The organism is Nocardia carnea, assembly GCF_029869215.1.
Taxonomy (GTDB): Bacteria; Actinomycetota; Actinomycetes; order Mycobacteriales; family Mycobacteriaceae; genus Nocardia; species Nocardia carnea_B.
Map to the genome: position 1 here is coordinate 1 of NZ_JARWPM010000246.1, position 48384 is coordinate 48384.

Here is a 48384-nt window from a genome sequence, read left to right on the forward strand (position 1 = left end):
CCGCCGGGGGGGGGGGCCGCCGGCCGGCCCGCGCCCCCCCCCCCCGCCGCGGGCGGGGCGCGCGGGGGGGGGGGGGCGGCGGGCGATCTGTTCCGGTGTCAGGAAATCGGACATGCCCCGATCGTTGCATGCCGGGCGGTATCCGCTCCCGTCAGCGTGGCGGTGGCGCCTGCTGCGCGGCCTCCTGACGGGCCACGCGGTCGTCGCGGATCTGGATGAGTTCGCGGAATCCGATCCGGTCCCAGCCGGGTTTCGGCTGGATACCCCACTCGTCCCGGGCCGTTTTCTGGCCCGCCGCTTCCGGGGGCCCGCCGAACGGGGGGCCGGACAGCGGGTACGGGTGTTCGCATTCGAGAGTGTCGTCGGAATACCTGACCTTCATCAGTTCACTGCAGATCTCGGTGAACGACAGGGTGGGCCAGCCGTACCAGAGCGCCAGCGCCGGAACGGTGAACGCGCCCTCGATGACGAGCGCGAACAGGCAGACGAAGATGGCGCGCCGCAGCCATGTGTGCATCCGCGCGTACGGTGCGGTGGTGCCCGGCGGCAGTTCGGGTTTCCCCGGATCGGTGGTGGGGGTGGAGGTGCTCATCTGGGAGTCCTTCGAGCGAGTTCGGTGGCCGGCCGGTCAGTCGGAGAAGATCTCGCGATTGACGGTGTGCAGGTAGGGAATCGCCAGGAACGGCGTGATGTAGAAGATGTCGTAGAGCCACCAGCCGAGCACCGGCAATACGACCCCGTCGTAGCGCACATCGGCGTACATGGTCATGTTGAACGTGTAGCCGATCCAGATCACCAGCCCGAACCAGCAGGTGACGATCATCCACTGGTGTCCCCAGCGTTTCATCTGCAGGAAGGCGATGGCGGCGGCGATCCGCATCGGGAACACGGTCAGCATCAGGGCCACTTCCCAGCCCTTCTCGCCGGGGGCGCCGGCGCCGCCGATCCACAGTTCGTTGTAGTGCCAGAAATAGCCCGCGTCGAAGAAATTGCCCCACGCGGTGAGGATGACGCGGTTGATCAGCGTGTGGTTGGCGATGAGGTCCAGGGCCCAGCCGAGACTGTTGAGCGCGGCATCGAGGATCACCAGATAGCCGATCAGCGTGACGATGATCGGGCGCACCGACAGGCCGGATCGCTGGGCCCGGCGTTGCAGCCACACCCCGCGCAGGAAGATCGGCAGGCCGACGATACCGAGGACCAGCGTGCCCATCAGCAGTGTGCCGCCCGTCAGCCACCAGTCGGCTTCGCGCTGGGCCCGGCGGGATTCGTCGTGGTGTTCGTCGTAGGCGTCCTTCGGCCCGGTCGCTGCTGCCGCGCCACGCCAGGGGAGAGATACAGCCGAGAGTTTCACGAGGGCTCCTACCAATCCCGGACCGAATACATATGCAGTTGGATGAGGAACATCGCCAGGAGGAACCCGTAGGCGAAGATCTGGACGGCGATCAGTGCGCGCCGTCGCCGGCGGTCCTGCTCGTTCATGGGCTGTACTCCTCCTTCTACACCGGCTGCGCGGCCTGGGTATCCGCGGTGGCCAGGGCGGCCGCCGCGATTTCGCGCAGTCCTTCACCGATCGCGCCGTTGGTGCTCAGCGGCGCGAGCAGGCACGCGTATGCGGCATCCCATTCGGTTGCTCCCGCGGCGATGAGATGCGCCGTGGTGACCAGGACCCGCGTCGAGGGCGGTTCGTAATGGAAGACCTCGTCGGCTTCGCGGATCGTGCGGGCGCAGTCGACCAGCCGGCGCGCGACCTCCCGCGGCACCCCCGTTTCCGCGACCACCACCGCGGCCTCGCGGTCCGGATCCAGATAGTCCATGGTCAAGGTCATGAAGCGCTGCCGGAACGAGGGTTTGAGTTCTTTCAGCGAACTCCGGTAGGCCGGGTTGTAGGAACAGACCAGCATGAAGGTCTCCGGTGCGGGTACCACCTCGCCGGCCCGGTCGAGGTACAGCGACCGGCGATGATCGGTGAGCGAATGCAGCACCGCCAGCGAATCGTGCCGGGCCTCGGCCACCTCGTCGAGATAGCAGATCGCGCCGTTCTTCACCGCGGTGGTGAGCGGGCCGTCGTTCCAGACCACATCGCCGCCGGTCACCAGGAACCGGCCCACCAGGTCCGCGCTGGTGAGATCGTCGTGGCAGCTGATCGTCACCACCGGCCGCCGGAGCCGCTGCCCCATGAATTCCACGAACCGGGTTTTCCCGCAGCCCGTCGGCCCGGTGAGCATCACCGGTATCCGTCGCTGAAAAGCCTTGTGGAACAGATCGATATCGTTTCCGGTCGAGTAATACTCCGTACTCATCCGCACCTCTCATCCGGTTGCCGGCGGCATGGACCGTGTGTTCCGGCGCTGCGACCGACACCGGCGGCACCGCTTCGCCGCTTCGGTCGCGGTGCGGCCACGTCGGCCGTATCCGCCGGTGCCCATCACACCGCGACCAATTCGCGATGGACGTGGGCGAGGACGCGGGGCAATTCCTCCACGCGGTGGATCCGCCGGGAACGCCGGGCACCGAAAACGGTGGGCAGCGGATCGACGCGGACCGGCCCGATGCCGAGGTAGTAGACGGTGACGCCCGCTTCCCCCGCCTCCTCGACGGCGTGCGCGACATCCGCCCAGGCGTACCGCCCTTCGTACCCCTCGTCGGAGATCAGGCCGTCACCGAGAATCAGCAGCAGCCGCCGTTGTGCGGGCTGTGCGAGCAAACGGCTTGTGAGGTGCCGGATCGGCGCGCCGAGCCGGGTGTAACCGCCGGTTTCCAGGCCGAGACCACCTGGATCGACGAAACTCCGGTCGTCGAAATCCTTCAGGCAGCGCACCTCCACCCGGTGCCGGGTGTTGCCGGTGAACACGAAGATCCCGTGTCGCTCGCCGACCGCCGCCAGCGCCTGCGACAGCGCGTCCGCGCACGCCAGTTCCAACCGGAACGTGCGCCCCTGGTGTACGCCGAGCGACGAACTCCCGTCCAGGAGAACGGCGGTGACGACCTCGCGGGCGGCGGGCAGTAGTTCCCGGAACACCCGCGGCTGCGGCGCCGCGCCCGTCAGAAGGGTCACGTAGTGGTCGATGTAGCGGTCGATGTCCAGGTCGGAACCGTCCTCCCGGCCGCCGATCATCGCACGGTGGGTGCGCTCGGCGAACCAGCGCCGCACATCCACCGTGGCCGGCGCGGGACGGTGCGCCTGCCGGGCCTGCGGGCGTTCCAGGACCGCGACGTGGCCGGGCAGGAAGCTGCCGGTCCACATATTCCATTCGGGGTAGGGGATACCCACCCGCCGATCGGGTGCGATCTCGAGGTCTTCGTTCTCCGGGCGGCTCGGCGGTGGCAGATTGGGATTGCGCACCCCGCCCTCGCCGCCGACGGGTACCGCCATGGCGCGGTAGGAGTCGGTACGCGGCGTTGTCCACGGCATCCGCCCGTACATGCGCCGCACCGCCAGCGAAACCCGGCCGCGCGCCACAGCGGTGAGCGGCGGCGACCCAAGGATCGGAGGCGGGACCGGGGTGGGTGCCGAACGGGCCGCCGCCACCGCCCGTTCGAGTATCGCCGGACCGTCCAGGTCGGGATCGCCGAATTCGAGCTCGGGCAGTACGCGACGTAATTCCGGGATCAGTCCCGGAAATCGCGCGGCGACCCACCCCAGCGCGACGGACCCTTCCACCACCGCGAGGCTCGCGCGCTCCCGGGGCGACAGTTCGTGCAGCGTGTACCGGGCGATTCGTTCCTTCGACGGCGCACATTGCAGCGCGACACCGCAGGTCACGGTGCGACGGGTCCAGCCCGGCAGCGGGGGATAAGGTACGTGCACGACGGTCTGGGTGGTGTTCAGGCCGAACGCCCGGCGTTCGCCGGTGATCAGCCGGGCACCCGTGCGGCGCCGCGCGGAGAACGCGACCGCGGTGACGGCGCAGCTGCGCTCCAGTGCGGCGGCGGGGGTTTCGCGGACGTCCATGGCCGGTCACCGATGCCTCTGGCGCTCAATCGATCCGCTGGCTCAGAACGTCCCGATATTGCGCATAACCCAATACCAGAACCCGATCACGGCGCCCATGGAGCCCCAGGCGACGATCAGGCGCACGATGTCTTGCCACATGGGAACCTCCGGTATGTGCTGTTCTCGGCAGCCGGACGGCGGATGCTCATCTCGGCTCCATCCCGCGCAGGGCGACGGTGACGTAGTTGTCGAGCATGGCCGCTCGTACGGTTTTCGAATCGCTGGTGGTCGTGAGCAGCGCGTAGAGCCCGAGCAGGAAGAACACCGCGCTGTGGAAGGGATCGATCTCGGGGGCGGCTTCCCCGTTGTCGCGGGCCCGGCCGATCTCCTCGACCACCAGCACGATCAGTGGGTGATCGGTCCATTCGTCGTCCGGCGGGCGGGTCGGGGCGAAATGCAGCCCGAGGACATCCTTGAACAGGATCGCACCCACCCGCCGCTCGACCGAGAGCACCAGCCGCACCGCCTTCTGCAGGGCGGCCGGTAGATCGTGTGGCCGTGCGACGAACCGGGCGAACTCCTTGGCGACCCGTGCCTCCTCGCGCCGTTCCAGCTCCAGCAGCACATGTTCCTTGCTGGGGAAATGAAAGTAGAACGTGCCACGCGCCACCCCGGCGGCCTCGATGATGGCGCCCACGTCGGCGCCGGCCGTGCCGGTGCGCCGGAACTCGGCGACGGCGGCCTCGAAAACCCGCTCCCGGGTTTCCAGGCGCCGGGCTTCCCGGCCACCAGGCCGCTGAGTCGGTGCGTTCACGGCACCCATTAGGGACCATTGGTTGAAAGATGTCAATAAAAAATTTCAATGACACTAGTCAACCGGGCTTGTGAGATGTTGTTGCCGAGAGGATTACAGTTCGGTCGGATTGCTCAGGGGGCAGCATGACCGGATCGGCGCGAGCAGGGGTCGATCGTGGTGCCGAGAGGCGAGGATCAGTCTGCGGTACGGATCTGGGAGAGGAATTCGGAATTCGTTTCGGTCTGCCGGAGGCCGGTCAGTAGTAGTTCGAGCGACTGCTGCGGCTCGCGACCCGCCAAGGTCTTGCGCAGGGCGGCGGTGGCGGTGCGCTCGTCGGAGGAGAGCAGCAGCTCCTCCTTGCGGGTACTCGACCGATTGATATCGATGGCGGGGAACAGGCGCCGGTCGGCGGCGTGCCGGTCGAGTTTCAGTTCGGCGTTCCCGGTGCCCTTGTATTCCTCGAAGATCACGGTGTCGGCGAGCGAGCCGGTCTCGACCAGCGCGCTGGCGATGATGGTGAGCGAGCCGCCGTTCTCGATATTGCGGGCGGCGCCGAGGAACTTCTTTGGTGGTGCCAGCGCTGCGGCGTCGACGCCGCCGGAGAGGATCCGCCCGGACCCGGCGGCGGCCAGGTTGTACGCGCGGGCCAGCCGGGTCAGCGAATCGAGCAGCACCACGACGTCGCGGCCCATCTCGACGAGGCGTTTGGCATGTTCGATGGCCAATTCGGCGAGCGCGATATGGTCGCGGGCCGGTTGATCGAAGGTCGCGGCGGCGATCTCGGCCGGTACCGCACGGGACAGATCGGTCACCTCTTCGGGGCGTTCGCCGACCAGCACCAGCATCAACTGGCATTCGGGATGGTTCTTGGCGATACCGTGCGCGAGGGATTGGAGCACGGAGGTCTTACCCGCTTTGGGTGGTGCGACCACGAGCGCGCGCTGACCTTTTCCGATCGGCATCACCAAATCGGTGATACGCGTGGTCAATTCGTGCGGTTCGGTTTCCAGCCGCAGACGGTCCTGTGGGTACAGGGGGACCAGATCCGCGAAATGCGGGCGCGACTTCGCGCTGTCGGGCGGCAGGCCGTTGACGCTCTCGACCCGGGCCAGCGGCGGCAGTTTCGCGCCCTCCCGCCCGGTGCCGAGCGTGCCGGTGAGGGTGTCGCCGCGACGGAGTCCGTACTCGCGGAGCAGACGCGGCGGCACATGGGCGTCGTGCGGTCCGGGTAGATACCCGTCGACCCGCAGCGTGGCATCGTTGTCGGTGATGTCGAGGATCCCGGCGATCGATACCGAATCGTCGTCGGGTGTGCTGGTTTGCCTGTGAATAGTCTTGTCCTGCATGACTTTCCTCCTGGGTTGGGGTGGTGTGAACGGCCGGTGGCCAGGAATTCCGCATGCTGCGATCAGCGCGCCAGGGGCGCGGAGACGAGATGTGGCGGTGCCGGGCGGGCCGGAATCAGGCCGGCCGGACGCTGTGCCGAGTCGACGGCATTCGAATACCGAGCGGGTGAATGCGAAGCCTTGTGGGAGGGAGTGTGCCACCTACGTCCACAAGATGAAGACCGCCTTTACAGTAACGGCACCCGGTTCAACACGCAACAGTGCCGGCTTGTTCCCCGTACGCGGCGATGAGTTCCGCCGCGCGATCCGGTCTCGATTCCTGTACCCGATCGACCGCACCCGAGGAGAGCAGATGACCGCGACCTACACCTTCGACGTATTCTCCAGCCTCGACGGTTACGGCGCCGCGGGTGGGAACTGGACCGGTTACTGGGGTAAACAGGGCCCCGAACTGCTCGGCCACCGCCTCGCCGTGTACGCCGAGGACCAGATGATGGTCTTCGGTGCGAACACCTACCGCGCGTTCGCGCAGATGCTGGCCGCGAGTACCGAGGACGCCGACGTCCGCGATCCGTGGGTCACCCGGATGCGGAACCTTCCGGCCACGGTCGTCTCGACCACCCTCGAGGCCCCCCTCGACTGGCCCGATGCCACCGTCGCCGGCGGCGACGCCGTCGATATCGTCGCCCGGTTGAAGAAGGAGTCCGCCGTCCCGTTGCGTTCCCACGGCAGCCTGTCGATGAACCGGTCCCTGCTGGCCGCGGGCCTGGTGGATCGCGTCCAGGTGACGCTCTTCCCGGTGATCACGGGAAGGACCGGGCTGGACCCGATCTTCCGGGGCGCCGAAGATTTCGACCTCGAACTGCTCGAGACCCGGACGCTCGACGGCAACATTCAGGAGTTGATCTACCGGCCCACCCTGCACACCTGAGTCCGGCGCATCGCCGATACCCGGTCGCCGTACCGCTCGGGAACGGGACCGGGACCGGCGGTCAGGACAGGGCTTGTGGCCGGCGGGCGAGGATGGAGGCGATGCCCGCGGCGGCCGCCTGGACCGAGGACGCGTGGACCTCGGGGCGGAAGCGGGTGACCGGGCCGGTGACCGAGATGGCAGCGGGCGGTTCGTCGCTGCCGTCGAGGATGGGGGCGGCGACGCAAGCGATGCCGAGGGTGGATTCCTCGTGTTCGAAGGTGACTCCGGTGTCCACGGCGTGGGCCAGCTGGGCGCGCAGCAGACCCGGTGCCACCACGGTGCGGGGGGTGCGGCGGACGAGGGGGCCCGCCAGGATGCGGTCGATGGTTTCGGGTCCGGAATGTGCGAGCAAGGACTTGCCGATTGCCGTGCAGTACAACGGCATTCGGCCGCCGATCCGGGAGGGGGCACGGGCCTGGCGGTGGCCGCCGATCTTGCTGATGTAGACCACCTCGTCACCGTCGCGGACACCGAGGTGCACCGTTTCGCTGGTGCGGGTGAACAGGTCCTGGAGGAAGGGGATGGCGACCTCGAGCAGGGTGCGTTCGGTGGCGGCGCGCATACCGAGTTCGAACAGGCCGCGGCCCAGCCGATAGCCGTCGGGGGAGGAACTGAGCAGCCGGGCCGCCACCAGATCGCGGCTCATGCGGTGCACGGTGGCCTTCGGGAGGCCGGTACGGCGGGTGAGCTCGGATAACCCGACGGCTTGGTCCTCGACGCCGAACGCCTCCAGGATCAGCAGTGCGCGGCCGAGGACGGAGCGGTCGTCGAGTGGGCGTTCCGGCATGGTGCTCCTTCTCCCGGCGGTCCGGTCAGTGGACCATTCTACTGCTGAGCTGCACCGTGGCGGATCGCGAGCTGCCGGGCCGGCGTGGGTCGCGCTGTCGGTACTCGGCTGGATCACCCAGCGCCACCTGTTCGCCGACAAGCTCGGGATTCAGCACCTCGTGGTCGACCGCGGTGAAGAGCAGCGAGGCGCGGGCTCGACCGCTGATCGACCGGGCGTCGCGGGGCGTCGTGGCCGGCACGCTGGGAATCGGCCCGCAGCGTCAGCGGTGCCGGACGGCGTCCGTGCGTTTCCGGTAGACCGCGTGCCCGACCTGCAGGTAGGACAGCCGGTCGGCCGCGCGGGTACTGAATCGCCGGACGACGTCGTAGACGCGGGCGTCCTTGCCGATGACGACCCGGCCCCGGCCTTTCATGGTCGCATCGACGATGCGGCGGGCGACCGTCTCCGGTTTCCCGGAGAAGGCCTTGGCGACGTTCTCGGGCGCGCCCATCTGCTGCGAGACCTTGCGTACCAGGTCGGTCCAGACGGATCCCGGCAGCACCGTGGTCACCGTGACGTTCGAGCGGCCGCGCAGATCCTGTGCCAAACCGTAGCTGTACAGCGCGAGAGCGGCTTTCGACGCCCCGTACACGGCCGAACCGGGCACCGGGACGATCGCCGACAGGCTCGAGGTGTTCAGGACGACACCCGCGGGCCGCTGCAGCAGATGCGGGAGGAACGCCCGCGTCATCCATACCGCGCCGAAGAAATTCACCTGCATCAGGGTTTCGATCCGGGTGTCCCCGAGGTCGGCGATGGTCTGCAACTCCTGGGCGATACCCGCGATATTGAACAAGCCGTCCACCCGGCCGTGGGCGGCGAGCACGGTGGCGGGGAAGGTGGCCACGGCGTCGCGGTCGGCGATATCGAGGGTGTGGGCGGTGAACCGGGACGAGTCCGAGACCAATCCGGCGGTGCCGGCCAGGGCCTGTTCGTCGAGGTCGGCGCCGGCGACGAACGCGCCGCGATCGATCAATTCCTGAGCTACGCAGCGCCCGATTCCGTTGCCGGCTCCGGTGACTACGAAGACTTTTTCCGCGACCTGCATACCCGATCTCCTGTTCGAACTGCCGTACAGGGCGCTCAACGTATCAGGTGCTGTATCGGATATTCGCCGTCGCGAGTGCGCTGCCGCATGGTCCGGAGCCGCCGGTCGTCGCGCGGTCGCAACTCCTTACCGGGTGGTCCAGTCAGTGGACCAATTCGCTGTTCAGCTGGGGGAAAGCGGTGTGCACTGGTAGCACCCAACGATGAGGAGAACGGAGGTAGTGGTGGCAACCACTGTCGAGGGCACCAGCACGTCCGGTGTCGACGAGTCGATCGTCGCCCGGGCCGCGCAGCGCCTGATCACCGCGGCCGAGACCCGGATAACCTGTGCACCGCTGCGGGACGGGCTGATCGGTCCCGACGATGTCGCCACGGCCTACCGGATCCAGGAGCGGTTCAACGCCGCCCGGCTCACCCCGGGTGTCACCGTGGTCGGCCGCAAGATCGGTGCCACCTCGCAGGCCGTCCAGCAGCAGCTGGGCGTCGACCAGCCCGATTTCGGGGTGCTGTTCTCCGATATGGCCTATGCCGACGGCGATGTGATCCCGATCGACCGCCTGCTGCAGCCCAAGGCCGAGGCCGAGGTCGCGTTCCTGCTGGGTGCGGACCTCGCCGAGGGCCCGCTCGATATCGCCCAGTGCCGGGCGGCCGTCGCCGAGGCCATGGCCGCCCTCGAGATCGTGGACAGCCGGATCACCGACTGGAACATCTCCTTCGCCGATACCGTCGCCGACAATGCCTCGAGCGGCCTGTACGTGCTCGGCGGTGAACGCCGCACCCTCGACGATTTCGAGCCCGTCGAAGTCACCATGAGCATGAGCATCGACGGCGAAGAGGTCTCCACCGGTAACGGCGCCGCCTGCCTCGGCGACCCGCTCAACGCCCTGTCCTGGCTCGCGCAGCAGGCCCGCACCTTCGGTGAACCGTTGCGCGCCGGCCAGGTGATCCTCTCCGGTGCGCTCGGCCCGATGCGGCCGCTGCACCCCGGTGCCACCGTCACCGCCGCCATCTCCGGCCTCGGGACGGTGTCGGCTTCCTTCACCACCGCTTCGGAGGTCTCCCAGTGAGTGACAACAGCAAACGCACCAAGGTCGCGATCATCGGGTCGGGCAATATCGGCACCGATCTGATGATCAAGGTCATGCGGCATTCCCGGTTCCTGGAAATGGGCGCGATGGTCGGTATCGACCCCGCGTCCGACGGGCTGGCCCGCGCCGCCCGGCTGAAGGTCCCGACCACCCATGAGGGGGTGGACGGCCTGATCGCGCTGCCGAATTTCGACGAGATCGAGATCGTCTTCGACGCCACCTCTGCCAAGGCGCACGAACAGAACCACGCGAAGCTCGCGCCGCTGGGCAAACGCCTGATCGACCTGACGCCCGCCGCGATCGGCCCCTTCGTGGTGCCGCCGGTGAACCTCGAGGAACACCTCGAGGCGCAGAACGTGAACATGGTGACCTGCGGTGGCCAGGCGACCATCCCGATCGTGTCCGCGGTGTCGCGGGTCGTACCGGTGCCCTACGCCGAGATCGTGGCGTCCATCGCCTCGAAATCCGCCGGGCCCGGCACCCGCGCCAATATCGACGAATTCACCGAGACCACCGCGCACGCCATCGAAACCGTGGGTGGCGCCGAACGCGGTAAGGCGGTGATCATCCTGAATCCGGCGGAACCGCCGCTGATCATGCGCGATACCGTCTTCTGCCTGGTGAACGCGCCCGACGAGGAGTCGCACGATCAGATCAAGGCGTCGGTCGTGAAAATGGTCGACGATGTCGCGGCCTATGTGCCGGGCTACCGGCTCAAGCAGGAAGTGCAGATCGACCCGATCCCGCAGGACCAGCCGGTGCACACCCTGCTGGCGAAGGACAACGCCCTGTTCCCGACCCATCGGGTCTCGGTATTCCTGGAGGTGGAGGGCGCGGCCCACTACCTGCCCGCCTACGCCGGCAACCTCGACATCATGACCTCCGCCGGGTTGCAGGTCGCCGAGCGGATCGCACAGAACAGCCAGCAGGCCGCATGAGCGAGTCAGGCCCGGAGGCGGTAGCGCAGCGTAACCACGCAGGGCCCTCGCTCATGCGTAATCGGCAGAGCATGAGCGAGTCAGGCCCGGAGGCGGTAGCGCAGCGTAACCACGCAGGGCCCTCGCTCATGCCAATAGACAAGGAGGGTGCACGATGAGCGCCACAGAATCGGTGACCTCGGTTTTCGTGCAGGACGTGACCCTGCGCGACGGGATGCATGCCATCCGGCACCGCATCACCCCGGAGAACGTGGGCAAGATCGTGGCCGCGCTCGACGCCGCCGGTGTCGACGCGATCGAGGTCGCGCACGGTGACGGTCTCGCCGGTGGATCGGTCAACTACGGTCCCGGCTCGCACAGCGACTGGACCTGGCTCGAGGCCGCGGCCGCGAATATCGAGAATGCCCGGCTGACCAGCCTGTTGCTGCCCGGTGTCGGTACAGCCGAGGATCTGCGGCGGGCCTGGGGCCTGGGTGTGCGGTCGGTGCGCGTCGCTACCCATTGCACCGAGGCCGATGTCGCCGCTCAGCACATCGCGACCGCCCGCGAGATCGGGATGGACGTTTCGGGCTTCCTGATGATGAGCCATATGGCCGAACCCGCCGAACTCGCCCAGCAGGCGAAACTCATGGAAAGCTACGGCGCGCACTGTGTGTACGTCACCGATTCCGGTGGCCGGCTCACCATGAACGGCGTGCGCGACCGGATCCTGGCCTACCGTGACGTGCTCGATCCGGACACCGAACTCGGTATCCACGCGCACGAGAATCTTTCGCTGTCCGTGGCGAATTCGGTGGTGGCCGTCGAGAACGGCGTCACCCGGGTCGATGCCTCCCTCGCCGGACACGGTGCGGGCGCGGGCAATACACCGATCGAGGCGTTCGTCGCCGTCGCCGATGTGCTCGGCTGGAAGCACGGCTGTGATGTCTTCGCCCTGCAGGACGCCGCCGACGATCTGGTCCGGCCGCTGCAGGATCGCCCGGTGCGGGTGGACCGCGAAACCCTCACCCTCGGCTACGCCGGTGTCTACTCCAGCTTCCTGCGGCATGCGGAAGCGGCGAGCGAACGCTACGGAATTGATGTCCGCACCCTGCTCATGGAGGCGGGCCGGCGCCGGCTGGTGGGCGGTCAGGAGGACATGATCGTCGATATCGCGTTGACGATGGTGGCCGAACGGGAAGCCGAACAGCAGCCGGCCTGACCGGATTCGCGAGGACGCTCCCGGATCGAGTGGGCAGGTACCCATTCGATCCGGGAGCGTTCGGGCTCGGCGGGTTTTATACTTGGGGATTCGGCATGGTCCAGCCCGTCATCTCCGCAAAGAGTCGAGTTGACGCTGGAGGCGTTCGGCGTCCTGTTGCGCTGTCTGCTGACGCAGGCGGATTCCGTCCACCACCTCCCCGGGGGCCTTGGCCAGAAAACCTTCGTTGCCGAGTTTCTTTGCCGCTGTGTCGAGTTCCTTCTGTGCGGCGGCGAGGGCTTTCTGCAACCGTCTGCGTTCGGCGTCCACATCGATCGCTTGCGAGAGGTCGAGGCGGATCCGCGCGTCCCCGATGGGCAGTGTGGCGGTGGCGGTGAAACCCTCCGCCGGGGTTTCGAGCCGGAGCAGTTGCCGGATGGCCGTTTCATGTGGCTGCAATACGGGGGTGAGTTCGAGTTCGGAAGGCACTCGCTGGGTGGTGCGTACGCCTTGTTCGGACCGGAACCGCCGGACCTCGGTAACGAGCTGCTGCAATTCGACGATTTCGCTCTCGGCAGCGGTGTCGCGGTACCCGCTGTCTATCGGCCAAGAGGCGATAACAACCGATTCGCCTTTGGTGAGTGTGGTCCAGAGCTTCTCGGTGACGAACGGGACGATCGGATGCAGCAGTCGCAGCAGGTTGTCCAGCACGTGTCCGAGGACTCGGCGGGCCGAATCTGCTGCCGGGCCGCCGGATGCGTACGTGGCTTTGGATAATTCGAGGTACCAGTCGAACACTTCGTCCCAGGCGAAGTGATACAGCAGCTCTGAAAGCTTCGAGAACTGGTAGTCCTCGTAGAGCCGGTCGGCCTCGGCGATCACAGTGTTGAGCCGGGACAGTATCCACCTGTCCACCGCCGTCTGCTCGGAGTAGTCGGGGAGCTCTCCGTGGGTGGTGGCGCCGTTGAGGAGGGCGAAGCGCGTCGCGTTCCAGATCTTGGTGGTGAAATTGCGGGCGCCTTCCACCGACTCCTCGGCAATCGGGGCGTCGGTGCCGGGGTTGGCCGCGCGGGCGAGGGCGAAGCGCAGCGCGTCGGTGCCGTAGCTGTCCATCCAGGTGATGGGGTCGACGACGTTGCCAAAGCTCTTGCTCATCTTCTTGCCGAACTTGTCGCGGACCATGCCGTGCAGCGCAATAGTCGCGAACGGCGGTTGCCCGGTGGCGTAGATACCGAACATCATCATGCGGGCGATCCAGAAGAACAGGAGGTCGTAGCCGGTGAACAGGACTGTGTTCGGGTAGAACTTGGCCAGGCTTTCGGTCTGTTCGGGCCAGCCCATGGTGGAGAACGGCCACAGCGCCGAAGAGAACCAAGTGTCCAGGACATCGGGATCTTGGGTCCAGCCTTCGGGAGCGGTTTCGCCTGGACCGATGCAGGTCATCTGGCCCTCGGGGCCATACCAGATGGGGATGCGATGGCCCCACCACAGTTGGCGCGATATGTTCCAGTCCCGCAGATTGTCGACCCAATCGAAGTATCGGCCGGCCAGCTCGGGTGGGTGGATGGCGACACGGCTTTCGCGGACTGCATCGCCGGCTGCCTTCGCCAGGGGCGCGACATTGACCCACCACTGCATCGACAACCGCGGTTCGATGACGGTGCCGCAGCGTGAACAGTGCCCGACGGCGTGCACGTAGGGACGTTTTTCGGCGGTGATACGGCCTTCGGCGCGCAAGGCTGCGACAACCGCGCTGCGCGCCTCGAGGCGGTCCAGGCTCTGGAATGGGCCGTGGGCGGTGATGATGGCCCGCTCGTCCATCACCGTGATGGACGGCAGACTGTGGCGTTGCCCGATCTCGAAATCGTTCGGGTCGTGGGCGGGAGTAACTTTCACCGCGCCGGTACCGAACTCAGGATCGACATGTTCGTCGGCGACGACTCGGATGCGGCGGCCGGTCAGTGGAAGTTCGATCTCGCGGCCGACCAGGCGGCGGTAGCGCTCATCGTCGGGATGCACCGCCACAGCGGTATCACCGAGCATGGTCTCGGCGCGAGTGGTGGCGACCACAATCGAATCCGCGTCGTTGCCGTAGCGGATCGAAACCAGCTCGCCCTCGCGCTCCTTGTGGTCGACTTCGATATCAGAGATGGCCGTTGTGCAGCGTGGGCACCAATTGATGATGCGTTCGGCGCGGTAGATCAGGTCATCGTCGTAGAGACGTTTGAAGATCGTCTGCACGGCATGGGACAGGCCCTCGTCCATGGTGAACCGTTCCCGGCTCCAGTCGACGCCGTCGCCGAGTCGGCGCATCTGCCTGGAGATTGCGCCACCCGACTCGTTCTTCCACTGCCATACTCGCTGTTCGAACGCTTCTCGGCCGAGATCGTGGCGGGACTTGCCCTCCTTGGCGAGCTCTCGCTCGACCACGTTCTGGGTGGCGATTCCGGCATGATCAAGTCCTGGCTGCCACAGCACCTCGAAGCCCTGCATCCGTTTGCGGCGGGTGAGCGCGTCGATCTGGGTGTGCTCGTACGCGTGGCCCATATGCAGGCGGCCGGTGACATTCGGAGGGGGGATGACGATGGAGTAGGCGGGCTTGGGGCTGGTTTCGGCGGCGGCGAAGTAACCGTTGTCTACCCACCGTACGTACAGCTCGCCCTCTAGCTCTACCGGTACGAAGGTCGTCGGCAGGATTGTCGGGTCCATGCTGCTACGGGGATTGTTATCGGTCACGCCGCCCAGCATATTGGCTGGCCGGCCTAGGTGTCCCGGCCCCTCCGGGTCCGGCGATCCGGCGTGGTCGTGGTCACGGGACATCGAGTGCGTCCCATCGGCACGACCAGGTCCCGCCTCGTTGCCGCGCGAGGGTGACCGCGCGGCCCAGGTTGTCGGCGGCCATATGGAGCAGATCGGTCAACCGGTCGGGTTTGCTCGCGCAGACCAGGCTGGTCAGCTCGGTGGAACTGCCGGGGCCGAGGTGGCTGCGGAAGTAGTCGAGGTTCTTCTCGACGACGAGGTGGGTCATGGCCGGCTCGCTGACATTCGTGCTGGATAGGCGTGGGAAGTCGCGATGCATGCGGTACTCGTGGAACGGGCCAGAGACGCAGGCGATGTCGTTGACCGTGCCTCGCCGGTGCCGGGCAGCGAGCAAGTCGATGGCGAAGGTCCAGTCCTGCCACTTGCGTATCCGCCGGTCATATCCACCGGCCGCGAGCGCGTCGGTGCGACGGTAGACGATCGACATCGGCGCATGGTGTTTACGGACCAGCAGTGGCTCGCTAACGGGGTACGCGGAGATCGTGAGTCCATCGAACGCGCCGAACATCCGCGAGAACGTGTGGGCGAACGCTACCTCGGGATTCGACTGGAGGAGGCGTATGGCCTGCTCAGGGTAGGGTCCGCCCCGCAACAAATCGGAGTCGGTCGCCAAGCGGTCGTCGCAATCGAGGGGCAGGACGAAATCGAAGCGGGCCGCTTCCAGGCCCGCGTTCCGGGCCGTTTGTGCGCCCTGGTTCTCCGACAGCCGGAGCGCGTGAACGTGTGGGTTTGCAGCAGCGAAAGAGATCGCCGAGCGGGTATCGGGGTCGTCGCTGCCGTCGTCGACGACGATCACTTCAAACGGGATGGAGAAGGCTTGTTGCAGGACCGAATCGACTGCCTCCGCAACGAGGCCACCGCTGTTGTGGCATGGGATGAGAATGCTGAGCCCGGCTGTGGTGGTCGTGGCCATCAGTTCACCGCGAATCCGGGATTGAGGTGCGCGCAGACCGTGATGCGGTTGGCTTCGAAGTAGTTGCCGGGCGAGTCGGTGTTGCGCTCGGTGTGCGGTGCGAGCTGCAGTCGCACGTGCCAGCCGGTGTAGAGATGCTCGATGGTTTCCCGGAAACTCGCGGTGCTGTACGCAGCTTCGTCTTCGATCAGCACCCGGCGACCACGCCGGTCCGTGCGACGGATATCGGTGAACACCTCCAGGAAATGCGCGGCCCCGGCCGGGGCCTCATCGATGCAGCCCCCTAGAACTCGCCGCACCTGGTCCCGGCGAAGATAGTGCAGAACATCTTTGGCGACGACGACACCGAATTGCTCGGCGGGGGCGTAATCCTCTACCCGCCGCTCGACGATGCGGATGCGCTCGGTCCAGTCAGCGTGGCCGGCGAGGCGTCTCTGGAGGTACCGGGCGGGAACTTGGTCGATGGCCACAACTCGGAACCCAGCGTGCGCCAGGGCGAGGCTGTAGGTGCCCATCCCGTAACCAAGATCCAAGGCGGTCGCAGGCACGTGGTGGTGTAGGGAGTTCAGGAAGCGGGCGAATCGATCCGACACCGGTGCGCACAGACGTTCGGCGGTCTGGCTACCCGTCGCGACAGCGTCGAGGTAGAAGGTGCTGAGTTCACGTTGCGTCCGCAGAATACACATCGGGCGACTCCTAGAATCCATCGATCTCGACGGTCTGACCGGGAATGCGCAGCGACAACGCCAGCGCTTCGGTAACACGCATCGGCAGCAGATGTTCATGCAAGCGGCTGCGAGTCTCGGTGCCGCGCAGCCAGTTCTGCATCAGCGCCCGATTGCTGTCACTGTGGAACAACCCTTCATGACGACTACGGGAGACGTACTCGTCCTCTGTGAGCAATGCGGCGTTCGAGCGCGTCAAGATCTCGGCGGTCGCCCCGATCCGGTCGGCGTCCGGACCACTGGGCACGTCGTAGCACGAGACATGCACCGAATGCAGGGTCGACAGCTGTGCCTCCAGATTCACACTCGAGGTGCGGCCGTTCTTGTTGTACACCCCTTCTGGGAAAGGCCCCCAGCTACGGATTGAGGGCGTGGTCTGCTCGAAGGAGAGGGTGCCCAAGGTGATCGTGGCCTCGGAATCGGCATCCAGCAGCCGAAACGTGGACGTGATATCGGTTTCCCCGTACCGCTGTGGTTCCCGCGCGAGCACCGAACACCGGGCGTGACCACCCAGTAGCCGGGTCGCGGGCGGCGACACTCGCTTGTGCTGATCCCCGGGATAGGCGCCGAACGAACACACCTGCAACTGCAACGACCTCTCCGGGAACAGCAGTTTGTTCAGCGACAGCACCTGAACAGCCAGATCCACGTAGTGGTAGCTGCCGTGCATGAGCATCCCGTACCCGTGCCTGTACGGATGATCGTCTCGGGTGACGAACTCATGTTCCAGATTCCAGACGCCGCCCGCAGCCCGGAGGTGAAACGAGGTGACCGGTGCCCGCCAGCGCAGTAACCGCTCCCGCAACCCCGCCACGACGCGGTCGTTGTAGATGCTGTGATACCGGCTCAACGTCATTACCGAATGCCGATTCCTACGCCGCCCTGCCGTGTCGATGAGATCGGTCATCGTGGCTGTGATCCGGCCTGGATCGAATCGGTCCTCGTTCATCGGCGCCAATACCGGTTTCTCGACCAGCGAATCCACGCCCGCCGCGATGCACTCCCGCAGATACCGTTCATGCGCACCGACTTCCGTGGCGATATACGCCTTCATCGGCAACCCCGGCAACCGTAGACACCCGAGCGCCGTCCTCGTCGTCTCACTGATCTCCGCAGGGTCCCCGCGATCAGGAACGAACACCTTCATTCGCGGCTGCGACGCCACACCGACCAAGCGCTTCTCGATGACCTCGCGTTCGGAATCGAGGTCGACCAGCGACCACGAATCCAGATGCCCCTCGGTAATAGCCGATTCGATACAGGGCATGTACTTGTTGCGGACGATCTCATCGAACCCGATCACGACGAGTTGGTGGATGTTCACCCGATACCTCCGATCACACTGCTGATGGCAAGCACCCGCAGCCGAGGATGGATCGCAGTCCGTTGTTGACCTCTGACAAGGGAAGGCCATCGACTCGGCCGCGGGGCCTGAATACAGACTTCCGCGAACCATTTGCCGGTTGAAGCGACGGAACCGCCACGGGCCGAATACGATTGCGCTACACCGATACATGAACGGGGTGGGCCGTGATGATCGTGAAATGGACCGGGGTCGAGGTCCGCGCACTGCGCACCGAGGCCCTGCGCCGTACACAACGTGAATTCGCCGAAATGACCGGGTTCTCCGAAGCCGTGATCCGCAAGTGGGAGAGCCGGGGCCGCACCGCCACCCTCACCGGCCAATACGCCGCGGGCATGGACACACTGTTCGCACGACTCGACAACGCCCAGCGGATGAGGCTGCAATCCACGCTCGACATCCCAGCACCGACCGGGGGCACCACGTCGGCGGATGCGACCTATGAAGACCCGATCGATATCGGTGAACGGCTACAACAAATTGCGCTTTCCGATATCGACGATGCGGTATCGGGCTCCTTCGAGCTGGCCCTCGACCGAATACTGGACAGATACGAGGCCATCGGCCCACACCGCCTGGCTCGCGACGTCATAGCGCTGCGGCGCAAGGTGGAAGCACTCCTGCACCGAAAACATCGACCGGCCAAGCTCGCTGAGCTCTACCTGCTGGCGGCCAAGCTCTCGGGCGTCCTCGGATACATGTCGGTGAACCAAGGCCAGTTCCGGTACGCCAAACTTTACTGCCAGGAAGCGTTCGCCCTGGCATCTCTGGTGGACGATGACTCGCTCAAGGCGTGGGTCCGGGGCACCGAGAGCTTCTGCGCGTACTACCAGGGTGAATTCCGCGCGGCGGCGGAGCTGGCCCGAGATGGAATACGAATCTCCGGCGACGGACCTGAATCCATCCGACTCTATGCGAACGGACTCGCCCGCGCACTCGGCAAACTCGGCGACCGCGCCGGCGTGGACGCGGCCATCGGCGCCGCGGATTCGATCGCACTCGATCACAGGGTTGGTACCGGGTTGACCGCGGCGCTCAGCTTCGCCCCCTACGGACAGGCGCGACTCGCTGCCAACGCGGTGACCGCCTACCTATCGATAGGCCAATACGACCGGGTACTCGAACTGGGACGGCCAATAGTCGAACTCGCTGACAACAGCGACTCGGCATGGAGCCGAGCCCTTGTCGGACTGGATCTGGCCACCGCCGTCTTACGCCACCGCGCCCGTGACGCCGAAGAGTCCGTGCACCTCGGCATACAAGCCCTCACCGCATCCGACGACCGGCCGATCCGGTCGGTGTGGCAGCGCGGTCACGAACTCGGAGCCGACCTGACGGCCATGCCGTCCGGGGTATCACAAACCTACCTGAACTTTCTGCGGGAATGGGCACAGGCGGCCAAACCGCTCACCGCACCCGAGGATCCGGCACCAGCTCGATAACCGCACGATCACGCCAGCAGTACCTTCCCTCTTCTCGCCACAGTTCGACGAGTTTCACACACCTCACACTCACGGTCACCGGAGGTAGGGCGCGGAGTTCCCGGACCCGGTCGATCACAGCGGAGGCGCGACGGTCGGTATTGAGATAACCGATTCCCAGATGGGGCCGAAAGTCGCCGGTCGGTCGCAATGCCCGGTCAGGAAGGACCTCCTGCGCGCAGTCCCGCAGGATTCGATGTAGGGCAATCAACCTGTCCCACGGTGCGACCGAGAACCGGATTGCGCTGGGTGATCCCGCCAGCGGCCCGACCGCGATCTCGAACGTCCCGAAACCAGACAACGCAGCGCGCGAACGCTCCACGATCTCCTCCACTTGCGCGGTGGGTAGCCGATCGGTGTCACCGATGCCGAGGATCGTGAGATGCAGACCATCGAGCGGTACCGGATCCAGCCCTTCGGCACCGAGGTGGTCCTGGCAGTGCTTCGCCGAAGTGGCCAGGTCCGCGTCGTCGAAGGTCAGATACCAGTAGAATCCAGAACGACCCGCTGGCCACGCCTTGAGCGTCCAATGGTTCGTGAGCTGGGTCAATTCCCGAAATGCCGCCCAGTCGTTGGCGCGGATACTCGCGGCATCGACCGTGGACATCGGAGGCTGCGGGGGGAACGCGGTCCGTCGAGAACTACCCATACCGGTGGATCATTCCTTGTCGGAGCGGATCGGACATGTCGACCGGGCAATGTCGGTCATGAGCAAGACGTTCCCGGTTGTGTCAGTGATGTCAGTAGGACGGCCGCATCGCGAATCCGTAGTCGGCGACCGCGGGACAGTCACATCAGCCACGGCCAGCGACTGGACCTCGTTGGCGGCCGCCGCCGCGAACATCGGGAATGCCCGGCTGACCAGCCTGCTGCTGCCCGGTGTCGGCACCGCCGAGAACCTGCGACGGGCCTGGGGCTGGGGGTGCAATCGGCGCGGGTAGCGACGCATTGCACCGAGGCCGATGTCGCCGCTCAGCACATCGCGACCACCCGCGAGATCGGGTTGGACGTGTCGGGCTTCCTGATGATGAGCCATATGGCCGAACCCACCGAACTCGCCCAGCAGGCGAAACGGAGTGGGCGGGTACTTTAATCGCTCCGGGAGCGTTTTGCTTTCGATAGAACCCGCGCGCAAGGTGTGGTTTTGCCCGGAATCGGGTCTTGCTCGGCGCTGCGCTCACGAGTCGAACATTCATCGATCCGAATGCGAATGAAGCCGCTGGCAATTGTGCATCTACCGATTGTGTTCCCGGGGTGTCCCGTGGGCGATCTCGTGTACGGCCGGGCGGAGGAGTTCGATGATGCGGCCGGGGTCGGCGTCGCGGACGGCGTCGAGGCCGAGGAGGTGGCGGCTGATCACAACCCCGATCGTGACGGCGCCGATCAGGCCCGCGCGCAGGTCCGCGTCGTCGGGCCTCAGGTGCTGGGCCGCTTGCCGTTGGCGTTCGGTCATCGCCGCGCGCACGGTATCGGCGGTTTCGGTCTGCGTGAGCATGGTGCGTATGGCGGCCAGGGTCGCGGTATCGGGGGTGCCGAGTTTGGCGGCCAGGGCGTCGAGGAGTTGTTCGGCCGCCTGGTCCGGGGTGCCGCTGATGGGGGCGTCGGGTTCGGGTACCGAGACGCGGGCGAACAATTCTTCTTTGGAGCCGAAATACCGCATCACCAGGCTGGGGTCGGTGTCCGCGGCGGCCGCGACGGCCCGGATGGTGGTGCGGTCGTAGCCGGATTCGGCGAACAGGTCGGTGGCGGCGCGCAGTATCCGCTCCTGGGTGCGGCGGCGTTGTTCGGCTCGGGTCGGCTGCTGATCGGACACATGACCAAGCCTAGGTCCGGGCGGTCGCGGCGGGTGCGGACACCGCGCTCAATTCAGACAACGAACGTTGACTGAAACGACCACCGGCTGCTAGATTCAGCCTACAGACGTTGACTGAATTGGGGTGCTCTGATGTGGCAAACGATTGTTCTGGCATTTCTCGCGGGCGTGCTGGGTGTGAACGCCTTCCCGCATTTCGCCAAAGGGATGATGGGCGAAGAATTCCCGAACCTCCTCGGCAATGCTCCGGTGCGCAACGCGCTCGCCGGGGCGTCCGGGCTGATCATGGCCGTGGTTCTCGGCTACTGGGCCGACCTCTCGGCACATTGGTGGCCCGGATTCGCGGCCCTGTGCGCGGGCGGGCTGATCATGACCGTCTTCCACGGTATGCGCGGCGCGTTCCGGTGGAACGAGTCGCTGGGTAGGCCGAATCCCGTGCCGGCCACCGTCCGATGAGCGTGGATCGGGTACTCGATCCGGAACGGAGTGGCAATGGCGGCCTGGGATAACGATGTGATCGAACAGTTCCGTGCCAACGGCGGAAAAGTGGGCGGCCCGTTCGCGGAATACGACCTGCTACTGCTCACCACCGTCGGCGCGAAGACCGGTCGGCGGTATACGAAACCACTGATGTACCTGGCCGACGGTGAGCGGTACGTGATCGTCGCCGCCAACGCCGGTGCGCCGGCGCATCCGGCCTGGTTCCGCAATCTGTGCGCGCATCCGGCGGCGACGGTCGAGGTGGGCGCGACGGTCGTCGAGACCACCGCCCGCGTGGTCGAGCCCGGTCCCGAATACGACCGGCTGTACGGCGCGATGACCGATATCCTGCCCGCACTGGGCGATTTCGCCCGCACCGCGGGACGGGTGATCCCCGTCGTCGCACTCGTTCCCCGCTGCTGACCGGCGTCGCATGCCGGAGTTGTTCCGGTGATGCATTCCGAGATGCGCGGGAACGCCCGGACCCGTAGATATGTCGTCAAAGGACCCCGGTGGACCCATCAGGGTTCTGTCCGGAACCGGCAAGACCTGCACTGGCTCCAAAAAGCTTGATGAGTGGGTATTTTCGACTTGGATGTCTCCGGGGCCGATGCCGGGAGCCTGATCGGCGGAGCGGTGGCCGGCGGATTCCTCGGACCGCCGGGAGCTTTCCTCGGGGCGATGGTGGGGTCCTTCCTCGGTGCAACCCTCGTCGACGACAAGGGAACGGGCGACGCGGTGGAGGAAGCCCTGGTCGCCGGGATCGGCGGAGCGGGCGGGGCCTGGGGCGCGAATCTGGCGGGAAAGCTCCTCGAGGAGGGAGTGGAGAAAGGGCTGGCCAAGGCCGCGGATACCGGGATCGCCGGGGCGGTCAAGCGGCATGTGGATCACAAAGCCGGCCTGGTCCTGGTCCACGGCCCGAAACGGGAGGGCGGGGTGCTCGCCGCGCTGGGCGGCGGTTTCGGCTCGTACGCGGTCTCACCGCAGTCCCCGCAGATCGTCTCGATCGATACCACCGATATCGGCAACGGTGGCTGCCCCGCGGCGATGTCGAACCTGCGGATGCCGGCCGATCTCACCGGGGCGAGCGCCGTCGGCGAGATGTACCTGAGCCTGCCCGGCTACCTCTGCTCGGTGTGGAAGAGTTTCGGGACCGGGGAGCGGACCGCGCCACCCGCACCGGAACTGCCGGAGCACGCTCACGGCGCGGAGGCATCCGGAGTGCCCGACTACGGCAAGAAAGCGCAACGTCTCAACACTGTGATGGCCGGTTTCGCCGAACTCGACGCCAGGGCGGTCGCGTTGATCGCCGTTGGCGCCGATCGAGTCTCCGACGAGGGGCAGCTGGCGGTCGACGCGCTCATCGAGACCGTCAACACGCGCGCCGGCGCCGCGCCGGCTCCCGGAACGTCGGTGCCGATGCATGCGCTCGGGGTGCTGAACGAGGCATTCGGGCGCGGCCGGGAAATATTGAGTCAGGCGGTGGCGGCGAACGACCGGATTGCCGGTGATGTCCACGGTCTCACTGCTGAGCTCGACGCCTTACGGAAGCAATTCGACGAGCATATGGCCCAGCACCCGCCCGCGACAACGGTGCGATCGCGCCCGGTTACCCCGGGCGCGATCCCGCCGTACCCGGGCGGCGAAGCCCAGGGAATCCGGGGATACCCGGCGCTAGGCCTCAGCATCCAGGCCGCTGGGCCCCGCGGTACCCCGGGAATTGGCCGGGGCGCGCACCCTCGTTGGCCGATGCGACTCCGATGTCCGGAACGGCTGCCGCTACCCCGGCGGCCGCACTGCCGGGGCGCACGCCGTGGACCGACCCGCGCAGCGCGCCGCTACAGGTTCCGTGACCAGTGCTGGCCGACCAGGTCCCGGCCGAAACTGTGGTGCGGTGCTTCGTCTACCAGTTCGAAGCCCTGCGCCACGTATATCCGCCGGGCCGCGGCGAGTACCGAATTCGTCCACAGGGTGATGCGCCGATAGCCGGCGTTGCGGGCGAATTCCAGGCAGGTCGTGACCAATCGCTCGCCCAGTCCGTGTCCGCGTGCCTTCGGATGGACGAGCAGGAGGCGTAATTTCGCGGTCTCGGCATCCTCGCGGACACAGAACACGCAGCCGACACGTTCGCCGTCGAGGGTGGCGATCCAGGCGGCCTCCCGGGCCGGATCGTGTGCTCGCGCGTAGGCGGCGACGATATCGGTGACCAGGGTTTCGAAGCTGCTGTCCCAGCCGAATTCGCCGGCATAGAGCTCGCCGTGCGCCTGGATCACCCAGCCCCGATCACCGGGTGTGCCGAGCTCGCGGATCGTCGCCCGGGGCTGCGCGCCGTCGTGTGCCGCGGTCATGGGGTCCTCCGCATCCGGTAGCCACCACTGAAACGACTGTTTCAGTGGTGTCAGAATGCACAGATGGTGCACTCGAACGCAACCCCGTCGGCGCGGCGGACCGAACTGCTCGAAGCCGCCTACGGCTATGTGCTGGAGCACGGGCTGGGGGAACTGTCCCTGCGACCCCTCGCGAAAGCGACCGGGACCAGCCCCCGGGTGCTGCTGTATCTGTTCGGGAGCAAGGACGGGCTCGTCAAAGCACTGCTGGCCCGGGCTCGCGCGGACGAACTCGCGCTGCTCGCCCGGCTCGGCGAATTACCGCCGGGTGCGGCGGGGGAGAACCGGCTGCCCCGGGTCGCGGTGCTGCTGTGGAGCTGGCTGGCCGATCCCGCGCATCGCGCGCTGCTCGCGCTCTGGGTGGAGGGGTATGCCCGGTCGCTGGTCGAACTGGGCGGACCCTGGGCGGGTTTCGCGCAGGCGACGGTCACCGACTGGCTCGAGGTGCTCGCCGCCGCCCAGCCCGGCCGGGTTCGGGAGACCGCGGCGGGTATCGCCGAGCGCACCGAGGTGCTGGCCGTGCTCCGGGGCGCGTTGCTGGACCTCCTCGCGACCGGGGACGCCGAACGGGTGGACCGGGCGGTGCGGTCCAGGTTCGGCGCCACGGCCGCTCCCGGCGGGTCCCCTATCGCGGACCGATGAACAGGGTCTGGGTGCTGCGGCCGAGCGGACCCTTCTCGTCGAAGAGCGCGGATTCGGCGAGGCCGATACCGTGCGGCTGGGGATGGGTGACAGCGTCCAGACAGACCCATTCCCCGGCCGGCTGCCGGTGCAGGGTGACCGTCAGGTCGGTGTTGATGAAAAGGTAGCTGTTCCAATCCAGCACGGAGCTGACGCCGTTACCGGAATCGGCGGCGGCCAGCGTGCGTTCCAGCGGGCTCGGGGTGGTGCCGGCGACGATCGGGTACTTCAGCCGGATCCAGCAGACGGCCGGACCGGGTTCGGCGAAAGAACCTGCGGCGAAACGGTATTCGATCCCGGTGTGGAAGCCGACCGGCTGCGTGGACGGGAACGGTTCCGGTGCGGGCGCCTGTTCGGGGCCGGGTCGCGAACCCGCCGGGAGGAACCGCGGCGGTAGCTCCAGATCCGGTTCGGCGAGTTTGAACCGCCAGGCGTTCGCCCGCATCACCGGCCCGCGCTCGGTGGACAACGTCGCCTCGATCAGTTCGACACTGCGACCCGGCCGCACCAGCCGGGCCTCCGCGGTGAGCGGGGCCAGTGGGACCGGACCCAGGATTTCCACCGCGACGCGGCCCACCTGGAAGCCCGGGCGGGGTTCGCACCGCTCGATCACATGCCCCAGCAGCGCGGACGGCGGGCCGGCGTGCTGAGCGTCGGGCGACCACGGTCCGCGGGGCAGTTCGGTGGAGACGAACCGCCGCGGGTCCGCGGGGTCGGGCAGGTAGAAGGCCTCGTTCACGTCGTTGTCCGTTCTCGTGCTCGGCGGTCGCCGCCTGGTGGTGCCGTATTCCGACGTTACCGAGCGGCTGTGCGGGCATATCGGCCGATCCCGCTCTCCGGATCGGCGAGGTTGCGGCCGGGAGGCGATCGGCGCCGGTAATCGCCGGCCGGCGCCGCTGTCCGGTGGCGGTGGCGGGTGACTGCCGGACGACGGAGTCGTCCCTGTGCCGGCGTGCGCAATGTGTGTCGGCGGCAGCGAAACCACCGTCGACCGCGGTGGAGTGCGGGGCCGGCCTCCCAAAACGGCGTGGCGGCCGGCTCCGTGCGATCCGGCCCCGGTCGCGCCTGGATCGTCATGCGACGGCCGGCACGCTCGGATACATGCTTGCATGCAAGTATGTATCTATTCGTTAGGGTAGGGGAGTGCAGAAGAATCCGGACCGAGGTCAGACCCCCGCGAGCGCCGCCGACCGGGCGTATCAACTCACCAAAGAGCTGGTGCTCTCCGGTGAACTTCCGGGTGGTCACCTGTTCAGCGAGACCGAGATCGCCGGTCGGCTCGGGCTGAGCCGAACCCCGGTGCGTGAGGCGTTCGTCCGGCTGCAGGCGGAGGAACTGCTGACGCTCGTGCCGAAACGCGGCGCGATCGTGGCGCCGGTCCCGCCGGGGGAAGCCGAGGATGTGCTCGACGCCCGGGAGGCGGTGGAGAGCGCCGCGGTCCGCCGGCTGCTACGCGCTACGGAACGCGTGCCGGCTGCCGTCGAAAAACTGCGGGCCGCGCTCCAGGTACAGCGCGAGCAGGCGGAGAGGGCGGATCTGCAAGCCTTCGCCGAGGCCGACGAACGGTTCCATCGCACTCTGGTCGAGGCCGGTGGAAATTCCTTGCTGATCCGGTTCTACACCGGGCTGGCCGATCGGCAGCGCCGGATGAACGTGGCCGCATTGGGCCCGGTACCCGACCACATCCCGGTGGTGCTGCGCGAACACGGCGAGCTCATCGAGATCATCGAATCCGGGGATGCCGCCGCGTTCACCACCGCGCTGCGGGCACACCTGGACGGGACGCATCGGCGATGACGAGCCGCTCCTGGCCGGCGGCCCTGGCCGCGATCTTTGTTTCCGCGTGGGGCGGTAACCAGTTCACCCCGCTGCTGGTGATGTACCGGGACGCCGGTTATTCGGCGCTGACCGTGAACGCCCTGCTCGGTGCCTACGTGGTGGGCCTGGTTCCCGGCCTGCTGGTGACGGGCGGACTGTCCGAGCGTTTCGGCCGGCGCCCGGTCGCGCTCAGCGGCGTACTGGCCTCCCTGGTCGCCAGCCTGCTCCTGGCGGCCGGGGTGTCCGGGGTGGGCTGGATCGGCGTGGGCCGGCTGATCACGGGATTCGGGGTCGCGGTGGCCATGGCGGTCGGCACCACTTGGGTCACCGAACTGTGCGACCGCGCCGGTGCGGCTCCCGGAACGGGCGCCCGCCGCGCCGCACTCTGGCTCACCGCGGGTTTCGCACTGGGCGCGGCCGTGGCCGGTGGACTCGCGCAATGGGGGCCGGCGCCGATGGTCACGCCCTATCTCGTGCACGCACTGCTCGCGCTGGCGGTCCTGCCGTTCGTGTTGTGCGTGCCGGAAACCGGAGTGGCGGGGCCGCCTGCCCGCGGGCAGTTCGCCGGGTTACGCCATCCGCGTTTCCGCCGAGTGATCATGCCGATGGCGCCGTGGATCTTCGGTTCGGCGGCGGTGGCCTACGCGATCATGCCGCAGCTCGTCGGCGACCGGGTCGGGCAGTGGAGCCTGTTGTATTCGACCATCCTGACGGTCGGCACTCTGGTTGCGGGCACTCTGGTGCAACCGCTGGCGAAACGGCTCGACCGCCCGTCCAGTGCCCGCGCGGTGCTCGTCTCGATGACGCTGATGCCGGCGGGCCTGCTGGTCAGCACACTCGCCGCGATCGTGCGCTCACCCGCGCTGGCACTGGTCGCGGCGCTGGCGCTGGGCTGCGCGTACGGGATCGCGCTGGTGTCGGGCCTGCTGGAGTTGCAACGCCTGGCGGCGCCTCACGAACTCGCCGCCCTCACCGGCGCGTACTACGCGCTCGCGTACCTCGGGTTCCTGTTGCCGTCGGTGTTGAGCCTGCTCAGTCCGGTAGCGGACTACCCGGTGCTACTCGGCGTGCTGGTACTGGTCGCAGTGTCGGGTGCCGCGGTGATTCTGCGGTATTCCCGGGCTCATCTGCCCGCGGGCGAGGTCGCGGAGAAGGAATTGGCCGGCGCGTGGTGACCGGCGCTCGGATGGGCGCCGGTACCGAGCGACGGCGCCGGCTGCTCATACCGGCCGGGGTTCGGCGATCTGACGGACCGAGAACCGGTAATCGGCTTGGCGCAGGAGTTCGTCCGGGTCGTCGGTGGGCGGGTAGATCCACAGTTCGTTGACCTTGCGCTTGCGGTCCTTCGCGACCGCGCCGGTCGCCACCACCCGGCGGTCCCAGCCGTTGGTGAACACCGCGCCGTGGGAGCCCAGGTCGAGGCAGGTGACGTAGGGGCTCGCGGTGAACGGCACGGCGGGAAGGCCCAGCAGCTCGGCGGCGGCGTTGTGGCCCGCGAATTTGCCCAGTTGCAGGGCGTGCTGGCAGCACTGCATGACCTGATGTCCCGGTTCGGCGGCCGCGGCGGCGGTATCCCCGGCCGCGTAGACGCCGGGCACTCCGGTAACCGCCAGGTGCTCGTCGACCGCCAACCGGCCCAGCCGGTCGTGAGTTCCGGGGATATCGGCGGTGAGCGCACCGGCCCGCACTCCCGCCGTCCAGACCGTGGTGTGGGTGGCGAGGTGCGTGCCGTCGGACAATATGACCCGATCCGGTTCCACCGCCGCCACGCTCACTCCGAGCCGGGATTCCACACCCAGGGCAGCCAGGGCGTCGGTGATCTCCGCACGCGGCCCGGGGCCGAGCTCCGGTCCGATGACGTCGGCACGCTCCACCAGAACCACCCGGACCCTATCGCCGGGCGCCCGGGTCGCGGCGAGCGCACCGAGCCGGTCCACGAGTTCGGTGGCGATCTCCAGGCCGGTGAATCCCGCACCGACGACGACGGCGGTGAACCGGCCGTCGCCGGGCGGCAGGCCGGGGAGCCGGTTCAGATGGGCGTCGAGCGCTGTTGCCGTGGGCAAGGTGTCTACGTCGAACAGCAGTTCGGCACCGGGCAGATCCGGCCGGACCAGTTCGCTTCCGGTCGCGAGAATCACACGGTCGTAGGCGATTTCGGCGGTCCGGCCCGCGCCGTCGAGTGTGGTCACGGTCCGCTCGGTGGTATCGATGCCGGTCGCCGCGGCCGCGATCCGGCGCACGCCGACGGGGCCGAGGATCCGATCCAGCGAGACCCGCATCCGTTCCGGTTCGGCCTGGTACAGGCGAGGACGGATCACCAGATCGGCGCCGGGCGAGACAAGGGTGACCGGCAGCTCACGACCCGCCATGCGCGCCAGGCGCACCGCACCGGCCGCGCTCCACACCCCGGCGAAACCGCCGCCAACCACCACTATTCCGGACATACTCGGCTCCTCTTCGGTGCAGTTTCGGATAGTTCCCGGGCGATCCCGAACCGTGCGATCGATCGGGTCCCCGCCCTCGGTACCGGGACTTCCGAGGGGGTTCCGGATTCGTCAGCCGGTCCTGCCCGCGTTCGCGATCTCGCACCGGGTACGTTCCGCGGAGCCGGCCGGCGCCGCGGCGGCGAGATCGGCAATGGTCTGCGCCGCGAGTTCACGCCGCCAGGCCAGCTCCGCGCGACGCATGGCCAGCGCGATACCGCACGGATGGGCGAAATCCGCGGTGGCGGTGCGGCCGCTGTGCCCGCGCTGCCGGATCTCGGTGCAGCGGAACGGGTCGGTACCACCTTCGATCGCGGTCACGACATCGAGCAGGCTGATCTGCTCCGCCGGCCGGGCCAGGCCGAACCCGCCCCGGATGCCGGGGGTCGAGGTGAGTATCCCGGCGCGGACGAGAGCCTGTAGCCGCTTCTTCAGGTATTCCACCGGCAGGTCGAACCACGCGGCGAGGCGGGCGATCGGAACCGGCCACTGCTCCTCTGTCCAGGCCAGGGTGACGCAGCAGTGCAGGCTCCATTCGACGCCTTCGCCCATTTTCATAAAAGGGATATTAGATATCCCCGTTTATTCGGGCAAGTGCGGCTGCGCAGACACGTTCGCCCGCAGCCGATCGGGCTGCGGGCGAACATGTATCCGACGCCGGGCGGGCCGGAAATCTCAGCGGCTCAGGGCCGGTCGTTTGCTGTCGAAGGTCCAGCCGGGGATCAGGTACTGCATGGTCGCGGCATCGTTGCGTTCACCCAGGCCCTCCCGCTGATACAACTCGTGCGCGGCGGCCACCCGGTCCTCGTCGAGGTCGATGCCCAGGCCGGGGCGCTGTGGAACGGTGAGTTCGCCGTCGACGATCCGGTACGGGTCGCGGGTGATGCGCTGCCCGTCCTGCCAGATCCAGTGCGTATCGATCGCGGTGATCTCGCCGGGTGCCGCGGCGGCCACGTGGGTGAACATGGCCAGCGAGACATCGAAATGGTTGTTGGAGTGTGAACCCCAGGTGAGCCCCCAGGCGTCGCACAACTGAGCCACCCGCACCGAACCGGCCATCGTCCAGAAATGCGGGTCGGCCAGCGGAATGTCCACGGCCCCGGCGCGCACGGTATGCCCGAGTTCGCGCCAGTCGGTGGCGATCATATTGGTGGCGGTCGGCAATCCCGTGGCCCGTTTGAACTCGGCCATCACCTCACGACCCGAGAACGCACCCTCGGGTCCGACCGGGTCTTCGGCGTAGGCGAGTACATCGCGCAGGTCCCGGCACAGCGGAATCGCCTCGCGCAGCAGCCAGCCGCCGTTGGGGTCGAGGGTGATCCGGGCGTCCGGGAATTCCTCGGCCAGTGCGCGGACGGCCGCGGCCTCTTCCGGACCGGGCAGCACACCGCCCTTGAGTTTGAAATCGCGGAAACCGTAGCGCTGCCGGGCGGCCCGGGCCAGCGCGACCACGGCGTCCGGGGTGAGCGCTTCCTCGTGCCGCAGCCGCATCCACTCGTCGGCGCCGGTGGGTTCGTCGGCGCCGGACCGGTAGGCCAGATCGGTGCGGTGGCGGTCGCCGATGAAGAACAGATAACCCAGCGCCGGCACCCGTTCGCGCTGCACACCCTCACCGAGCAGCGCCGCGACCGGTACCTCGAGGTGCTGCCCGAGCAGGTCGAGCAGGGCCGATTCCACCGCGGTCACCGCGTGTACGGTGACCCGCAGGTCGAAGGTCTGGTTCCCGCGGCCGCCGGCGTCGCGGGCCGCGAAGGTGCGGCGGATATCGGCCAGCACGGCGTGGTATTCGCCGACCGACCGGCCGAGTACCAGATCGCGCGCATCGGAGAGGGTCGCGCGGATCCGTTCGCCGCCGGGCACTTCGCCGACGCCGGTGCGGCCGTCGGTATCGGTGAGGATCACCAGGTTGCGGGTGAAGTAGGGGGCGTGGGCGCCGCTGAGGTTGAGCAGCATGCTGTCGTGTCCGGCGATCGGCACGACGCGCATATCGGTGATGCGAGGGGTGCGGGTCGGGGTGGTCATGCGCGCTTCTCCAGGGTTGTGACGGCGCCGGTGCGGCCGGTTTCCGCGGCCGGCGATTCTGTGGTGGACGGGGAGGTCGACGCGGTCGGTTCGGGCGTGGGATGGGCGAGTTCCTGCCGATTCCCGGCCCGGCGGACCAGCAGCACCGAGGCGGCCGCCAGCACCGATGCCGCGGCGAGTGCGTACAGACCCCAGGTCACCTCGCCGGTGGCCTCCTTCACCAGCCCGAACCCGTACGGTGCGACGAACCCGCCCAGGTTGCCGATCGAGTTGATGATCGCGATGGCGGGCGCCAGCACCAGCGGATGCAGACCGGATTGCGGGATGGACCAGAACAGCGGCGAGGCACTCTTGAAGCCCATTGCGGCGATGCACAGGAACACCAGCGCGAGCCACGGCGAGGCGATGGCGGCGAAATAGGTGCCGACGGCGGCCGTCAGCAGCGCGATGATGAGCAGCGGTTTGCGGTTGCCGGTGCGGTCGCCGATCCGGGCCGAGACGTACATGGCGACCACCGCGCAGATCCACGGCAGCGAGGAGAGCAGGCCGACGGTTATATCGTTCACGCCGTCGATGCGCCGGATGATCGAGGGCAGCCAGAAGGTGTTCGCATAGATCGACAATTGGATCGCGAAATAGATCCAGCAGAACAGCATCAGCTTCGGATCCAGCAGCATCCGCCACCGGGACGCGCGGTGCGAGACACCGGAATTGGCCGCTTTATCGGTTTCCTCGGCGGAAATGGTGTCGACGAGCGCTTTCTTTTCACCTGCCGTCAGCCATTTCGCATCCTTGATATGAGAATCGAGGAATGCGTAGGCGATGATGCCGACGAGTACCGATACCGCCCCCTCGATCCCGAACAGCCACTGCCAGCCGTGCAGGCCGAGGGTGTCGTCGAGCGAGAGCAGCGGCCCGGACAGCGGGCCGGAAATGGCGGCGGCGACCGAGGATCCGGCGACGAACAGCGCGGTGGCGCGGCCGCGGTGACTGTTGGGCAGCCATTTGGCCAGGTAGAAGATGACGGCCGGGAAGAAACCGGCCTCGGCCGCACCGAGCAGGAAGCGCAGCACGTAGAACATGGTGGCGTTCTGCACGAACATCATGGCGGCCGAGACCAGACCCCAGCTGATCATGATCCGGGTGAGCCAGATACGCGCACCGTACTTTTCCATCATCACGTTGCTCGGCAGTTCGAACAGCGCGTAGGCGATGAAGAAGACACCGGCGCCGAAACCGTAGGCGGCGGCGCCGATACCGACATCGGCCTCGAGATACTCGCGGGCATAGCCGATATTGGATCGATTGAGCTGATTGCAGATCAGCATGATGATGAACAGCGGTACGACGCGTCGAAAGAATTTCGACACAGCGGACTCGAGTTCCGCCGTCGGCTGTTGAGTGAACGGCATCGTTCACTCCTTTCGGTCGAACCACCACCGCGCTCACGGGGTGCCGTGGAAATGGACTACTGAGGGCGGGTGACTCGCCTCACAGAGAGAATGTAAAGAGCACGGGTGATTCCAGTCCAACACTAATTACGGATGAATTGATACAGGAAAGGTATCGGAATTTCCGGCACGCCGGTCGGCGGCCTCGTGATACTCGCCGGGTAGCCGCCGGCCGCCACCCGCGGAACCCTGGGTATCCGCCGCCACCAGTTCCGGCATGAGCCGGGCCATGGCGGGGTTCTCGTTCCCCTGCCGCCACACCAGGTCGAGTTCGACCCGTGCGCCCACTTCGGCGAGCGGCCGGTACGTCACCTGATCGAACCGCATCCCCGCGGCGGATTCGGGCACCAGCGCCACACCCCAGCCCAAGTTCACCAGCGCGAGGATGCTGTGCACCTGGGTCATGTACTGCGTGACCACCGGGACAACGGCCGCGGCATGCAATACCGAGGTGACCAGTTCGTGGAAGTACCGCGCCTCCACCGGTGCGTGCATCACCATGTCCGCACCGTGTAGATCGCCTACCGGCAGTTCGCCCGTATCCGCGGCGAGCGGATGGGTTGCGGGTATCGCCGCGATCAATCCCTCCCGCACGAACGTGCGGGTGACCAGATCGGGCCGGGTGACCGGCGGCCGGACCATGCCCAGATCCAGCGACCCCTCGGAGAGTGCCTCCACCTGGTCCATCGTCACCATCTCGCGCAACTCCACATCGACATCGGGAAGCGCCGCCCGCGCCGCGGCCAGGACCCGGGGCAGCCCGGAGTGCACGCTCGCCCCGGTGAAACCGAGGCGCAGGACACCGCCGGTACCCGCCGAGACCCGCCGGACCGAGAGCGCGGCCCGTTCGGCCTGCTGGAGCAGGCGGCGGGCGTCGAGCAGGAACGCGCGCCCGGCGCGGGTGAGTTTCACGGTGCGATTCGACCGGTCGAACAGTTCCGCGCCCACTTCCTTCTCCAGCAGCTGGATCTGCCGGCTCAGCGGCGGCTGGGTCATGCGCAGCCGTTCGGCGGCGCGGCCGAAATGCAATTCCTCTGCCACGGCGACGAAATGGGTGAGCTGGACAAACGTGAACATCCGATACCGACCTTGTATTGATAGATATGTAATCAGTGTTGGACGTGAATCATAGATGCTTCCTAGGGTGAGGTCAGCAGGTCCCCCCGAACAGGAGCGCACGCCATGACCACTGCCTCTCCGCAGGAAATCGCCAGGAAGCTGGGCTCCGGCCTGCTGTCTTTCCCGGTCACCCATCTGCGGGCCGACGGCTCCTTCGACGAAGCCGCCTACCGGGAGAACATCGCCTGGCTCGGCGGCTACGACGCCTCCGGCCTGTTCGCCGCCGGCGGTACCGGCGAGTTCTTCTCCCTCACCCCGGCCGAGGTCGAACAGGTCGTCACCGCCGCGGTGCAGGAGGCGCCCGAAGGACTGCCGGTGATCGCGCCCGCCGGTTACGGCACCGCGACCGCGGTCGAGATGGCCCGCTCCGCCGAGCGCGCCGGCGCCCACGGCATTCTGCTGCTTCCGCCCTACCTCACCGAGGCGAGCCAGGAAGGCCTCGTCGAGCATGTGCGACAGGTCTGCGCGGCCACCGACCTCGGCGTGATCATCTACTCCCGCGCCAATGCCGCCTACTCCGAATCGGCGGTGGCCGAGCTGGCCGACCGCTGCCCGAACCTGGTCGGTTTCAAGGACGGTATCGGCAATATCGAACAGATGACCCGGATCTACGCGGGCGTCGGTGACCGTCTCACCTATGTGGGCGGGCTGCCGACCGCGGAAATGTTCGCGCTGCCCTACCTGGCGCTGGGTGTCACCACTTACTCCTCCGCCATCTACAACTTCGTCCCCGAATTCGCGCTCGCGTTCTACAACGCCCTGCGCCGCGGGGATACCGCGTTCGTGCTGAACGCGCTGAACGAGTTCGTGATCCCGTACTGCGACCTGCGCAACCGCAAACCCGGGTACGCCGTGAGCATCATCAAAGCGGGTATGAAGGTCGTGGGCCGTCCGGCGGGCCCGGTGCGCAGCCCGCTGACCGACCTCGACGAATCCGAACTGGCCGAACTGGCCGATCTCGTGAAGAAGGTGAGCTGATGACCACCGCCGAACTCCTCACCGGCGCCAATCTCGTCGGAACGGCCGAGGTACCCGGTAGCACCGGGGCATTCCGCGCGGTGAACCCGGCGACCGGTGCCACCCTCGAACCGGAGTACCGGGCGGCCGACGCCGCCACCGTCGCCCGCGCCGCCGCGGCGGCCTGGGCAGCCTTCGCCGAATACCGGACCACCGATTTCACCCGCCGCGCCGCCTTCCTCGACAGCATCGCGCGGGAAATCGAGAATCTGGGGGAGGCCCTGGTCCAGCGGGCCGTCGCCGAATCCGGCCTGCCCGAGGCGCGTATCCGCGGTGAGATCGGCCGGACCACCGGCCAGCTCCGGCTCTTCGCCGACGTCGTCCGCGAGGGCAGCTGGACCGGCGCCCGCCTCGACCGGCCCGATCCGGCGCGCACCCCGCTGCCCAAACCCGATCTGCGGCAGCGCCGTATCCCGCTGGGCCCGGTGGCCGTCTTCGCGGCGAGCAATTTCCCGCTGGCCTTCTCGGTCGCCGGTGGCGATACCGCCTCCGCGCTCGCGGCCGGGTCGCCGGTGGTGGTGAAGGCGCATCCCGCGCATCCCGGAACCTCCGAACTGGTGGCGCGGGCGGTGCTGGCGGCAGTCCGCGAACACGAGCTGCCCGAGGGAACCTTCGCGCTGCTGCACGGCGGCGTCGAAACCGGTCTCGCGCTCGTCGGAGACCCGAATATCCGCGCGGTCGGTTTCACCGGCTCCCGGCAGGCCGGGCTGGCCCTGACCGCGGCCGCGGCCGCCCGCCCGGTGCCGATTCCGGTCTTCGCCGAAATGTCCAGCGTCAACCCGGTTTTCGTACTTCCCGGCGCGCTCGCCGAACACGGTGCCCGGCTGGGCGCGGAGTTCGTGGCCTCGCTGACCACCGGTGTCGGCCAGCTGTGCACCAGCCCGGGGCTGATCTTCCTGGCCGACGGCCCGGGTGCGGACGAATTCGTCACCGCGGCACGGGAGGCGGTGGGGTCGGCGTCCGGCGCGCCCATGCTCAACGCCGGTATCGCCCGGTCGTTCGCGGCCGGTGTCGAGCGGCTGACCGAGACCGACGGGGTGGAACTCGCGGCGACCGGCGCCGCGGGCGGCACGCGCTGCTCCGGCGATCCGCATCTGTTCGTCACCACCGCCGAACGGTTCCGCGCCGCCCGCGAACTCCAGGAGGAAGTCTTCGGCCCGAGCTCGATCATCGTGCGCGCCGCCGACCCCGCCGAACTGCTCGTACTGGCCGACGAGCTGGAGGGTCAGCTCACCGCCACGGTGCACGCCACCGCCGCCGACCGGGAAACGGCGCGGGCGCTGGTGGGCAAACTGGAACTGATCGCCGGGCGGGTGCTGTTCGACGGCTGGCCCACCGGTGTGGAGGTCGGGCACGCCGTCGTCCACGGCGGTCCGTACCCGGCCACCTCCGCACCCGCCACCACCTCGGTGGGCACCCGTGCCATCGAACGTTTCCTGCGGCCGGTGAGCTACCAGAACGTGCCCGAGGAACTGCTCGCCGACGAGATCCGCACGGAGAACCCGCTCGGCATCTGGCGGCGGGTCGACGGGGCGGTCACCCGGGACTGACCGCGGAGATTCAGTCGAACGCGGTTGCGCGCGTGACCTTTTCCCACGCCGTAACCTCCTCGCGGACGCCGTCCAGGTGGCCGAGCACCGTATCCACGGCATCCTCGCCCAACGGCAGGTGCAGTGGCGTGTGGTCGGCATCGAGCGCGGCCCGGATGGCGGCGGCCGCCTTGGCGGGATCGCCCGGCTGGGTGCCGTCGCCGTTCTCGACCATCCGGCGCGTGGCTCCCGCGGTTTCCGCGTATTCCGCCATCTCGGCGCTGAAGTAGGCCGCGCCCGGCCCGAACAGGCCGGTGCGGAAGGCCCCGGGTTCCACCACCAGCACGCGGATCCCGAACGGAGCGACCTCGTCGGCCAGTGCTTCCGCGTAGCCCTCCAGCGCGAACTTCGTGGCGCTGTAGGCCGAGAAGCCCGCGAACGACATCTGCCCGCCGACGCTGCTCATCATGACCACGGCGCCCGACCCCTGCGCGCGCATACCGGGCAGGACGGCACGGGTGAGCGCGGCCGGGCCGAAGAAGTGCAGGTCGAACAGGTCGCGGAGTTCCCGGTCGGTGGTTTCCTCCGCGGCGCCCACCTGCGTCCGGCCGGCGTTGTTGACCAGGACGTCGATGCGGCCGTGCCGCGCGGTGATCTCGGCGACGACGGTCTCGATCCGCGCGGTATCGGTGACATCGAGAGCCACCGGATCGATCTGGTCCGGGTAGGCGGCGACCAGATCGTCGAGGGCGGCGGTGCGGCGGGCCACCGCGATCACGGTATCGCCGGCGTCGATCGCGGCCTGTGTGAGTGCGCGGCCGAAACCGCTGGTGGCGCCGGTGATCAGCCAGATCTTGGGATTGCTCACGTCTCGTCTCCTCTTGGTTCGTGCTTCGAGAACGATCCTGCGGTGTCGTCGGGAAGGTGTCCAAGACCCGGTGTGATAACCGTTGGTTATGGATGTCCACGGACGCGAGCTGCGCTATTTCACCGCGGTGGCCGAAGAATCGAACTTCACCCGCGCGGCACAGCGCCTGTTCGTGTCGCAGCCGGCGCTGAGCAAACAGATCCGCGCACTCGAACAGCAATTGGGCGCACCGCTGTTCGACCGGACCGGGCGTTCCGTCCGGCTGACTCCGGTGGGCGAGGCGCTACTGCCGCACGCCCGCCGTGTACTCGCCGCCTGGGACGCCGCCAGTGCGGATGTGGAGCTGGCGAAGGCCGGTCAGCGGGCGACCCTGACGATCGGCATCAGCACCAGTCCGGGCCGGGGGCTGCTCCCGGCGGTCCGGTCGCGATTCGCGGCCGCGTTTCCGGCGGCCAAACCGGTTCTGCGCCAGGTCGGCTGGACGGACCCCAGCACCGGGCTCGCCGACGGATCCAGCGATGTGGCCTACGTCTGGCTGCCGTTGGCCGATGCGCGGCGCTACGACTGGGTCGTGGTGGCCCGCGAGCCGCGCGTGGTGGCGCTGCCGGAAGCGCATGAGCTGGCGAGCCGCGACCTCATCGACTTCACCGATCTGCTCGACGAGCCGTTTCTCGCACTCCCCGAATCGGCGCCCGCGCTGCGGAATCATTTCCTCGCGGTCGAGGAGCGCGGCGGGCGGCCGGCGATCATCGGCGGCGAGATCTCGAGTACGGAGGAAACCTACGAATCCGTGCTGAACGGCGACGGTGTGGTACTGCTGGCGGCGGGCAACGCCCCGCTGGTCGCGCACGCGGGCGTCGTCGTGCGCCCGGTGCGAGGGATCGGGCCGAGCGAACTGGCGCTGGCCTGGCGGCGGGCGGACGGGCGGCCCCTGGTGCGTGGCTATGTGGAGGCGTGCCGTTCGGCGCTGGCCGGTATGTCCGGGTCCGGGGATCCACCGCGGAATTGAAGTAGAACGTGTTATAGTTTTTCCGGTTTGCGAGCCCCGGCGCGGGTGCCGGGCCGCGGCGCCTCGCGGGGTCGCCGGCGGTTCGGCGGCCCCGCGCCGGAGCGCCGGTCAACATCGCAGGGCCGCTCGTGCGAGCAGGCTCGAAAGGCAGACGAATGAACACTGAACCGCATGTCGACGACACCGCCCTCCTGCACCGCGAGCCCCTGGCGGTGGACCTGCTGGGCAAGGCGCTCGAGCGTTACGCCGACCGCACCGCGGTCCATATCGACGACGCCACCCTGACCTATCGCGACGTGCGTGATCAGATCAGCCGGTTCGCGCAGGCACTGGCCTCGGCCGGCCTGGGCGTCGGCTCGCCGGTGGCCGTGCTCTCGGCGAACCGGCCGGAGGTGATCTTCGCCCAGGGTGCCAACAACGTGAACGGGTCGCGGGCGATGGCACTGCATCCGATGGGCTCGCTCGACGACCACGCCTATGTCCTCACCGATGCCGGGGTGGAAACCCTGATCTACGACCCCGCCGGTTTCGACGAGCGCGCCGCGCAGTTGCGGGACAAGGTCCCCGGCCTGCGGAACCTGTTCTCGTTCGGGCCGTCGGAGTCGGGTACCGACCTCATCGAACTCGCCGCCGGTTTCACCCCCGCCCCGCTGCGGGGTCCGCAGGTCGACCCCAACGAGACGATGAGCCTCGCCTACACCGGCGGCACCACCGGTAAGCCCAAGGGCGTGGAGATGAGCTTCCGCGGCAGCACCACCATGCTGCGCATCCAGATGACCGAATGGGAATGGCCGGACGAGGTCCGCTTCCTGGTGTGCACCCCGCTCAGCCATGCCGGCGCCGCTTTCTGGAACCCCACCGCCCAGCAAGGTGGCTCCATCGTGGTGCTGCCGTACTTCCACCCGGCCAAGGTCCTCGAGGCGATCGAGAAGTACAAGATCACCGCGACCATGCTCGTGCCCACCATGCTGTACGCGCTGCTCGACAGCCCCGATCTCGACAAGTACGACCTGTCCAGCCTGCAGACCGTCTTCTACGGTGCCTCCGCGATTTCGCCGACCCGGCTCGCCGAGGCGATCCGCAGGTTCGGGCCCATATTCTTCCAGTTCTACGGCCAGGCCGAGAGCCCGATGACGATCTCGGTGCTGCGCCGCGGCGACCACGACCTGAACAAGCCGGAGCGGCTGGCCAGTTGTGGCCGCCCGGTGCCGTGGCTCGACGTCGCCCTGCTCGACGAGAAGGGCAACGAGGTGCCTCAGGGCGAACCGGGTGAGGTGTGCGTGCGCGGTCCGCTGGTGATGAACGGTTACCTGAACAAGCCCGAACAGACCGCCGAGGCAACGGAATTCGGCTGGCTGCACACCGGTGATATCGCCCGCCAGGACGAGGAGGGTTTCCTCTACATCGTCGACCGCAAGAAGGACATGATCGTTTCCGGCGGTTTCAACGTCTACCCCCGCGAGGTCGAGGATGTGCTCTCGGCGCATCCGGCGGTGAGCGCCGCGGCCGTGATCGGTGTGCCGGACGACAAATGGGGCGAGGCAGTCAAGGCGGTGGTCGTCCTGCGGGATGGTCAGTCGGTGGCGGTCGAGGAATTGCAGGCCCTGGTCAAGGACCGCAAGGGTGCGGTCTACACGCCGAAGACCGTCGATTTCGCCGACAGCATCCCGGTGAGCCCGCTGGGCAAACCGGACAAGAAGGCACTGCGCGCCCGGTATTGGGGCGAGGGCCGGCAGGTGAACTGAGCGTCGCCGTGTGACCGGGTAGGACAACCTGCCCGGTCACACGGCGATTCGCGCCGTCGTTATCACACCGATGCCGGCGAAACCGTGGACCCGTCCGGTGAACCGGATCAGACTGGGTACCGCCGTTGAGGATCGTCGACAACGAACCATCGCAGCACTGACACGCTGGACACAGCTCCACGACAACAGCTCGCGAGCGGGCCATCCGGGTCCGCACGATGGAACCAGTTGGGATGTGATCAACGATGACTACGACCCAGAGCAGTTCCCGCACCAGGCAGCGGGCGGTACGGGGCGCAGCCGCGGTTACCGGCCTCGGCGCCGTCGCCACCGCCCTCGTCCTCGCGGCCCCCGGCGCCGGCGCGGTACCGCAGAACGTGGGCGCCGATCCGGGCCGGAGCATGGGCATCAGCACTCCCTTCGGCACTACCTGCTCTTATCAGGTGCGGGCCGCGGTCAACAACAACACGCAACCGGTGACCTTCCGCGACAACGGCGTGGTGGTCGGCTTCAATCCGCCGGTCGCGACCCCGAACGGCATTATCGCGACCACTACCTGGACCCCGCCCAACCCGGGGACCCATTTCATCAGCGCGGAACAGGGCGGCGTCACCGTCACCAGCGCACCCATCGAGGTCCGCACCGGAATCAACGCGGGCACGGGTTGCGCGGTGCCCTGATCCGGACCGTCGACGTACCGGTTTCGCGTCCGGCATGCACAGCGGGTCCGTCGAAACCGGCACTCAACGGCCTCGGGCGGCGGGGAGCCGGCGAAGCTGCCACTCCCCGCCGCTGCCGACCGGCCTCGGCAGCATCGACATCTACCGTTCGTAGATATCTCGGCGATGCCCGGCAGATACGACCAGGATGATCAGTTTGCCGTCGTCGACTTCGTAAACGACACGGTAATTTCCGACTCGCAGCCGGAATCCGCTCCGGCCGGTGAGGGCTTTGACGTCTACGCCGTCACGGCGGTAGGGGTCGTCACCCAACAGGGTGAGGGCCACCAGCAGGCGTAAGGCATCTTCCTGCGGGATCGCCCGAAGAGCGCGTCGGGCCGCGGGAGTCCAGGCGAACTCGTATTTCACGCGACAGCATCATTCTCGGAGGCAAGCACCTCGTCCATCATCTGGCCCAGCGTGATGCGTTCGGGCTCACCGCCTTCGGCGAGGGCGTCATCGGCCATGCGGCCGAGCTGCTCGTCTTCCCATTCCTCGAGTTTGGCGAGCATGAACAGTGGAATGACTGCCGCTGCCGGTTCGCCGCCGCGCGTGATCACTGTGACATGCCCGTCCTGGCTGGCGGCGTTCACGACGGAGGGCAATTGCGCGCGAGCCTCGCGAATGCTCAGCTTATCGTCCATATCGAAAGTGTACACGCGGGTGTGTACCGGGCGTGCCGATCGGTCGATGGGCCGGTCGCTCAGCGGTCGGGTGGACCGGTGAGGATCGCGGTGACCGTGTCGATGAGTTCGCTGAGCAATTCGGCGGGGGAGAGGCGGGTACCGCTGAGGGCGAGCATGCCCTGCAGGCCTTCCGGGTCGCCCAGGGTTTGAAACGTCAGGTTCATGGCCTGGGTGAGGCGGAAGCGGATGGTGCGCGGGGACGTCTCCGGGGCGACTCGCTGCAGTAGATCGTTGAAGCGGCGGGCCTGCGGGGCGAAACCTTCGGTCAGCCGGGTGAGGGCGGGGTGATTACTACTCATGATGCCGGCGACCAGGCGGATCCACGGCGTACCGCCGGCGGCCGCCAGTTCGCCGACCGGGCGGACGAAGGCCTCGGCGAGGGCGCGGGCATCCGGCGTCCCGGATTCCTCGACGGCGTCGAGCAATTCGGCGCGGCGGGCGTGCAATTGCTCGCTGCGGCGGCTGATCAGCGCCTCGACCAGGGCGTCCTTGGAGCCGAAATGGTAATGCACCGAGGCGACGTTCGCCCCCGCCTCGGCCATCACCGAACGCAGGGAGACCGCGTCGATACCGCGTTCGGCGAACAGGCGTTCCGCGGCGAGGACGAGGCGTTGATCGGTGGGGAGGTCGGAGTCCGGGGCGAACGAGCCCGCGTCGTCTCCGGTGCCCGGTTGCGCGCGCGGGGGTGCGGGCGGGCGTTCGTCCCGACCCGTCCGCACCCGGCTTCGCGTCATGACCGAGAACTCTAGGAGACGGCGCCGGGCGCGCCGTAGAGGGTCACCACACAGGCGCCGCCGAGCCCGAGATTATGTGCCAATCCGAGCCGTGCGCCGGCCACCTGCCGGTCGCCCGCCGCGCCCCGCACCTGCGTGACGAGTTCGGCGCACTGTGCCAGCCCGGTGGCGCCCAGCGGATGCCCCTTGGAGATGAGCCCGCCCGACGGGTTCACCACCCAGCGGCCGCCGTAGGTGGTGGCCCCGGATTCGACCAGTGCGCCCGATTCACCTTCGCCGCACATACCGAGCGCCTCGTAGGTGAGCAGTTCGTTGATCGAGAAGCAGTCGTGCAGTTCGAGAACGTCGATCTCGTCGATCCCGACCCCCGCGCTCTCGAGCACCCGCTGCCCGGCGAGCCGGGCCATGGGCGCGCCCACCACATCGATCATCGAACCCGATTCGAAGGACGCTCCGGTATCGGTCACCAGTTCCTGGGCCAGGATCGGCACCGCCCGGTCGAGTCCGTGTTCGCGCACGTACCGTTCACTCACCAGCACCGCCGCCCCGGCCCCGTCGGACATGGGGGAGCACTGGGACCGGGTGAGCGGATCGGAGACCAGTTTGTCGCCGAGCACCTGGTCGAGGGTGTAGGCGTCCTGGAACTGGGCTTTCGGGTTGCGGGTGGAGTGTTCGTGGTTCTTCACCGCGACCTGCGCGAGCTGTTCGCGGGTGGTCCCGTACCGCTTCATGTGCTCGTTGGCGGCGGCCCCGAAGAACTGCGCGGTCATCGGTGCGGCGCTGAACCCCGCGGCGGCTTTCAGGGCGTCCATATGCCAATCGACGGTGGTGACCTTCGGGACGCTGCCGTCACCGGACATCGCCTGTTTGGTCATCTGCTCGAACCCGACCGCGAGCACGATATCGGCCAGCCCCGCCTGCACCCATTCCCGCGCGAGCACCAGCGCACTCGACCCGGTGGCACAGTTGTTGTTCACGTTCACCATCGGGATCCCGGTGAGCCCGATCTCGTACAGCGCCCGCTGACCCGCCGTGGACGGCTGGAATACGTAGCCGACGGCGGCGCGCTGCACCCGGTCGTAGGTCACCCCGGCGTCGCCGAGCGCCTGGTGCACCGCCTCGGCGACCATCTCCGGGTAGGTCCAGTCCCGCGACTGGATCTTCTCGAACTTCGTCATCCCGACACCGGCGACATATACCCGCTCGGTCATGTTCTCTCCTCGTTTCGGTGCGGCCCTGTGTGCCGCGATCGTGCCGGTCAGGATTGCGGAGGTTCGGAACCGACCACCCACAGGGCGTGGAACTGGGCGGCCCCGCCCATCGCGTGCCCGACCGCAAGCCGCGCGTCCGGCACCTGGTGCTCGCCCGCGGTCCCGCGCACCTGCATGGCCGCTTCGGCGAAGCGGATCAAACCGGTTGCGCCCGTGGGGTTTCCGGAGAGCACGCCGCCGGAGGGATTGATGGGCAGCGACCCGCCGAACGCGGTCCGCCCGGAATCGACCACCTTCCAGCCTGCGCCGACCTCGGCCAGCCCCACGTTCTCCAGCCAGATCGGTTCGAACCAGCTGTAGGGGATGTAGAGCTCGGCGGTATCGATCTCGCGCGCCGGATCGGTGATCCCGGCCTGCCGGTAGGCGTCGGCGGCGCACAGCCGCCCGGCCTCGGGATTCACCTCGTCGCGGCCCGCGAAATGCCCGGTCTCGGTGCGCCAGGACATGCCGTGGATCCAGGCCGGTGGGCGACCGGTGTGGTGGGCATCGTCCGCGCCGGTGATCACCACCGCGCACGAACCGTCCGAGGACGGGCACGATTCCAGGAACCGGATCGGATCCCACAGCATCCGCGATTCCCGTACCTGCTCGACGGTGATATCGGGTAACTGGATGTGCGCGTAGGGGTTTCGCGTCGCATTCAGCCGGTGGTTCACCGCGATCTGCCAGCCGATGTGCTCGGGCGCTTCCGACCGGCGGATGTACTCCCGGATCACCGGCGCGAAATGCGCGCCCGCCCCCGCGCCCAGCTGGGCGCTGAACGGCAGCCCGCGCGACAGCGCCCAGGTGAAATCACCTTCGGACTCTTTCGAATACGCCACCACCAGCACCCGCCGCGCCAGGCCCGCCTGCACCAGGTGGGCCCCGTAGATCGCCGCGTGCCCACCGACGCTGCCACCGGTGAACACCCGGGTCACGGGCAGTCCGCGCGCCCCGATGGCATCGGCCAGATACAGCTCCGGGTTCATCACCCCATCGAACAGGTCCGGCGTTTTCGACAGCACGATCGCGTCGATCTCGCCGAATTCCAGTTCGGCGTCGGCCATCGCCTCGTCCACGGCCTCGCGCACCATGGCGCCGATGGTGACCTTGCGTTTCTTGGCCTGTTTGCTCTGGCCGATGCCGACGACCGCGAGTTTCATCGGTCTCCCTCCAAAAGGCAGATCATGTTCTGCTGGAGCGCGGGCCCGCTGGTGGCATGCGCCAGGGCGCGATCCGCGCGACCGTTCAGGATGTGCCGGGCGGCGTCGCCGATCCGGATCAGCCCGGTCGCCGTGGTGGGGCGGGCGACCAGTGGTCCGCCACCGGGGTTGATTGCCGCGCCGGACAATCCGAGAATTTCGGCCAGGAACGGTTCCTGGTAGCTGTATTCGGTGTGCAATTCGGCGATCTGGACGTCGCGGGCGCCGAAACCGGCCTGCTGCGCCGCCTTGGCCGCCGCGATCCCGACGGTATCGGCGCGGGTGAGATCCCGGGTGCCCGGATAGTGCGAATCCATCCGGTGGTCGGCGCCGCGTACCCAGGCCGGGCGCCGCGCCAGCCGCCGGGCGGTATCGCCGGCGGCCAGGACGAGCACGGCGGCGGCATCGCCGATGGGCCCGCGGTCGTGTTCGCGCAGTGGCGACGCCAGATACGGCGCGGCCAGCAGTTCGTCCACCGTCACCTCGCCCGCTACCTGCGCGGCCGGGTTACCCACCGCACCGGCACGGGCCCGCGCGACCACCTCGGCCATCTGTTTCTCGTCCAGCGCGCCGGCCGCGATCAGCGCCTGCGCCTGGAGCGCGGCGAGCGCGTCCTGATGCGGCCGCAGCGGGGCCAGGAAGTAGGGGTCGAGCTGGGTTCCGGCCACCTGGTCCAGGTCGTGCGCCAGCGATCCGCGCCCGACCCCGTAGACGACCGCGATCTCGCCCTCGCCGAGTTGCAGCCACGACCACGCCTCGTAGGCCGCCCACGCCGCGTCCATCTCCACATGCGATTCGGAGATCGGCGGCCACGCGCCCACCGCGTCCAGCGATTCGATATAGGCGAACGTGCGCCCCTCGTGGAAATCATGGCTGCCGGAGGTCCAGAAATCGACCTCGGTGCGGTCGATTCCCGCCGAGGCCAGGGCTTCCCGCATCACCGGCAGCAGGATTTCGGCCATATCGTCGCGGCGATCGGCCGCCATACCCGGTGACTGCGCGAATGCCACCACCGCGATCTCACGCATCGGAACCTCCCGTGATCGGCCGGTAGTAGCGAATGCTGTTCATGGAGGTGTCCAGATCCTCGTCGGCGCACCACACCGGTTCCACCCGCATCCCGATATGGACCTCGCTCAGCTCGACATCCCGGATCAGGTGCATGAGGGTGGTGTCCGCGCCGTCCACCTGGATGTAGGCGACCAGGTACGGCGGGTCGATCGTCTGGCCGGGGAACGGGAAGTTCACCACGCAGAAGGTTTTCACGACCCCGTTGCCGCCCAGTTCGAACGGCTCGGACAGTTCGACGAGGCAGCGCGAGCAGAACTCGGGCGCGGGCAGGTACACCCGCTCGCAGGTCCCGCAGCGGCGGGCCAGCAGGCTGCGGTGTTTCAGTCCGCGCAGGAAGGTCGACCGGCCGGTTCCGGCGACGAAGGTGTAATCCACCTTGTGCGGGCTGGTGAACGATTCCACCGGGGTGGGCAGGGTGCTCATCACGCCTCCACCGGTTCGAAGCAGACGATATCGCGGATACTGCCCCCACGTTCCGCCCGCCAGCGCGGGCGCACCCGCAGTCCGGCGGACAGCAGTCCCGGGTCGCCGCCGGTATCCACGGCATGGAACAGGGTGCCCGCGGTGCCGTCGATGGCGATCAGTGCCCAGGCGAAGTGATCGGCGGCGATCTCGTCCCCGGGCCGGGTGGGTACCCAGGTCCAGTGCGCGACCGTGCCGAACGGTTCCAGCCGGACCAGTTCGCCCGTGGGTGCCGAGGTGGCCGGGTCGAATTCGAGGGCCGGGCACAGCACCGCCCCGGATTCGGTGCGCACCCCGTACAGTTCGCCGTCGCGCAGGCCGCCGAGGAAGGTGCCGATTTTCTCGCCGACTGTCCGGTTGTACGGGAATTCGATGGTGTAGGGCGCGGTGAGACTCGCGTCCGGGGGTTCGGCTGTCATCGTTCTCCTGCCGCTCGGGTGCGCGGTCGAGCACACTGGACCGCGCCTCGATCGTGACCCGCGCGCCGACCGATGTCAATCACTTGATTGAATCATTTGATAGATCGGGCGCTCCCGCGACCGGGCGCCTGCCGAACCTTGCTGCACGGCGCGTGGCCATGACGTAAGCTCCGGATTAAAGTAGAACCTGTTCCAATTCCTCGGGTGAGGAGAGATCACCATGGCCATCGTTGAACAGCTGGAGCCGACCGCCGACGGACGCCGCCGGCTCGAGCTGCGCAGCCCCGCGACCCGCGAACGCGTCGGCGAAATCGAGGTGAGCACGGCCGACGATGTCGCCGCGGCGCTGGCCACGGCCCGCGCCGCACAGCCCGGCTGGGCCGCCCGGCCGGTCGCGGAGCGCGCCGAGATCATCCGCAACGCGGTGTCGGTGCTGCTGAAACGCCGCGACGAGATCGTCGAGACGGTGATGCAGGAAACCGGGAAACCGCGGGTCGAGGCGCTGGCCGTGGAAATGGTGCCGGCCTGCGATTTCCTGAACTACTGGAGCGGGCGCGCGCCCAAGGACCTGGCCGACGAGAACCGCCGCCTGCACGGCTATATGCTGCCGCTGAAAAAGCTGGTCATCAACTACCAGCCCCTCGGCGTGGTCGGGGTCATCACGCCCTGGAACGGTCCCTTCATCCTCTCGCTCAACCCGATCGCCCAGGCGTTGCTGGCCGGCAACTCGGTGGTGCTCAAGCCGTCCGAGGTCACTCCGCGCTCGGGCGAATGGGCGGTCAAGGTCCTGCACGAGGCCGGCGTTCCCGAAGACGTCCTGCAGGTGGTGCACGGTGACGGCGAAACCGGCGCGGCACTGGTGAACGGCGATATCGACAAGATCTCCTTCACCGGCAGCGTCGGCACCGGCAAGAAGATCGCCGCCGCCTGCGCGAGCCGGCTCATCCCGTGCACCCTCGAACTGGGCGGCAAGGATGCGATGATCGTCTGCGCCGACGCCGATCTGGATCGCGCCTCGCTCGGCGCGGTGTACCTGTCGATGTTCAACACCGGGCAGGTGTGCGTCGGGGTCGAGCGCATCTACGTGGTGGAGAGTATCGCCGACAAGTTCATCGAAGAGGTGCGTAAACGCGCCGCCGAGGTCACCTACGGCCCGTCCGGGCAGGATGTGGGCCCGCTGTTCTGGGACCGGCAGCTCGAGATCGTGGAAAAGCATGTCGAGGACGCCAAGGCCAAGGGCGCGACCGTCCTGCTCGGCGGTGAATCCGATACCGCCCAGGGCGTGTTCTTCAAACCGACCGTGGTCGTCGATGTGACCCACGATATGGACATCATGCAGCAGGAAACCTTCGGCCCGATCGTCGCCATCATGCGCGTGCGGGACGAAGAAGAGGCGGTGCGCATGGCCAACGACTGCCAGTACGGGCTCAGCGGCAGCGTATTCACCAAGGACAAGGCCAAGGTCCTGCGGCTGGCCAAACAACTGAAGACCGGATCGGTGGTGCAGAACGACGCCTCGGTGATCTACGGCGTCGCCGAGGCACCGTTCGGGGGTCGCAAGGACAGCGGTCTGGGCCTGGTGAACGGCCGCGACGCACTGCGCGGTTTCACCCACCCGCAGCCGGTGCTGCTGGACCGGTGGGGCCTGAAGAAGGAGAACATCTGGTACCCCTACAGCGAGGCCACCGCCGCCACGCTGGAGAAGACCATCGGCACCCTGTTCGGCAACAAGTTCATCCGCCGCCTGGTGCGCTGAGAAGCCGCCCCGGTCGCGCGGCCGGGGCTTCCGCAAGGTGCATAGCAGACGACGCGGGCCCCCCCCGGGAAACGCGGGGCGGGCGGGGGGTCTGGTTTGCTCGTTGCGGATGCCCCGGGCGCGCGAGCGGGGCGGCTTCTCAGCGCAGCAGGCGGCGGATGAACTTGTTGCCGAACAGGGTGCCGATGGTCTTCTCCAGCGTGGCGGCGGTGGCCTCGCTGTTGGGG

47 protein-coding genes and 1 pseudogene are annotated in these 48384 nt (G+C 67.7%); 17 read left to right on the plus strand and 31 right to left on the minus strand.

Going from position 1 to position 48384, the window contains the following annotated elements:
* Nucleotides 1-151: 151 nt before the first annotated feature.
* The 6 genes from QH276_RS17190 to QH276_RS17215 form a co-directional block, all read right to left on the minus strand.
* Complete coding sequence (locus tag QH276_RS17190; protein WP_280401196.1) at nucleotides 152-592, minus strand: hypothetical protein; 441 nt, start codon at nucleotides 590-592, stop codon at nucleotides 152-154.
* Between the two features lie 36 nt (nucleotides 593-628).
* Nucleotides 629-1354, minus strand: coding sequence for a hypothetical protein (locus tag QH276_RS17195; RefSeq protein WP_432278705.1), 726 nt, complete (start codon nucleotides 1352-1354; stop codon nucleotides 629-631).
* 145 nt (nucleotides 1355-1499) lie between these two features.
* Nucleotides 1500-2303 (minus strand): CbbQ/NirQ/NorQ/GpvN family protein, encoded by an 804-nt coding sequence (locus tag QH276_RS17200; protein WP_280401197.1) that lies wholly within the window; start codon nucleotides 2301-2303, stop codon nucleotides 1500-1502.
* A gap of 125 nt (nucleotides 2304-2428) precedes the next feature.
* Nucleotides 2429-3955: a nitric oxide reductase activation protein NorD gene (locus tag QH276_RS17205; RefSeq protein WP_280401198.1), complete on the minus strand. Its 1527-nt coding sequence runs from the start codon at nucleotides 3953-3955 to the stop codon at nucleotides 2429-2431.
* A gap of 187 nt (nucleotides 3956-4142) precedes the next feature.
* Nucleotides 4143-4751, minus strand: coding sequence for a TetR/AcrR family transcriptional regulator (locus tag QH276_RS17210; protein WP_280401199.1), 609 nt, complete (start codon nucleotides 4749-4751; stop codon nucleotides 4143-4145).
* 176 nt (nucleotides 4752-4927) lie between these two features.
* A complete protein-coding gene (locus QH276_RS17215) occupies nucleotides 4928-6079 on the minus strand; it encodes a transcription termination factor Rho, short form (RefSeq protein WP_348536660.1) in 1152 nt (383 codons plus the stop codon).
* Between the two features lie 352 nt (nucleotides 6080-6431).
* Here QH276_RS17215 and QH276_RS17220 point away from each other — a divergent pair, with 352 nt between their 5' ends.
* Nucleotides 6432-7010, plus strand: coding sequence for a dihydrofolate reductase family protein (locus QH276_RS17220; protein WP_280401200.1), 579 nt, complete (start codon nucleotides 6432-6434; stop codon nucleotides 7008-7010).
* A 61-nt stretch (nucleotides 7011-7071) separates the two neighbouring features.
* Here the strand turns inward: QH276_RS17220 and QH276_RS17225 are convergent, their stop codons facing one another.
* Genes QH276_RS17225 through QH276_RS17235 form a run of 3 tightly spaced genes read right to left on the minus strand, consistent with a single transcriptional unit; the run spans nucleotide 7072 to nucleotide 8929 of the window.
* Nucleotides 7072-7839: an IclR family transcriptional regulator gene (locus QH276_RS17225; RefSeq protein WP_280401201.1), complete on the minus strand. Its 768-nt coding sequence runs from the start codon at nucleotides 7837-7839 to the stop codon at nucleotides 7072-7074.
* 25 nt (nucleotides 7840-7864) lie between these two features.
* Nucleotides 7865-8080: a hypothetical protein gene (locus tag QH276_RS17230; protein ID WP_280401202.1), complete on the minus strand. Its 216-nt coding sequence runs from the start codon at nucleotides 8078-8080 to the stop codon at nucleotides 7865-7867.
* A gap of 21 nt (nucleotides 8081-8101) precedes the next feature.
* Nucleotides 8102-8929, minus strand: coding sequence for an SDR family NAD(P)-dependent oxidoreductase (locus QH276_RS17235; RefSeq protein ID WP_280401203.1), 828 nt, complete (start codon nucleotides 8927-8929; stop codon nucleotides 8102-8104).
* Between the two features lie 202 nt (nucleotides 8930-9131).
* Here QH276_RS17235 and QH276_RS17240 point away from each other — a divergent pair, with 202 nt between their 5' ends.
* The 3 genes from QH276_RS17240 (at nucleotide 9132) to dmpG (ending at nucleotide 12155) form a co-directional block, all read left to right on the plus strand.
* Nucleotides 9132-9995 carry a 2-keto-4-pentenoate hydratase gene (locus QH276_RS17240; RefSeq protein ID WP_280401204.1) on the plus strand — a complete coding sequence of 288 codons (864 nt, stop codon included), beginning with the start codon at nucleotides 9132-9134 and terminating at the stop codon, nucleotides 9993-9995.
* The gene (locus QH276_RS17245; RefSeq protein ID WP_280401205.1) at nucleotides 9992-10954 is read left to right on the plus strand and encodes an acetaldehyde dehydrogenase (acetylating); all 963 of its coding nucleotides are present in this window, start codon (nucleotides 9992-9994) and stop codon (nucleotides 10952-10954) included. Before QH276_RS17240 ends, QH276_RS17245 begins: the two co-directional genes overlap by 4 nt.
* Nucleotides 10955-11108: 154 nt before the next feature.
* A complete protein-coding gene (dmpG, locus tag QH276_RS17250) occupies nucleotides 11109-12155 on the plus strand; it encodes a 4-hydroxy-2-oxovalerate aldolase (protein ID WP_280401206.1) in 1047 nt (348 codons plus the stop codon).
* A 108-nt stretch (nucleotides 12156-12263) separates the two neighbouring features.
* Here dmpG and QH276_RS17255 read toward each other — a convergent pair whose 3' ends face one another.
* The 4 genes from QH276_RS17255 to QH276_RS17270 form a co-directional block, all read right to left on the minus strand.
* Nucleotides 12264-14882 carry a valine--tRNA ligase gene (locus QH276_RS17255; RefSeq protein WP_432278706.1) on the minus strand — a complete coding sequence of 873 codons (2619 nt, stop codon included), beginning with the start codon at nucleotides 14880-14882 and terminating at the stop codon, nucleotides 12264-12266.
* 61 nt (nucleotides 14883-14943) lie between these two features.
* Nucleotides 14944-15867: a glycosyltransferase family 2 protein gene (locus QH276_RS17260; protein WP_280401207.1), complete on the minus strand. Its 924-nt coding sequence runs from the start codon at nucleotides 15865-15867 to the stop codon at nucleotides 14944-14946.
* A complete protein-coding gene (locus tag QH276_RS17265; protein WP_280401208.1) occupies nucleotides 15867-16553 on the minus strand; it encodes a class I SAM-dependent methyltransferase in 687 nt (228 codons plus the stop codon). Before QH276_RS17265 ends, QH276_RS17260 begins: the two co-directional genes overlap by 1 nt.
* 10 nt (nucleotides 16554-16563) lie before the next feature.
* Nucleotides 16564-17916, minus strand: a complete 1353-nt coding sequence (locus tag QH276_RS17270) for a hypothetical protein (RefSeq protein ID WP_280401209.1) — start codon at nucleotides 17914-17916, stop codon at nucleotides 16564-16566.
* Between the two features lie 209 nt (nucleotides 17917-18125).
* Here QH276_RS17270 and QH276_RS17275 point away from each other — a divergent pair, with 209 nt between their 5' ends.
* Complete coding sequence (locus QH276_RS17275; protein ID WP_280401210.1) at nucleotides 18126-19397, plus strand: helix-turn-helix domain-containing protein; 1272 nt, start codon at nucleotides 18126-18128, stop codon at nucleotides 19395-19397.
* Here QH276_RS17275 and QH276_RS17280 read toward each other — a convergent pair.
* Entirely contained in the window at nucleotides 19363-20043 is a 681-nt protein-coding gene (locus QH276_RS17280) for a 2'-5' RNA ligase family protein (RefSeq protein ID WP_280406809.1), read from the minus strand. The genes QH276_RS17275 and QH276_RS17280 overlap by 35 nt on opposite strands.
* Before the next feature lie 211 nt (nucleotides 20044-20254).
* On the opposite strand from QH276_RS17280, the pseudogene QH276_RS17285 reads away from it, so the two are divergent.
* Nucleotides 20255-20508, plus strand: a pseudogene (locus tag QH276_RS17285) (4-hydroxy-2-oxovalerate aldolase); the annotation flags it as partial.
* A gap of 162 nt (nucleotides 20509-20670) precedes the next feature.
* Here QH276_RS17285 and QH276_RS17290 read toward each other — a convergent pair.
* Nucleotides 20671-21249 (minus strand): TetR/AcrR family transcriptional regulator, encoded by a 579-nt coding sequence (locus tag QH276_RS17290; protein WP_280401212.1) that lies wholly within the window; start codon nucleotides 21247-21249, stop codon nucleotides 20671-20673.
* Nucleotides 21250-21381: 132 nt separating this feature from the next.
* Between QH276_RS17290 and QH276_RS17295 the strand changes: the two genes are divergently transcribed.
* The gene (locus QH276_RS17295) at nucleotides 21382-21705 is read left to right on the plus strand and encodes a hypothetical protein (protein WP_280401213.1); all 324 of its coding nucleotides are present in this window, start codon (nucleotides 21382-21384) and stop codon (nucleotides 21703-21705) included.
* A 36-nt stretch (nucleotides 21706-21741) separates the two neighbouring features.
* Nucleotides 21742-22152 (plus strand): nitroreductase/quinone reductase family protein, encoded by a 411-nt coding sequence (locus QH276_RS17300; RefSeq protein ID WP_280401214.1) that lies wholly within the window; start codon nucleotides 21742-21744, stop codon nucleotides 22150-22152.
* 1415 nt (nucleotides 22153-23567) lie between these two features.
* Here the strand turns inward: QH276_RS17300 and QH276_RS17305 are convergent.
* Nucleotides 23568-24077, minus strand: a complete 510-nt coding sequence (locus tag QH276_RS17305) for a GNAT family N-acetyltransferase (protein ID WP_280401215.1) — start codon at nucleotides 24075-24077, stop codon at nucleotides 23568-23570.
* 63 nt (nucleotides 24078-24140) lie between these two features.
* Here QH276_RS17305 and QH276_RS17310 point away from each other — a divergent pair, with 63 nt between their 5' ends.
* Nucleotides 24141-24758 carry a TetR/AcrR family transcriptional regulator gene (locus tag QH276_RS17310; RefSeq protein WP_280401216.1) on the plus strand — a complete coding sequence of 206 codons (618 nt, stop codon included), beginning with the start codon at nucleotides 24141-24143 and terminating at the stop codon, nucleotides 24756-24758.
* Here the strand turns inward: QH276_RS17310 and QH276_RS17315 are convergent.
* Nucleotides 24742-25536, minus strand: coding sequence for a thioesterase family protein (locus QH276_RS17315; RefSeq protein WP_280401217.1), 795 nt, complete (start codon nucleotides 25534-25536; stop codon nucleotides 24742-24744). The genes QH276_RS17310 and QH276_RS17315 overlap by 17 nt on opposite strands.
* Nucleotides 25537-25940: 404 nt before the next feature.
* On the opposite strand from QH276_RS17315, the gene QH276_RS17320 reads away from it, so the two are divergent.
* Nucleotides 25941-26594, plus strand: coding sequence for a GntR family transcriptional regulator (locus QH276_RS17320; RefSeq protein WP_280401218.1), 654 nt, complete (start codon nucleotides 25941-25943; stop codon nucleotides 26592-26594).
* Complete coding sequence (locus QH276_RS17325; protein ID WP_280401219.1) at nucleotides 26591-27790, plus strand: MFS transporter; 1200 nt, start codon at nucleotides 26591-26593, stop codon at nucleotides 27788-27790. The genes QH276_RS17320 and QH276_RS17325 overlap by 4 nt, the downstream gene beginning before the upstream one ends.
* A 45-nt stretch (nucleotides 27791-27835) precedes the next feature.
* On the opposite strand, the gene QH276_RS17330 is transcribed toward QH276_RS17325, so the two are convergent.
* The 5 genes from QH276_RS17330 to QH276_RS17350 all read right to left on the minus strand — a co-directional run bounded on the left by QH276_RS17330 (nucleotide 27836) and on the right by QH276_RS17350 (nucleotide 33648).
* Complete coding sequence (locus QH276_RS17330; RefSeq protein WP_280401220.1) at nucleotides 27836-29059, minus strand: NAD(P)/FAD-dependent oxidoreductase; 1224 nt, start codon at nucleotides 29057-29059, stop codon at nucleotides 27836-27838.
* 111 nt (nucleotides 29060-29170) lie between these two features.
* Nucleotides 29171-29656 (minus strand): RrF2 family transcriptional regulator, encoded by a 486-nt coding sequence (locus tag QH276_RS17335; protein ID WP_280401221.1) that lies wholly within the window; start codon nucleotides 29654-29656, stop codon nucleotides 29171-29173.
* 117 nt (nucleotides 29657-29773) lie between these two features.
* On the minus strand, nucleotides 29774-31120 hold the full coding sequence (gene gudD, locus QH276_RS17340) for a glucarate dehydratase (protein ID WP_280401222.1): 1347 nt from the start codon (nucleotides 31118-31120) through the stop codon (nucleotides 29774-29776).
* Nucleotides 31117-32532 carry an MFS transporter gene (locus QH276_RS17345; RefSeq protein WP_280401223.1) on the minus strand — a complete coding sequence of 472 codons (1416 nt, stop codon included), beginning with the start codon at nucleotides 32530-32532 and terminating at the stop codon, nucleotides 31117-31119. Before QH276_RS17345 ends, gudD begins: the two co-directional genes overlap by 4 nt.
* Nucleotides 32533-32658: 126 nt before the next feature.
* The gene (locus QH276_RS17350; RefSeq protein ID WP_280401224.1) at nucleotides 32659-33648 is read right to left on the minus strand and encodes a LysR substrate-binding domain-containing protein; all 990 of its coding nucleotides are present in this window, start codon (nucleotides 33646-33648) and stop codon (nucleotides 32659-32661) included.
* Between the two features lie 105 nt (nucleotides 33649-33753).
* Here QH276_RS17350 and kdgD point away from each other — a divergent pair, with 105 nt between their 5' ends.
* On the plus strand, nucleotides 33754-34668 hold the full coding sequence (gene kdgD / locus QH276_RS17355) for a 5-dehydro-4-deoxyglucarate dehydratase (RefSeq protein WP_280401225.1): 915 nt from the start codon (nucleotides 33754-33756) through the stop codon (nucleotides 34666-34668).
* Nucleotides 34668-36257, plus strand: coding sequence for an aldehyde dehydrogenase (NADP(+)) (locus QH276_RS17360; protein WP_280401226.1), 1590 nt, complete (start codon nucleotides 34668-34670; stop codon nucleotides 36255-36257). The genes kdgD and QH276_RS17360 overlap by 1 nt, the downstream gene beginning before the upstream one ends.
* Before the next feature lie 10 nt (nucleotides 36258-36267).
* On the opposite strand, the gene QH276_RS17365 is transcribed toward QH276_RS17360, so the two are convergent.
* Nucleotides 36268-37104, minus strand: coding sequence for an oxidoreductase (locus QH276_RS17365; RefSeq protein WP_280401227.1), 837 nt, complete (start codon nucleotides 37102-37104; stop codon nucleotides 36268-36270).
* 88 nt (nucleotides 37105-37192) lie between these two features.
* Here QH276_RS17365 and QH276_RS17370 point away from each other — a divergent pair, with 88 nt between their 5' ends.
* From QH276_RS17370 to QH276_RS17380, 3 genes are all read left to right on the plus strand, one after another.
* Nucleotides 37193-38113, plus strand: coding sequence for a LysR family transcriptional regulator (locus QH276_RS17370; RefSeq protein ID WP_280401228.1), 921 nt, complete (start codon nucleotides 37193-37195; stop codon nucleotides 38111-38113).
* A 155-nt stretch (nucleotides 38114-38268) separates the two neighbouring features.
* The gene (locus tag QH276_RS17375; RefSeq protein ID WP_280401229.1) at nucleotides 38269-39858 is read left to right on the plus strand and encodes an AMP-binding protein; all 1590 of its coding nucleotides are present in this window, start codon (nucleotides 38269-38271) and stop codon (nucleotides 39856-39858) included.
* Between the two features lie 245 nt (nucleotides 39859-40103).
* Entirely contained in the window at nucleotides 40104-40538 is a 435-nt protein-coding gene (locus QH276_RS17380; RefSeq protein ID WP_280400312.1) for a hypothetical protein, read from the plus strand.
* A gap of 141 nt (nucleotides 40539-40679) precedes the next feature.
* On the opposite strand, the gene QH276_RS17385 is transcribed toward QH276_RS17380, so the two are convergent.
* From QH276_RS17385 to QH276_RS17420, 8 genes are read right to left on the minus strand one after another with little or no spacing between them, the layout of a single operon-like run.
* On the minus strand, nucleotides 40680-40946 hold the full coding sequence (locus QH276_RS17385; protein ID WP_280400313.1) for a type II toxin-antitoxin system RelE family toxin: 267 nt from the start codon (nucleotides 40944-40946) through the stop codon (nucleotides 40680-40682).
* A complete protein-coding gene (locus QH276_RS17390) occupies nucleotides 40943-41221 on the minus strand; it encodes a type II toxin-antitoxin system Phd/YefM family antitoxin (protein ID WP_280400314.1) in 279 nt (92 codons plus the stop codon). The genes QH276_RS17385 and QH276_RS17390 overlap by 4 nt, the downstream gene beginning before the upstream one ends.
* A gap of 59 nt (nucleotides 41222-41280) precedes the next feature.
* Entirely contained in the window at nucleotides 41281-41997 is a 717-nt protein-coding gene (locus QH276_RS17395; protein WP_280400315.1) for a TetR/AcrR family transcriptional regulator, read from the minus strand.
* Nucleotides 41998-42008: 11 nt separating this feature from the next.
* Nucleotides 42009-43208 (minus strand): thiolase C-terminal domain-containing protein, encoded by a 1200-nt coding sequence (locus QH276_RS17400; protein WP_280400316.1) that lies wholly within the window; start codon nucleotides 43206-43208, stop codon nucleotides 42009-42011.
* Nucleotides 43209-43255: 47 nt separating this feature from the next.
* Nucleotides 43256-44410, minus strand: a complete 1155-nt coding sequence (locus QH276_RS17405) for a thiolase domain-containing protein (protein ID WP_280400317.1) — start codon at nucleotides 44408-44410, stop codon at nucleotides 43256-43258.
* Complete coding sequence (locus QH276_RS17410; protein ID WP_280400318.1) at nucleotides 44407-45477, minus strand: lipid-transfer protein; 1071 nt, start codon at nucleotides 45475-45477, stop codon at nucleotides 44407-44409. The genes QH276_RS17405 and QH276_RS17410 overlap by 4 nt, the downstream gene beginning before the upstream one ends.
* A complete protein-coding gene (locus tag QH276_RS17415) occupies nucleotides 45470-45943 on the minus strand; it encodes a Zn-ribbon domain-containing OB-fold protein (protein ID WP_280400319.1) in 474 nt (157 codons plus the stop codon). Before QH276_RS17415 ends, QH276_RS17410 begins: the two co-directional genes overlap by 8 nt.
* Entirely contained in the window at nucleotides 45943-46401 is a 459-nt protein-coding gene (locus tag QH276_RS17420) for a DNA-binding protein (protein ID WP_280400320.1), read from the minus strand. The genes QH276_RS17415 and QH276_RS17420 overlap by 1 nt, the downstream gene beginning before the upstream one ends.
* A gap of 220 nt (nucleotides 46402-46621) precedes the next feature.
* Here QH276_RS17420 and QH276_RS17425 point away from each other — a divergent pair, with 220 nt between their 5' ends.
* The gene (locus QH276_RS17425; protein ID WP_280400321.1) at nucleotides 46622-48157 is read left to right on the plus strand and encodes an aldehyde dehydrogenase family protein; all 1536 of its coding nucleotides are present in this window, start codon (nucleotides 46622-46624) and stop codon (nucleotides 48155-48157) included.
* Nucleotides 48158-48384 lie beyond the last annotated feature (227 nt).

What these genes read in the sequence shown, in the direction of transcription:
- QH276_RS17190 (WP_280401196.1), bottom strand. Translation starts at nt 592, where the DNA reads ATGAGCACCTCCACCCCCACCACCGATCCGGGGAAACCCGAACTGCCG.
- QH276_RS17200 (WP_280401197.1), bottom strand. Translation starts at nt 2,303, where the DNA reads ATGAGTACGGAGTATTACTCGACCGGAAACGATATCGATCTGTTCCAC.
- QH276_RS17205 (WP_280401198.1), bottom strand. Translation starts at nt 3,955, where the DNA reads ATGGACGTCCGCGAAACCCCCGCCGCCGCACTGGAGCGCAGCTGCGCC.
- QH276_RS17215 (WP_348536660.1), bottom strand. Translation starts at nt 6,079, where the DNA reads ATGCAGGACAAGACTATTCACAGGCAAACCAGCACACCCGACGACGAT.
- QH276_RS17220 (WP_280401200.1), top strand. Translation starts at nt 6,432, where the DNA reads ATGACCGCGACCTACACCTTCGACGTATTCTCCAGCCTCGACGGTTAC.
- QH276_RS17225 (WP_280401201.1), bottom strand. Translation starts at nt 7,839, where the DNA reads ATGCCGGAACGCCCACTCGACGACCGCTCCGTCCTCGGCCGCGCACTG.
- QH276_RS17235 (WP_280401203.1), bottom strand. Translation starts at nt 8,929, where the DNA reads ATGCAGGTCGCGGAAAAAGTCTTCGTAGTCACCGGAGCCGGCAACGGA.
- QH276_RS17240 (WP_280401204.1), top strand. Translation starts at nt 9,132, where the DNA reads ATGAGGAGAACGGAGGTAGTGGTGGCAACCACTGTCGAGGGCACCAGC.
- dmpG (WP_280401206.1), top strand. Translation starts at nt 11,109, where the DNA reads ATGAGCGCCACAGAATCGGTGACCTCGGTTTTCGTGCAGGACGTGACC.
- QH276_RS17255 (WP_432278706.1), bottom strand. Translation starts at nt 14,882, where the DNA reads ATGCTGGGCGGCGTGACCGATAACAATCCCCGTAGCAGCATGGACCCG.
- QH276_RS17260 (WP_280401207.1), bottom strand. Translation starts at nt 15,867, where the DNA reads ATGGCCACGACCACCACAGCCGGGCTCAGCATTCTCATCCCATGCCAC.
- QH276_RS17265 (WP_280401208.1), bottom strand. Translation starts at nt 16,553, where the DNA reads ATGTGTATTCTGCGGACGCAACGTGAACTCAGCACCTTCTACCTCGAC.
- QH276_RS17275 (WP_280401210.1), top strand. Translation starts at nt 18,126, where the DNA reads ATGATCGTGAAATGGACCGGGGTCGAGGTCCGCGCACTGCGCACCGAG.
- QH276_RS17280 (WP_280406809.1), bottom strand. Translation starts at nt 20,043, where the DNA reads ATGTCCACGGTCGATGCCGCGAGTATCCGCGCCAACGACTGGGCGGCA.
- QH276_RS17295 (WP_280401213.1), top strand. Translation starts at nt 21,382, where the DNA reads ATGTGGCAAACGATTGTTCTGGCATTTCTCGCGGGCGTGCTGGGTGTG.
- QH276_RS17300 (WP_280401214.1), top strand. Translation starts at nt 21,742, where the DNA reads ATGGCGGCCTGGGATAACGATGTGATCGAACAGTTCCGTGCCAACGGC.
- QH276_RS17305 (WP_280401215.1), bottom strand. Translation starts at nt 24,077, where the DNA reads ATGACCGCGGCACACGACGGCGCGCAGCCCCGGGCGACGATCCGCGAG.
- QH276_RS17310 (WP_280401216.1), top strand. Translation starts at nt 24,141, where the DNA reads ATGGTGCACTCGAACGCAACCCCGTCGGCGCGGCGGACCGAACTGCTC.
- QH276_RS17325 (WP_280401219.1), top strand. Translation starts at nt 26,591, where the DNA reads ATGACGAGCCGCTCCTGGCCGGCGGCCCTGGCCGCGATCTTTGTTTCC.
- QH276_RS17330 (WP_280401220.1), bottom strand. Translation starts at nt 29,059, where the DNA reads ATGTCCGGAATAGTGGTGGTTGGCGGCGGTTTCGCCGGGGTGTGGAGC.
- QH276_RS17335 (WP_280401221.1), bottom strand. Translation starts at nt 29,656, where the DNA reads ATGAAAATGGGCGAAGGCGTCGAATGGAGCCTGCACTGCTGCGTCACC.
- gudD (WP_280401222.1), bottom strand. Translation starts at nt 31,120, where the DNA reads ATGACCACCCCGACCCGCACCCCTCGCATCACCGATATGCGCGTCGTG.
- QH276_RS17345 (WP_280401223.1), bottom strand. Translation starts at nt 32,532, where the DNA reads ATGCCGTTCACTCAACAGCCGACGGCGGAACTCGAGTCCGCTGTGTCG.
- QH276_RS17350 (WP_280401224.1), bottom strand. Translation starts at nt 33,648, where the DNA reads ATGTTCACGTTTGTCCAGCTCACCCATTTCGTCGCCGTGGCAGAGGAA.
- kdgD (WP_280401225.1), top strand. Translation starts at nt 33,754, where the DNA reads ATGACCACTGCCTCTCCGCAGGAAATCGCCAGGAAGCTGGGCTCCGGC.
- QH276_RS17360 (WP_280401226.1), top strand. Translation starts at nt 34,668, where the DNA reads ATGACCACCGCCGAACTCCTCACCGGCGCCAATCTCGTCGGAACGGCC.
- QH276_RS17370 (WP_280401228.1), top strand. Translation starts at nt 37,193, where the DNA reads ATGGATGTCCACGGACGCGAGCTGCGCTATTTCACCGCGGTGGCCGAA.
- QH276_RS17375 (WP_280401229.1), top strand. Translation starts at nt 38,269, where the DNA reads ATGAACACTGAACCGCATGTCGACGACACCGCCCTCCTGCACCGCGAG.
- QH276_RS17380 (WP_280400312.1), top strand. Translation starts at nt 40,104, where the DNA reads ATGACTACGACCCAGAGCAGTTCCCGCACCAGGCAGCGGGCGGTACGG.
- QH276_RS17390 (WP_280400314.1), bottom strand. Translation starts at nt 41,221, where the DNA reads ATGGACGATAAGCTGAGCATTCGCGAGGCTCGCGCGCAATTGCCCTCC.
- QH276_RS17395 (WP_280400315.1), bottom strand. Translation starts at nt 41,997, where the DNA reads ATGACGCGAAGCCGGGTGCGGACGGGTCGGGACGAACGCCCGCCCGCA.
- QH276_RS17400 (WP_280400316.1), bottom strand. Translation starts at nt 43,208, where the DNA reads ATGACCGAGCGGGTATATGTCGCCGGTGTCGGGATGACGAAGTTCGAG.
- QH276_RS17405 (WP_280400317.1), bottom strand. Translation starts at nt 44,410, where the DNA reads ATGAAACTCGCGGTCGTCGGCATCGGCCAGAGCAAACAGGCCAAGAAA.
- QH276_RS17410 (WP_280400318.1), bottom strand. Translation starts at nt 45,477, where the DNA reads ATGCGTGAGATCGCGGTGGTGGCATTCGCGCAGTCACCGGGTATGGCG.
- QH276_RS17415 (WP_280400319.1), bottom strand. Translation starts at nt 45,943, where the DNA reads ATGAGCACCCTGCCCACCCCGGTGGAATCGTTCACCAGCCCGCACAAG.
- QH276_RS17420 (WP_280400320.1), bottom strand. Translation starts at nt 46,401, where the DNA reads ATGACAGCCGAACCCCCGGACGCGAGTCTCACCGCGCCCTACACCATC.
- QH276_RS17425 (WP_280400321.1), top strand. Translation starts at nt 46,622, where the DNA reads ATGGCCATCGTTGAACAGCTGGAGCCGACCGCCGACGGACGCCGCCGG.